We start from the raw sequence: 57,671 nt of genomic DNA on the forward strand, positions 1-57,671 counted from the left end.
CCACCACTCGGCCTTGCAGGATCATCAAGGTAGTGCTAGCTGTTCCTGAACATATCAACAACGTAGTTTCCTTTAAGATCAATGTATATGCCGACGATGAAGTCATTCGCTTTGCGGCCGAGCAGATCGCGGCGGTGCAGCGCCCAATTGCCCTGTCGGTCTATGTATGGGATTGGCCTGAAGACATCAAAGCGAAACTGGCCACCTGGGAGGCCCTGGGCGTGGAGCGCACCTTCCTGACCATCTGGGACTCTTTTGCATCTCTGGCTGATATGGCTGGCCTGTTAAGTTGAAGTGGATTTATGCGGCTGCGGGAAGGACATGATGGACACGGTTCCAATTTGAATGAGTATCTATGATGCCTATACAAGCTTGTTATCGACTTGTATAGGCATCATAGTATTACCTGGATTCCCAGTTGATGGTATCACTAGGACTGTGGAAACGGCACATTTCCTTTGGTCGCTCTCCAAAGCACACGGTTCAGCGTTTCTTCTGATGCAAGGTCTGCATCGGAGAAATTCATATGTGCCGAAACTGAGGCCATCGGCGCATCTTTTCCGTTCATCTTATCGATTGGATACTCCGGTAGCTGGGCGTCGTACGGAGTAAAATTCGGATGATCTGTAAAGGAATTCACCATTGGCATCGCTGAAGAGTCAAACTGAGTTAGCGGTTTTATTCCTAAAATCAATTCCATCGTCCTGAGCATGGAGGCCGTATCATAGAAAGTGCTATCGACTTTCCCTATCTGGGTGTATGGACTGATGACAAGCGCTTCGGAACGATGGGCATCCACGTGGTCGGGACCGGCCTGTGAATCGTCTTCCAGCACAAAAATCGCGGTATCCTTCCAATAGGAGGAATGGCTAACGGTATTTACGAGCTTTCCGAGAGCGTAATCGTTCTGCGCGAGCATAGCATCAGGTGTCCAATGCCCAGGAGCGGTACCATTCGTATGGTCATTCGGCAAACGAACTAGTTCGAACTGTGGGAGATTGCCGTTTTTTTCGTATTGTTGGAATTCCTGATTCCATGCATCATACCGCGTGACATCAGAGATATCTAAATTCCAACCCGGATAATTATGATCCACGTTGTCGTATCCGATGGTCGTTGGGGATTTAGGATACCACCCTTTATTCGCGTCATAGTTGACGAATTCGCCATAGTCACGGAACGAAACATTTGTGCGACGTGCAGCATCCCAGATAAAGCCAGCCTGAGAATATGACGCCGGATTGCTCCCCTCAAAGTCATCGCCCCCTCTACGTCCAGAGTAATCTCCTTGCGTAGCCTTCTCAGTGAAGTCGTTCGACTTGGCCGCAGTTGACCAGTTATGTCCTTGAGTACTGACCTCAGCATCTGTATAAAAGTTATCAAGGGTGACAAACTGGCTCGCAAGCTTATGAATGTTCGGTATGGTTTTTGGCCCGAACATCGTTAAATTCGGGTCCCCATTCCCTTTTCCAAGATCTCCAAGCACCTGGTCGTAGGTACGATTCTCCTTAACAACGTAAATAACATGCTTAATCGGAGACTTTTGGCCAACGACGGCAGGAATTGGGAAAGTTGATTTGCCTTCAGACTGTGCACCTGCTTTAGCAATCGTGTTGTTATGCTTTACCTGTTCAGTATATTTCTCCAATTGGTCATTATCTGGCACAGGAATAAAAGACATAGTGCCTTTCATCATCGTACCAACGTATTGAGACTCCCATTGATCCTGTGTTTGCGGGTTATATCGCAAGGTATTATCAGTGTATGGATTCGGTCCATTCGGATTAGGGCCGGCCCCAAGTCCTTTAGAGTTTAAAACAAAGAGCTGTTTACCGTCTGGAGAAGGTACGACCGCTGTTGGGTACCATGCTGTGGGAATGAGCCCTCTTACTTTCGCTTCAACTTTATCTTTCGTGTTCCCAAGATCGATTACGGCAATGTCATCATTTCCAGCATTCGCCACATAAAGCGTTTTCCCGTCCGGGCTAAAGCTCAATGCGTCTGGTTGACTTCCCGTAAGTGCTCCTTGATACGGCGCGAGAGAGATTGTCTGAATCACGTCTCTCTGTTGCGGGTCAATAACGGAGACCTGGTCGCTGTCCGAATTTGATACGTATATTTGTCCAGTTGTCGGGTTTTCCGCCAACGCATTGGGATGCAATCCAACTGGAATCGTCTTTTCAACAGTCATGTTATTCGGATCCAAAACCGTCACATCGCTTTCACCCCAATTACTTACGTATAATTGGCTACCATCGCGATTAAGCAGTACTGTATAGGGATCCGGACCTACCTTGGTGGTTGTCAGTTGTTTGGTTGCAAGATCGATGCGGGATACAGATGCATTCCGATTGTCAGCCACGTAAAGGAATTTCCCATCCTGGGATGGCGCAATTCCTGATGGATAAAAGTCGGTTTTCGTTGAACCGTTCATAGAAATAGGGGACTGTTCCGTCAACGTTCCGTTTGCGAAATTGTACACCCGAATTTCTTGATTCCCGCCGCTAGCGGCGTAAAGAGTCTTTCCATCAGGGCTAAAAGCGAGGCCGAGAAACAGGGATTGCGGACTCTTGTAAGGGATAGTCTGAATCACTTTTTGGTTTGCGAGATCTACCACCTGTAAAGATTGAGTTGCCTGTCCGTCATTCGTTACAACCATGTCCCGATGATCTGGACTAACGACAGCATTCATCGGGAAACTTCCCAGGGTTAATTGTTTCCCGGCAGGTGTCAGGTACCATCCATGCGGAGTCACCCCCGTACCATCTCCCTGCGGACCAGCGGCGAGCCTGGTCTGGGCTAATACTGTACCTGATCCAACGAGCAGTATAGCGAGTATAAGCCCGGATATCAGTTTTTTTCTCTTTAGAAGATTATGCATAAAAATTCCTTCTCTAATCCTAATGGGAATCCAAAATGCTTACATGTTCGATGGTATCCAGCTTCTAATAACAGGTTATTGATAAACGATTAAGTAATTGTTGTAAAAAGGTTAAATAAATATATATGCCATGAATCTGGAACTGCCCACCGTAGCGTACCTTCCTGGCCATCTGGAACTCCTTCACCTCGCTAGTTGATATGGGTGAGCCTGTTTTAATGAGTAGTGCAGAAAAAATGTGCACAGTACATTTTTTTCTGCACTACTCATTAAAACAGGTTTTGAGCACCGAAGGTGCGTAGTGTGAGGGGCCGAAGGCACGAAACATATGTCTTTCAGACACACTCTAAGTTGAAGCAGCGTCATAGGTGAGAGCTTGTAAAAGTATATTATGAGCTTATAAGCGTATACAAAGTAGTGTCTTTACTAAAGAAGTTTCTCTGCTTAATTGTCTGGGAATTGACAAAACCTTGTCTGACATGATATATCTTCTTGTGGAATAAGTAAGCAACTGCTCAGGCGCTTCCGAAATCTCGGCCAACCGAGTACCGGGAAGTATGTACGACGTAAAAAGACAACATCTTATGTCATACATACTTCCCGGTTTTCTTCTTCCTGCCCCTTCTGCGCTCCTGTCACACCGTGCGGCGGATTCTTACCCCAGTCCATTTTTCTCATTGACTTTTGTTAAATTTATCCATTTGTACAACAAACAGTCTTCTTAGTATAATCTGTATGTATAACGAAGGAGATTACAAGAATCACATTTGTGGTTTTCAAGCAAAGAGAGATATAGTGAGTATCGCATGTGGATGGATAACAGAGGATAGAAATATGTTCCATAGATGGCATATATTTTGGGAGTTTATAATTGCGATAATTTCATATTTTTCGGTCAAGCGCTTGATTGCTTTTTCGTCGGTTTATGATGTTCGGTCAAGCGTTTGATTGTAGGAGATTGATATAATGTATCAGGATGATAACATCTACATTCCCCATATGAACGTAGAAAATTTGCAGGTAACAACTGGGGTTAGTGCAGGCAGTGATGATCGCCGTCAGGATATTGTACTGGCTGCTTTTCAGTTGATTGCCAGCAAAGGAGTAGAGGGTTTGCGTACCCGCGATGTAGCGGCCCGGGCCGGGATGAATATTGGGACCCTATACTATTATTTCTCGACGAAAGAAAGACTCATCCAGGGCGTTGTCGATTATATTGTCCAGCACATTGTTGTTGTCCAGGAGCCGGTAAGCACCGTATCTGTCAATACATCCGTAGATGTATTGCATCAGCACCTGGCTAATTTGACGCACAAGCTCATTATGACCCCTGAAATCTTTCGTGTGATGGGTGAACTTCTCCTAAGATGTGAACGTGACCAGGCCATCTATCCAATCTTGAAGAAAACCGACGATGATTGGAAACAATATCTGATAGATTTGCTGGTGGAAGGTATCCGTCAGGGGTATTTTCGAGCCGACCTCAATCCGGCCCTGACTGCCCATACCATCATGTCCTTCTTCAAGGGCGCCACCCTGCAATTAGGGATGCCGCATGAAGAGCTAGAACAGACCGTGGCTCAATTTGAGCGCTTATTGCTCGCTTGATCGACGCCTGCCTATGAATCATTCGCGAGTGCTCAAGCGCGATTCCCTCGGGAAGATTTGTGTTTGAGAAGTGCATATGGCGAGATGCAGCCGCACCTACGTGTTGTCCGTTCGTCGGCCCTGCACCTTGCCATACGTGCATGGTCCAAAAATTCCCCTTCTATCGAGAATGGGTGATGAGCGACTGCCGAAGATTTGCACTATGGGCCATATCTGTGGAAGGGAACAATATTGGAATTTTAGGAAAATGCGCCGCGAAGGTTGTTTAGGTGAGTATTCCTGTTCTATAATAAGATATGTAATCTTTTTAGTATAGAATAACGTCATGTGCATTTTATTATCAGGACTGTGTCCAGCCAGTGAGCGCAGCAGGCGTGGGGTGCCAGAGAAAACACGCGCACATGTCAGAGTAATCAGGGAGAGAGGCATACCAGGCATGAAGTTCCAGCCATGATGCAAACCTGGCGTGATCTGCTGGCCCAGATTAGCCAGAATGAAGAAGTAAGGCTAGATCTGAATTGCCTGGTAGAGGCTCGAAGATAAATTGCTAGGGCGCTTCTTGCCAGATGGGCAGTAGACGGTTGCCCGGCTACATCAAAAGAGCCAGCCAGGTGATCCTGGCTGGCTCTTACTACCCTCAAGAGGGTATCCGTTCAAATTGATTAGAAGGCGCCGATACCATCGGGGCTACCAAGGCCGGTCGGACCATCATAGCCTGCACCCGCGGTACACAGATAGCTACCACCGCAGGAACCATTGCTGCCGCTGGTCACGTCGAACAGGCTGCCTGTGTTGCTGTAAAGCGACTGGGCGGCGTTGACGCTGCTGGCATTGCCGGCCAGGGCATAGACGCTGGCAATGATCGGAGATGCCACGCTAGTACCACCAAAGACCAGCCAGCCAGAAGAACCATAGGTATCGTAGACCGAGACGCCGGTGTTAGGATCAGCCACCGCCGAGACGTCGGCAACTGTACGGCGACTGCAACCGGTATCCGTCTGCCAGGATGGTTTAGGCTGATACGCGCTACAACCGCTGCCCGCGCCATTCCAGGCGGTCTCGCTCCAACCACGAGCATTGCTGCTCTTCGACAGCGAGGTACCACCCACCGACACCACAGTATTGTAGGCTGCAGGTGCCTCTACACCATAGCCGCTATCGCCGGCACTGGCCGTAATGACATGGCCGGGATGATTATAGTAGGAGGCATATCTGGCATCGCTGCTAGACTCGTTGCCGCCATAACTATTACTTACCGTATTGGCTCCCAGCTTGACGGCTGTATTGACCGCAGTGCCCAGGCTGGCGATAGAGGTTTTTGACGCCTCAACCAATAAAATGTGGCAGTTGGGGCAGATCGCGCTCACCATATCCAGGTCCAGCGAAATCTCTTGTGCCCAACCAACGTTGGGGGCCGGATATTTGGCGCCGCCATTCTGATTGACTTTGCGGAAACAGCCATTGGCCGTCGTACAGGCAGGCAGGCCAAACTGGGAACGATAGACTGCCAAATCCTTTTCCGCATTGGGATCATCGTAGGCATCCACAATCGCTACCGTCTGTCCACTGCCCGCGCTGGCGGACGGCAATTTATAGGCGGATTGCAAATTGACGGGATTGAGACCGGAAGGGGCACTATTCGGCATGGCATTCCCGTTTTTGCTGTCAATCTGGATGGCAGTACAATGGGCGTTACCAACCAGGGCAACACCACAAACATGGTGGGAAATTAACGCGTGCAGCAATCTGGTCGGTTGCGATTGCGGTTGCGCGAATACACGAGCACCGGTGGTGATGCCCGCCACAATGAGTATGACAGCAGTTATTAAGTAGAAGGGGAGCTGAAGTTTGCGCAAAACGGCTTCCTTTCCGTTGATACAATATGTCACACGTAGCCCATCATAGCTCATTCATTTGATCGTACAACAGGTAGACCATATATAGCCGACAGGCCGAGAGACACGCAATGGGCCTGATATTGTATCAATATTAAGTAGTAAATAGAAAGAGGAGCATCGCTACGCCATAATTTTGTATGTGTAACAAAGAGTGTCAAATACAAATAGTATGAAAGCTACTATAGTATCGTTTGGCTCCTCAACACTCTTGCCATGAAGTATTGGCTATAAAGTGGCAAAAGTCAATATGTGTGATAAATTTTTTTATGAAAAAGAGATACATTTTTCATCTATAATTTACAAAAATTTTGTAGATATTTGTGGCTCTGAGCTAGTTAGAATAGAGTATCAAGCACAATATAAAAAAATCGTCCCAGCTGAATTTTTAGTATATCCAACCAGGACGAATAGGCTAGCAAGAGTAGCTATTGCATGCTAACGTTCTTGTATCAAGAGGCAAGACTATGCTTTCTATCCATAGATTTTTTGCTGCAAAAGAAGGTACAATAGCTGAGAATGCTTCTTGTGCTTTTGCCCTGGAAGATCGCTCGTATTTGTTTTTCCTGACTGAGAAAGAAACACGCCTTCATGACACAAAGGATCTATCTGGTTGGCGCGGGAATCATTGCGCGCACGCATGCGGCCGCTATCAAGGGCTTGTCTGCTACTGAGCCTATCCAGCTGTCTGTGGCTGATCCCAATGCGGCGACGTTAAGCGCTTTTGCTAACCAGTTTCCAGCAGCTCGGACTTTTACCGATGCCGCCAGCATGCTGGCTGAAGATGCGGCTGAAGATGATATCGTGGTGGTTGCTACGCCGCCGTCTACCCACCATGAACTGGCCTGTGCCGCCCTGGAGAGCGGACGCCATGTGCTGTGCGAGAAGCCGCTGGCCATGGATAGAGCAGAGGCGCGCGCGATGTTTGCGCTGGCCCTGCAACGACAACGCCTGCTCGGCTGTTGTAGTGTGCGTTATTTCGGCTGGTCCCCATTTGAAGAGACGCGTCGCCTGCTCAAAGAAGAGATCCTGGGCTCCATCTACCACGTGCGCTTCACGTTCCTGGAGCAACGCAATCGGCCGGGCATTGAGTACCAGCCAGAGACGCTCTGGTTTCTGGATCGAGCTAAGAGTGGTGGTGGCACCTTGATGGATCGCGCACCCTACGAATTCAGCCTGCTCAACTCCCTCTTCCAGCCTGTGCGAGTGGATGTCCTGAACGCCTGGCTGGCCGATCCTCTGACCGCGCTCAGTTTGCCCCAGACAGCCATCAACGACGTTGAGCAGCATGCTGGCGCCACCCTGCGCTATTACCTGCAGGACGGGACGACGTTTATCATGCATTATGAACGCGCTTCTGGCACACACAGTACGGAGCAGGCTGATATTGAGATCACGGGCCTCAAAGGCGCGGTACGCTGGGACTGGCCGCACCGGCGTGCGCGCAAAACGCTGTCCCACACCTATGATCACGCCGGACAGGCCGAGACAAAGACCATCACTTTTCCCGCCTATTATCAAGGGCCTGTGCCATTTCTGGATAAGCCGCTCCACTACTTCTACCAGCGCGTCCACGGCCAGGACTCGCCCGCCGTCGTCAATGAGCAGGCCCTCTTTAACTTTTCCTGTGTACGTGCCATCTATGACTGCGCCAGCACGCAGCAAGTACAAACGATTGTCGCTGGCGAATAAGCCAGTCGCATAGCAAAAAGAGATGCAGAACCGCATGGCTCCGCATCTCTTTTTGTGTGTTAATCAATGACACCTAGGGGCGCTGGGCGCTTTCCAGTGGCACATCTACGCTAATGCCAAGGCCTTGAGCGATACGGGTACCGAGGTCGCGGTCAACCTGGAGCCAGAGCTTGATAGCTCGTTCCTGGATGAACTTCTCGACATCCTGGCTCATGTGGCCTACGATATTGCTGACCATGTGATCCCGATCGGTCTGCGACAGGACCTTGCGATAGAGGGTGCCGGCCTGACCGAAGTCGTCGTCTTCCGCATGCAGTGCATAGGCGCTGCGGACGATCTCTCCATTGGCTTCCCAGCTGGGTTCAATGATATTGGGGTTGGCCTGCGGACCACCGTAGCTATTGGGCGCATAGACAGGCTGGTTGCCGTTATGACGATAGCGCATTGCGCCATCCTTATTATAGCTATGAACCCCGCTCTTCGGCTGATTGACCGGCAACTGTAGGTAATTAGGCCCGATGCGATGGCGATGGGTATCGGGATAGCTAAAGAGGCGACCGAGCAACATCTTATCCGGGCTGGGTCCAATACCAGGGACCATATTGGCAGGCTCAAAGGAGGCCTGCTCGATCTCGGCAAAGAAGTTCTCCGGATTGCGATCCAGCACCAGGCGACCAACCTCGATAGGCGGATAATCGCTGTGCGGCCAGACCTTGGTCAGGTCAAAGGGATTGAAGCGGTAATTGGCAGCATCCGCAAAAGGCATGATCTGCATTTCCAGGCGCCAGACGGGGAAATCTTTTTTATTGATCGACTTGCGCAGGTCGCGACGATGGTAGTCGGGGTCCTGTGCGACCATGGCTTTGGCATCGGAGTCGGTGAAATTCTGAATGCCCTGTTCAGTTTTGAAGTGATACTTGACCCAGAACTTCTCGCCGCCCGCATTGATCCACATAAAGGTGTGGCTACCATAGCCATTCATATGGCGGTAGGTTCGGGGAATGCCGCGATCAGTCATCAGGAATGTCACCTGGTGAATCACCTCGGGTGAGAGGGACCAGAAATCCCATTGCGCATTATTGCTGCGCATATCCGTATCTGGCATGCGCTTCTGCGAATGGATGAAGTCCGAGAACTTTGATGGGTCGCGCACAAAAAAGATCGGTGTGTTGTTGCCGACCAGGTCGTAGTTGCCTTCTTCTGTATAGAATTTGATGGCAAAACCACGCGGGTCGCGCACCGTATCGGCTGAACCCAATTCACCGGCTACGGTGGAGAAGCGTGCCAGAACCGGGGTACGCTTGCCGACTTGATTGAGGAAAGCCGCGCTCGTCCATTGAGTAACATCAGCTGTGACCTCGAAATAGCCAAACGCGCCACTTCCCTTAGCATGGACCACGCGCTCAGGCACACGCTCACGGTTAAATTGGGCCATCTTCTGAATTAAATAGTGGTCCTGTAATACCAATGGCCCATTGGGACCTACCGAGAGAGAATGCTCATCACTGGTGGCAGGAATACCGGCATCAGTAGTGGTAACGGGTGGCTTTTTTTCGAAATTATCGCTCACTTTTACCTCCAAGTTACTTATCAGGCATCAGTTGAAACCTGTTTATCTGGCAATTAATCCAGCACAATGTTTTTTTGCTAGATCGATTCTGTAGTATTGAATCCGAAATTTCTACTGAGGCCCTGTCTCTCATAAGGCTATTGCATGTATACATGCCAGCTCAAATGGTCTCAGTATCGAATTGTTCTATTTTAACACATTTTGAGTAACTAATTTTTACCATGTTTCAGGCCTCATTCCATTCTAGCAGATACTCACGTTGAGATGCAAGAATATACTCACGATGTAAAATTATTGGCGGACTAAATAATTTACCAACAATATATTTAACCTGTTTTTTGGCGCTGCGCGCCTGATAGTTTGTATACCTTCAGACATTCAGTTTACCATCATCAAGTAATTCAGCTGAAAAGATCTTTAATTTCTGTATTTTGTGTAGCATATTCTTCAGAGAATGGCAGTATTGCCGGGAAGTATGCATATTCGCTTGACATACCTGTGTTAAAGATATATCTTCCTCAGAAGAAAGAGTGAGCCCCTTTGGTGCCCTACCGAATCAGTTGCGCTGGAGCAACTGGCATGGATGCAGTGTTTGTGTTTTATAGCGGTATTTTAAGGAAAGGGACTTTGCGATGAAAGAAAACGTATACCATCATGGTGAAGCGAGGCGGCCCGCAGGAAGTGGGCATAAGCATGCGTACCGCCGCCACCACTATTCCTGGCACGATGAAGACGTGCGAGAAGAGGGGAACGGACACAAGCATAATGGACGCAAGGAGCGCCTGGAGCGAGGAATGTTACGCTATCTCCTGCTTGAGGCGCTACGGCACTCTGCTATGCATGGATATGAGATGATCAAATGGTTCGAGGAGCGCACCTATGGCAAATATTCTCCGAGCCCGGGGACTGTCTATCCCACATTGCAACTGCTACAGGATCAAGGCTTTATCCAGGCGCAGAAACAGGTTGAGCGTAGCGTGTACTCTCTAACAGAAAACGGCCGGAGCGAACTGGCTACCCATGCGAACTTGATCGCAGATTTCTGGGAGCGCTATGCGCGTCCGGCCCCCTCGTATGCGACTCTGCCAGAGGTCAGTTTCCTTCGAGAAGAGCTGAGCGACTTAAACCGCGTCGTAGAGCAAGGTTGGCCCTGCGCCATCCAGCATGACAATCCCGAGGCAATTCTCCAGATGCGCCATGCGCTTGAAGGCTGCCAGAATGAGATCCGCTCCATTATCAGTCAATGCAGCGCATCCCATGCAGCTACACCTTCTGAAGTGCAGGAATAAGCATATCATTTGCATCCAGGCGCATCGGCATCCCGTACCTGGGGCGCAGCGTCACCAATGGTTGAAAAACGACGCGTGCCCCAGGTGCCAGTTGGGGGACAAAGCGTTGGAAGATCGTGGCCAGCAGGAGCCTGGTTTCTAATTGGGCAAAAGGCATTCCAATGCAGATGCGTGGACCCAGCCCAAACGGGAAGTAGGCTCCCTGTGGGATCGTTTGTCCAGACTGCTTATCCCAGCGTTCCGGACGAAAATTTTCGGGATCGCCCCAGACGTCGGGCAGGTTGTGAACGACCCACTGGCTGAGAATCGTTATGGTATGAGCTGGAATGTGATAGCCGTCCAGCTCAAAATCTTCAATGGCTATGCGTGCCTGGCGCCAGGCGGGCGGATAGAAGCGCCAGGCCTCATTAATCACGGCTTCCAGATAAGGTAAGGCCGGCAGATCGTCCAGCGTGGGAAGCCGGCCACCCAGCACCGTTTGTAGCTCGGCCAGTAATTTGGCGCGCACATGCGGATGCTGTGAGAGGAGATAAAGGGTCCAGGACAATGTATTCTGGGCCGTCTCATGTCCGGCGGCCACAAAGGTCAGCACATGATCATGGATCTGCTTATCCGACATGGCGCCTGCCTCGTTTTTCTGCGCTGCCAGCAGCATTGAGAGCACATCACCGGTATCCTGCCCCGTTTTTCTGCGCTGCGCAATCAGGTTATAGACAAAAGTGTCGATGGTGCGCGCCCCTTCCTCGCGCTCGCGTTGGGCGGAGAAAGAAGGGATCAAACGTCCCATAATTGCTGAACGCTGTGGCCCATTGCTGATTACCACATCAAAGGCATGTCCCAGTTGTCTGGTTTGCTCGATCGAATCAACATCGAACAGCGTCTTGGTAATGATGCGCAGAGTCAGATACTGCATCTCGCTGGCCATATTGACCACCGACCCCGGCCGCCAGGCTTCTATCGTCTCCTGCGCATAGCGTGTCATGGTCGCCGCATAGCTATCCACCCGATGCTTATGAAAGGCAGGCTGCACCAGGCGACGCTGCTGACGATGTTGCTCGCCATCAATAGTAAGCAGGCCATCGCCCAGAAAGAGCTTCAAGCCTGCGCCGGTCGCGGTACCTGGTTTAATAAAATTGCGTGGATTCTCAACCAAAAAATAGCGGATATGTTCCGGGCGAAAACAAAAGAGGACCGGGCGTTTACCAACCATAGCAGTGGCCATGCCTCCATAGGTGCGCTCTAGATCCCGGAAAAACTGCAAGGGCCGCCGCTGAAAGTCTAGCAGGCTGCCGATAAAGGGCAGCCCTTTGGGTCCTGGAGGGAGCGACGTCGCTGCTGTACTCATGTGTTGGCTCCATCTTCTTAAACAGAAGCAATAAACGCGTATTGATACATAAAAAAACGTATATTGCGATCCTTGCGGGCAACACATTTCATTTAGGCGAGAAGAAACACGACACGTAGGTTCGACCCTTGCGGTCGATTTGCCCCACCGTTTGTGGGGCAATCGAGGGCAAGCCTCGAACCTATGGGTTTTCGCTTTTCTTGTTGTGTTTGGTGCTTCGATATTCTCATAAATAAAATGTATTGTCCCTTGCGGGTGCTTTTATATGATGGGCATTTCGCTATTGCCTGGATTAAAGTGTTTCAGGATAACCAGCGGCTCCGTTGAGCTGTGGTTGCTGAGGGTGACGCCCTGCTGGGCTGCGGGCAGCGAGACAAAGAACTCATCCTCGGTCATCTCTCCAAAGCGGATCAGCGTTGGTGCCGAGATTGGATGCTTGCCGATGCGCCCATAGCCCTGAACGCAGATCAGGCCATACGCTCCTTCATCGCGCAGGGTGACACTGCGACCGGGTTGTACAGTGACTTCTTTGGCGCTAAAGAACTCGCTGCCATAGACGATCCAGTGCTCATTATAACCCGCAGCCTGCATCTCCTCCCGCGGGCGGGCCGCAATCGGAGTATGGAAACGCCGCTCTTTAAATTGAGGATCGACGTTGGCCTCCCAATCCAGTAACGACAGGAGATAATCGTAATCCTCCCACTTATCCTCCGGCACATCCTTCACGAGCATGGAGCGATCAATGACCTGAAAATCGGCGACCAGGGACTGCCACATCGAGGATACATCGCTGGCGCGCTGCGGCTCGTAGGTGCAGAGTGTGCCCGGCGCATGGAGAATGCCGGTCGGTACGTCCCAGCCGGTACCAGTCGTCAGGCGATAAGCCTTCGAGAGCTGGAGCATGCCATTGTCGCCCTCATTCCAGCGTTTCAAGCAAGCTATGACCTGATCTTTGGTAGTGCCGGGTTCCAGACCGAAAAAAGTATAAGGGAAGGCGTTGAGGGTAAAATTATACAGGGCCGGAAAATAATACGCTTCAGGTTTCCCGACGCGACTAACATCGGCGGCCCGCTCATCGTTCTGGTGCAGATGGAATGGCAAAGGTTGCATATTGTCGAAGAACTTGCTGAACATCACCCAGCCACCATAGCGCTCAATAGCCTCCGTGCCCAGCACTTCTTTGCCAAGCAGTTCCAGGGCGTCGCGCAGCAGCACTTTTTGCTCGGCAACTGCGATAAAGCTCAATCCCTCATACTCGCTGGTCAAGGGACCATTATCGGCCCTGACCGTCGAGGCGAGCCAGCGCTCATCGATGCCGCCGCGCCGGGCGCCAAAGGCATACAGGTCGTTGGTATGCAGGCGTAAGCGGCGACCGGGTATACAGAAAACGCGCGGCACCCAGGTGGGTGTCAGACGTACAATGCCCTCCCCCTCCTCAAAAGCCTGGTGTGCTAATTGTAAGCTTTGCTGATCTGTCGTCATTGGTAGGTAAACTCTTTCTGCTTCATCGAACGAATATGATACAACTATATATTCTATCTTCAATTGTAACCATACTAGCGCATGAAGCAAGAGAGGTGAAGGAAAGCCTTGCGAAGGACAGATGCCCAAAAGTAAAACATAGAGAAAAACCACTGCATAGCTATGCAGCGGTTTTTCTCTATGTTTTTGCGTGTATTTACAGGTGACCCTGGCGACGGGTCGAGATGTATTCACGGCGGCTGGGCACATTAGCGAAGAAGATGACGCGCACCAGAGAGACGATGCCCCAGCCGATCAAGGCATAGATCAGCATAGCCAAAATGGTGGAGACTTCAAAAACGCCGGTACTCCCGATGGTTTGATCATTAAAAATGCCATTAAAAACGATCACGAAAGGATGGCTCAGATCGTACAGGAATCTAATGAACGGGCTTCCCTCGCTGGCACCGAGGAGCCGGAAGAGGAAGCGCAATCCCAGCACGACTTCCAGCACACCCAGCAAGAAGTAAACCAACGAAGTAAACCAGTAGCGAGCGTTAATCATACTCTGGTTGAAGTCCTGATATACCTCTCTGCGCTGTTGCACCTGGTTACCCGCCGGATCCTGGTAATTTTGCTGTTGGCTCCGCACATAGGCATTACCGGCATTGATATTCTGCTCGGTGGCTGCATCGTAAGGATATGAGCCTTGCTGCTGGTTCGGGTAATTCTGCTGTGGATCATTGTATGGATAAGGTTGATTTGGCATTAAATGACCTCCTTTGTCAAATAGATTTGACAAGAACTGCTAGCAAATCTTTGATGCCGGCTACATTCGGTGAATAAGAGCACGTAGATATAAAGGATAAGCTCTTTTTTAATACGTATGACGCAGCCATAAAGAAACGTATCTCAGTTCATCGCACAATTTTGAGCATGCGCTCCTGTTTGTGGTAACGAGTGGTTGAGCGTGTTCGTAACCTATGGTTGCCCGGTACGATTAGAGTTTCCGGGTTGAGTTTAGCATACTTATCCACGGTGAGACCAGCCAGTACCGCGTAATATAGACGAACGGGCAGGCTTTTTACCTGTCTTGGAAAGGAAATGCATCATATAGGAGTCATTGGCTGGACGTTTCGGGGGGTGGCATAGGTTGCTGGTGCGCTTTATTGTAGACGGACGGTGAGGGGGAAGTTTAATGCCACTGATGTTCTGGAATGCCCAGACCGACATGAATTGCATCCAGCATATTGCCCGACGCGTATTGAACACCGGCTACGCCAACCATATCGAGCGCCTGATGGTGATCTGTAACTTCTGCCTGCTGGCGGGTATCGATCCCTACGAGGTCTCCGTCTGGTTCCTGTCCTGCTTCGTTGACGCCTACGACTGGGTGGTGGTGCCCAACATCGTTGGCATGGGCATGAACTCGGACGACGGCTATACGGCCACCAGGCCGTATATTGCCTCCGCCAACTACATCAACAAAATGAGCGAAGTTTCTATCCATAAAAGGTCGATAAGTCGAATGGCATCGAGAGTGACCACTTTGCTTTCCCATCTGGCTTTATTGCCCGCATTGGTCTGGCCGACCGCAAAGCTCACCTGATTGCCAGAAGATAATCCGCGAGCGCATACAGCGTAGAGTGTACCTCATGCGAGCAGGAATGCAACAATTATACTCATGTATATAACGCAGTATTATTGAACGTCGTTATGCATGTGTTTATAAATTGTATTCTTATTCATTGTGTATCACGTATTAAAATCAGCTAAGTGTTATGCGATTCAGCTGCTTACAAATAACTTTCATCGTGTCATATTCAATTCTAGCGCAACAGCTGATTGCTCTTGTAGTTATGAACTGATAGCATTATCAAGAAAGGAATCTCTCCATGACATAGAGGGCTTTAGCCCTCGCTTGTTGAAAATGTGTTCCAAGTGTGCTATACTCAACAGGAAGCAGATCATCTGGGAGGAGCGCGGCACGATGGCAAAAGCAACCACCACCATTCGGCAAACACTGAACTACAACCCAGCTTCTGGCGCGTGGTTTGCTGCCACTCAGACCCTTTTCAACCAGATCGCAGCTTTCTACTTCTCCGTCATCCAGGCTCACGAACGGGTGTTAGCGTTAGGCAATCAACAAGCTCTCACTGCTCTTGAGAAGCTCACTCACGCCACAGCGATCAACCCCGATCCAGTCATGCCGCTTCGCTCAATCGCAGCAGGCATTCCTGCCATGTTCCGGCGTGCTGCTATCAATGCAGCTTTGGGTTCAGCTCGTTCGTTCTACAGCCATCTCTCCCGTTGGCGCCAGCGCAAAGAGAAAGCAGAGGCCAAGGGGAAAAAGTTCAAAGAGCGTCCACCAGTCCCTCCTCGCACCTGGAACAAATCAGTGACGCTCTATGCGGGAATGTGGAAAGAGCGCAATGGCTCCTCCATCATGATCAAAATCTGGACAGGTTCATGCTGGAGTTGGATCAGAGCACGGGTCACGGGTCGTGTTCTTCCAGAAGGATGGGAGCTGTGTAGTCCACAATTGGTGTATCGGGGCGGTCGGTGGTACGTGCATACGCCGGTCGAAAAAAAGATACAAAATCCTGTCACAATAGCAAAGCAAATCAAGACCAATGAGCAGACTCGTATCTGTGCAGTTGATTTGAATCTCAACGAACATATCGCTGTGTGTACGGTCCGAGATGGTGAAGGTTCGACTCTTGCCACGCTCTTTATTGGAGGTGGACAACGAGTATCCGGCTTTAGGAAGCGCGTCTTGGGTCGTATTGCACGCAACCGCAAACAAACTGGCATCATTGCGGAAGGTGAACAGGACAATGCAGATCTGTGGAAGAAGATCAGGAATGGAGACGATTACGTCGCCCATCGCGTGAGCAAGCGCATTGTCCAGTTTGCCCAGGAGCATGGAGCAAGTATTCTCGTGTTTGAGCACCTTGGGAACCTGCAACCCACGAAAGGCAAGTACAGTAAGCGTTCCAACGAGAAACGTGCCTTTTGGATGAAAGGTCGTATCTTCACTGACACCAAGTACAAAGCGTATCATGCAGGCATGCTCACCAGTCGGGTCAGTCCGAGAAATACCAGCCGTGAATGTGCGTGCTGTGGAAGTCTGGTCGCTCGCTATGCAGAGGGGCAGGAAGCCCAAGGGTACACCTCTGGTGCTCCACTGGTCTATTGTGCAAGCTGTGGGATGCGCAAGAATGCAGATCTGAATGCCAGTTTGATGATTGGGAACCGACTTTTTGAACGCTTTGGAATATGCTTCCAGGAAAAGCCTCAAACTCCTCCGGCGACGGAGAGGGAAGAGCAATCTTCAGGTGTTACTGTTCTCCAAGAGCCCAATATTCAAGTTGTGGGCCATGGTAGGGCATGAGAACAGGAACAGGCATGGCACCGCCCAGGACAGTCACTCAAGAATGGTTGAGTCTGTTCGTGATATCACCAACCACTACTATAGCGACTACCAATGAGCCATATGTACAATCTCGGGTGCCTGAATATGATAGCCGATCCGCGCAGCAGCAGGTGCCACTACCGCCACAACAGACACCGGCTACCTATAACAATGTTAACAACGCGTCGGTTCAGCAGCAGATGCCATCATCGCCATATGAGTCTCCGACGCAACAAGTATCACCGACTAATAATCCTCCTACGCAGCGTTAACCTTTGTAACTGTCTTGTGACAGCCAGTGACGCCAGCATGTTTATAAATATGCTGGCGTCCCTATGCATCAGCTTTTTCCCCTATTTTAGGACGAAAAGCTGATATTACCGAGTGTTTTTTTTATACACTCTTACAGAGAGGTAGTCAGTAAAAACCTTACATAGGTCGGTTATCACGCTATTATCATAGTGAGTCCCTTGTGTTCCTTTATAAGGAAGCCTGGCTGAAGCTAAAAGTACCTTTTCCATCGGGCGTCATGTACAAATCCCTCATGCAGAGGTGATGCCTCATGAATAATATGCTACACTATATTACATCGGATGCGCCTATACATAATCGAGCATCGCACTACCTGTTAGAAAGAGTCAGATTCCCGTAGCATCCGCATTTACTGTGCATGGGTTTGCGTGCCTCCCTGTTCAGGATGCCTTTCATGACTGGTGCAGCAGGTGCGCATTCGCGCACCTGCTGCACCAGTCATGAAAAAGAGAGTGGGGACGCCTGCGTTCCCCAGGCCCAGGGGCGCCCTGCTTCCCACCATGATGGGAATCAGACACTCTGTTCGCTTTTGTATTAGTCCACACATATAGAAACAGGATAGTATTTCTATCTGTATTCTATTAAGAAATGTTACATTTGAGAGTAAGTTACGCTATCTTTAATAGATATACAAGAAAAGTAATAAATTCATAGCCAGGCAAAGATACATGCGCCGATTTGCGTGGTTTATGGATAGCTTTTTCACCAGAATGTTTCAATTGTAAGGGACTTTTTGGATGGATATTGTTGTTACAACGGGATCTGATAAGGCATATTTGCAAAAAGGGCCATTCTCCTTAGGAGATGAGCCGACTGACGATTGCTTTTCCTCTCGTCTGAGTATGCATTATCTGTGTGATGCGATAAAAGAGTCAGCAGCAGATGTCGTGCTTATTGCTTGCACCGGTCCTGATTATAGTGTACAGATCTGGGAGCAGCGCGGCTTCCAGATGCCAATCAAGCGTTTGTGCTATCAGGAACATATGGGTGAGATTACGGCACTGGCCTGGGCACCAGATTGCAGCTACCTGGCGACTACCAGCGAGGATAAGACGCTGCGCATCTGGAATACCCATACCGGTGAAACACTGAGCATATATCGTGAACAACCCGCAATACGCGCCCTGGCCTGGTCGCCTGATAGTAGTAGCCTGGCTATTGGTAGCGATACAAATTGCGTCTCTATTTTGCGGATTGAGGAACAACGTATTTCTGCCATCAATCTGGGACATGCCGCCGGGATCTACGGGATCGATAGCGTCAGCTGGTCTCCTGATGGGGCCAGGCTTGCGACAGTCGGCGATGATAACACGATACGCATCTGTGATGGCCTGACTGGCGCGACTATTTTGACCTACAAAGGTCATCAGCAAGACCAATGGATTCTCAATGCCGCCTGGTCGCCAGATGGAGAATGGATCGCCTCGGGCGCGGATCGCATCCATATCTGGTCTGCGAAGACAAGTACATGTCGATATATTTATGAACAACACGATACAGCTCAGCACTGGGTTGATGCGATTGCCTGGTCACCAGATGGCCGGTTGATTGCATCAAGCAGTACCGAGAATGTCTTACATATCTGGAACGCGTTGACTGGTGCTAATCAGTGTGTGTATCAGCATCCCTATACCAGCGGACAACTACAAGGGCTTATTTCCAATGCTCTGGCCTGGGATACAACTCAATTGTATGTAGGAAAAGCCGGCCAGCGCCTGGCTTTTGCCAGTTGTAACCGTGTAGTCAGTCAAATAGAGATAACAGCCATAGAAAGCTAAAATAATGAATGCATGTTTGATTACCAATCGGCAGCAATGGAATGATTTTATTGGCACGGCCCCGTTTGGGGCGATCACCCAGACATATGAGTGGGGTGAGCTGGCCCAGTATGCCAATTCAAAACCATTGTACTGTGGCGTGCTAGATGACCAGGATCAACTCCGTGCAGCCATGCTGGTGCTGGTAATATATGTTCCAATGCTCAAAAGTACGTATTTCTATGCTCCCCGTGGGCCAATCGCAGCCAGCGCCAACGAGCCAGCCCTGGGACTGCTCTTAAATTTTGTGAACAGCGAGGCTCGCCGTCACAAAGCCTTTATGCTCAAGATCGATCCCGTTGCCGAGGCAAACGACGCTGACTGGCTGCGCTTCTTTAAGCAGGGCGGCTTCAAGGCCAATGATAGCGTCTTGCATGGACGCAACGAATGGGTGCTGGACATCTATCCAGATGAGAAAGAGCAGCTGGCCCAGATGAAGGAGAAGTGGCGCTATAATATCCGCCTCTCTCGGCGCAAAGGAGTCGTCATTCGGCAGGGCCATGGACCAGAAGATATGCGCACCTTCCATCGTATTTTTCAGGAAACCGGTGAGCGCGACAAATTTTATGTTCACTCGCTTGAGCATTTTGAACACATGATGAGCCTGTTTGAGCCAGGCGAGAAGGCGGCCCTCTTCCTCGCCGAATACGAAGGCAATGTCATCGCTGCTATCATCGTTATGCGCTGCGGCAACTGCTGCTGGTATCGTTATGGTGCCTCTTCAGCCCAGAGCCGCAATGTTATGCCCAATCACCTGCTCCAGTGGACCGGAATCCAATGGGGACGTGAGCACGGCTGCACATACTATAATTTCATGGGCATCCCCACCATCCTTACCGAGGAAGAGGGTCCTAAAGATCCCAACTGGGGCGTCTACAACTTCAAGCGCGGCTTTGGTGGCTATGCGCGCTGCGCCATGGTCAGCCAGGAGAAAGCTTATAATCCGGCCATTTACAGGCTCTACTGCCTGATTCGCGATCTCAAGCACAGCTACAGTAACGCCAGATATGCTCGCTCGGAGCTGGCCCAGAAGCGCCAGGCATATGCCGTCAAAAAACAGGAGAGCTCGGCACAACCGGTCAGCTAGCAGCACACTTATAAAGGAAGAGTCAGCTAGTTAGCTGACTCTTCTTTGAGCGTCCTGAGATCATTGCATTAATTGAACAATATCGTTCCAGACAAACGGACTCCCAGTAACTCATCCTGCCATGGGAATAGCGCATCGCAGCCAGACACTACCAATGCTTACCCGTGGCACTTTGCTAGTTCGACCGTTATCGTACCGAGCGCTTTCTGCAAACTCTTGACAATAGATACCGTCTCGATTGGATTGACGCCCTCCTCCTCCGCCGCTTGAAGATCCTCTTTCAAAACCCTGATTTCCTCAACGAGACGATCATGTAGCTTTTGTAAATGCTCGCATTTATCAATGTTGTCGCTCATAACTATTTTCTCCATCTCATGTTTCAGGCAAGCTTGCTTGCACGTGCGTTTATATCTGTTCTACTCCACCACTCCATCTGCGACATTAGGAGAGGAGTTAATACTGACCCTAATGATATTATACTGTACGCGGATAAGGTGCCAGTTCACCAGGAGCTACCTTGCTTAGCCTCCCTCTTTATGAAGCAGATGAGTAGAAGGCGCATCCTTCGTGAGTACCAGGTTTCCGGCGCACGAAACGGTGTCCGCCCATACGCGACCGTCCCGTCAACACGAAACGGTATTCCTCGTAGGCGGCATAGGGCTGCGGCTTTCTATACACATCCCTTTACGGTAATGCAGCAGCCCGGCCTTGTGCATGCCGCTCAATTGGCGTAAAAAATGCCAACTATCACATTTTAAATGCATTATGTCATAAACGATTCTTAGGAACGTTGCGTACGCCAACAGAGCGGCATGCACAAGGCCGGATTGCTGTGTTTTCGTGCGATAAAGGTGTTAAAAAGGCCGCAATCCTATGCCGCCTACGGGATTTCGTTTCGTATTGAAGGAACGGTCGCGTATGGGCGGCGATCATGCCCCCGGCATGATCAAACCATTTCGTGTTGAAAGGACGTTCGTTCGCCCACGGCAGATTTTCATATTTGTGTGTATGATGTCAAATTTCATATCCGTGGGCGGGTTAGGTGGCGGCGATTTTTGCGCGCAGTAGCCAGAGGAGGATGAAGCCGGCGATGATCCAGGTTCCGACGACGAGCGGCACGAAGCTGAGTGGGGCGGGGCCTGGTGAGGCGAAGGCGGCGACAAAGATGGCTCCTATCAGCAGGGTGCTCAGCGTTGGGATTAGCAGGTGGCGGATGGGTTTGAACTGGCTGCGGCGCTGGCGCCAGAAGAAGCGGATGCAGGCTATGTTGACCAGGATATAGATGGGTAAAATGAAGAGCGCATCCAGTGTGCCCAGGAAGGAAAAAGCGGTGATGGGCGTCATAAAGATGCCCATAGGGATACCGCAGGCCAGGGCGAAGACGCACAGCAGGGTGACGGCGCCGATCGGCGTCTGGTGGGTGGCATGCATCAGCGCGGTCCAGCGTGGTAGCAGGCCATCGCGTCCCACGGTGTAGATGATGCGCGCGCCACCGTTGATGATAGCCAGGGCCGCGCTAAAGAACGAGAGCGTCCCGGCCAGATCGATGATGCTGGCAAAGATGCTACCGCTGAAGTGGCGGCCGAGTGTATCAAAGGGCGCAGGGTCATTGGCATAGCCGCTAGCCATGTTGTTGATGCCATAGCCAAGCGTCGCTACATAGGCCATCAGCACATAGAAGGCTCCCACTACCAGCATCGAGCCAAAGACCGCTCGCGGAATATTACGATGAGGATTGCTGGTCTCCTCGCCCAGCGTGGCCGCTGTTTCAAAGCCAATAAAGCTCAGCACCGCCAGGATAATGCCAACCGTCAGGTCGCCGTTTTTGGGCACCTGGCTGACGCTGAACGGGGCCGCGCTCAAGCCACCCTGACCGCCTACATGGAAGAGAATCAGCAGCGCCAGTATCAGGCAGATGCCGATCTCAAAGGCCAGCAAGGTCATATCCACGCTCAACGATTGGCGGATACCTGTATAGCAAAGGGCAAAGACGATGCCGACAGCCAGCACAAACCAGAAGATCCAGCTGACCTGCAGGCCAAACCAGCGCTGCATCAGGGCCTGTATATTAGCGCTCATCAATACAAAAGAATAGGGCGCTCCCGTCGCGACGGCGATCAAGCCCAGCCAGCCAGTCAAAAAGCCCCAGTGGGGACTGAGTGCTTCACGAACATAGGTATAGGCCGAGCCACTGGAGGGCAATTCGCGCGACAGCTCGCTATACTGGTTGGCTACCAGCAGGGCCACAATAAAGCCAATCACATAGCAGAGGGGAACGGCCGCGCCCACCACGCTGGCCTGGGGAATCGTATTAAAGAAAATCGAAGCCGCCGGCGACATCACAGCCACCGAAATCACCACCGCATGGCGCAGACCAAGTATCCCTTTTCCCAGTGCGGGCGCCGTTGTCGTGGTTGCAGGCACAGGGGATGACGCATCACTCATGGGAGCACTCCTTGCAGACAAACAGTAATGGACAATCAAAGCGATGCTGGTATGCTGGCCGCGAACAGACTGCGTAAATAGGCATTGAGGAAGGTGCCCTGTGGATCAAGTGAGGCCCGTACACGCTGGAAATCATGCCAGTGGGGATAGAGTTGCGCCAGGCTGTTTGCATCCTGCGTATGAAGCTTACCCCAGTGGGGCCGTCCCTGATAGCGCTTAAAGATCGCCTCGATCTGCTGAAAATACTCGCGATAGGGCATTCCTTTATACATATGCACCGCCACATATGCGGATGTGCGCTGGTAGGCCGGACTCAGCCAGATATCATCGGCCTGAACAAAGCGGCACTCTACTGGAAAATGCACCCTGATATGGTGGGTCTCGATACTCTGCTTGATCTCTTGCAGCACCGTCTGGAAATGCTCAGCCGGAATGTTATACTCCATCTCCTGAAAGCGCACCGCACGCGGCGTGGCATAGAGCCGGTGGCTGTAATCCACCTCATCCACCGTAGCAATGCCCTGGGCCGACACCTTGCTAATCGTAGGTGTCAAAGACGGCAGCAGGCGGCACCCCTCAGAGAGCAGCCAGTACAGACCATTTTCCAGCACCACCTTATTGAAGCGCCCCCACAGATTGTTACCGGTGACTGCAGCCTGCGTCTCATTCAAAAACTTTGCCTGCACCCACTCCGTATGCGGCATCCAGAAGAACTCGAAATGGTTATTGTTATTCTTATAGTCTTCAAGATGCTCCAGGCACGTAGCGAGTCGTTCACGATGGCTCTTGAACCGGAGGCGCTTGGCTGGTACCACTCGCAGCTTAATTCTGACGATCACGCCCAGCAATCCCAGCGAGATCTGGGCGGCCTTAAAGATCTCTGGATTTTGGTGGGCTGAACACTCCAGGATCTCGCCGCTGGCGGTCACCAGCGTCAGGGCCTCGACCTGCGTGGCTAGATTGCCAAAGCAGATACCCGTACCATGCGTGCCGGTACTGATGGCGCCCGCGATACTCTGCATATCGATATCGCCCAGATTCGCCTGGGCCACGCCCTGGGCCAGCAAAGCCTCGCCCAGCAACTTCAGGCGCGTCCCTCCCAGCACTGTGGCAGTGCCATGCTCCGCATCGACCTTCTCAACGCCCTGCAGGTTATCCAGCGAGAGCAAAATATCATCGGTCTCGACCAGTGGAGTAAACGAGTGGCCATCTCCCACCGCCCGAACGTGGCGCCCCATGCGGTTATAGTAGCTGAGCAAGTGAGCCAGCTCAGCGATGCTGGACGGTTTCACCAGTTGTCGGAGGCTGGAACGGACAGAGCCGGACCAGTTGTGCCAGTGTTGTGTCTGTTCTGTCGCCATTGACTTCTCCTCGCATAAAATAAAAAGAATGAGCACATCGTGATAGATACGGTTTAATCGATGTTATAGGAAGCATTGTCCGTCGCCGCGATAGGTCGTGATTTCGTCTATGACCGCGCCATTAGAGATGAGCAACAGGGAGTTAAAGCGCTCGCACAGTTCGCCGGCTTTACTATGGCGTAGCAGGATCGGATCACCCGGTTTGAGGACTTCTGATCCGGCATAATGAATGGGAGTCTGGACCTCGCCAGCGCCTTCCAGCGGCTCCAGGCGTGCTCCGGTGGGCAGATACGGTTGTGGTAATTTATCGCGACCCACGGCACCCGAGGCGATATAGCCGCCACCCAGGCAGGTATAGATCGTGGGCGTCGCCCGGCGCACAATTTCAAGCGCAAAGCCGGCCGCCGGCTGATAGCGGAAGTCGCGATAATTATCGAACAGGGAGGGCGCATAGAAGCCGGAGCCGACCGTGATCTCGGTCACAGCGGCCTCGGCGCGGGTGGTATGGATGCTGCCGGTGCCCCCACCATTCACAAAGCGTAGCGGGGGAAGGATATAGCTCTGGATCAAATCAAAGGCGGCGGCCCGGCGCGCGGCCGCCTCGCGGATCGAGCGCTGCTTCAAGTAGCGGACCACGGCATTTTTGGCCGCACTTTTGGGATAATTATCGCCCACTCCCGCCACCTGAGCCTCATAGCCCATAATCCCATCCAGCAGCACATGGGGAGCAGCCGCAATGCTATCCAGCACCGGCTGCATCTGATCCGGCGTGCACAGGGGACTGCGCCAGACTCCAACGTGGAGCTTGGGCAGATGCAAGGCCATATCCAGGTCCAGGCAGACCGGGATCGTAACCTCGTGGCGGCTGGCTACCATCTCAATCCGGGTGATATGCTCCACGCTATCGATCATCAACGTAATCCGCGTCCCTTGCTTGATCTCCTCGGCTACCGCCGAGATATCCTGCTCGTGCCAGGTGGGATAGCCCAGCAACAGATCATCAAAGCCCTGGGATGCCAGGTAGACCGCTTCCCGGGCCGTAAAGCACATGATGCCCTGAAAACAGGGGTCGGCTGCCAGGATACGTTTGAGCGCCGCCACGCTACGCACCGATTTTGAGGCCACGCGGATACGCTTCCCGCCAGCCCGAGCCGCCACAGCACGAATATTCTGCTCCAACAGGTCCAGATCCAGATAGGCCAGCGGAAACGTGCGCCCCGCCAGAGCTTTCTTATAGTATTGATAGTCACGTGGCTCCTGCGTCTGCGAAGGAGAGCGCGCGGGGGGATCGGTAGATATGTTCATATGGCGTGGCTCCTTTATCTACTATGATGGTTGCCCGGTTGGATGTAGCGCCAATAAGGTGACCGACGTAATCAAGTGTGCCAGGTCGCGTCGAGCCCTGGTCGTATCGCGATCGCTAATAAATTGCAGGATCAAGCCATCGATGCCGGCGACCACAAAGCGTGCCAACTCGGCTGAGGAGATAGAGCAGGTCTGGCCCGTGGCTTGTATAGCCGTCTCAAATAACGTCTCAACGACCGTGCAATAGCCATCGTACTGTTGCCGGGCCAGCCACGCCGACTCAGGATGGCGCAAGGCGTAAAGCGTCAACTCATACTGAATGACCTGCTGCACTGGGTGCGACTCAACATAGGCCCAGAACGCCTGCAAGCTATGCGCGATCATCTCCGGCAGCGTCCGACCATCCTGCTCCACCATCCCCGCGATCTCGGCTGTTTGCTGCATCAACGTCTGCAGCACTGCAAACAGCAGCTCATCCTTACTACCGAAATAGTAGCGCAGCATCGCCTGATTGACCTGCGCCTCGCTAGCTATCTTACGCGTCGTGGTCTCAGCGATCCCATCGCGCTCCAGTACCCGCAGTGCCGCCTCAATAATCCCCGCCCGTCGCGCGCTGACCGGCTCTAACTTGACCACGCTGATCCCTTTCTCTCTCAAAAATTATTCAATCGATTGAATAAATGGTAACCAGTAAAACGGGATAAGTCAAGGGAAAGTGACACTTGAAACGAATGCTTTACTTTTTCTCTTTAGCCTATTAAAATGGCGAAAAGAGCCTTATTGATGAAATATAGAATGATATGTAATGGCTATAGAATTAGCATTGAAAAACGGTCCAAATCAACTGGCTTCTTAATAAAAGTGAGTATGGTCTGCCTGTATACATGTATACTTCTGATTTTAATTTTGATTGGCATCACGTTATATGTTCATCAGCCATTTGACTCAACAGTTATTACCACTCTCCTGTTAATTTTTATAGGCATATTTGTATTTGCGATATTAATTGTAGTCATGACGTTGGGTATCACTGTATTGATTGATTCTGTAGCCATTACTGCTACTGAGTATGATCTACAGGTGCAGAAAGGTTTTTGGAAGCGGAAAGTATCCTGGCAGCAGGCCAGCCTGTTTGCGATTGGAGAAGATCCATATGGCACATCGCAATGGGTGGAGCTTTCAAGCGCGACGACCATTCTGCGCTGGCTCCATGAGGGCGGCCCGACAAAAGGAGAATACCTTGTTATTGTATGCTGGCAAAGCCCGCCCCCGTAGCGGACAGGCTTTGCGATAATTCTCGGCTTAACCCTGTTTCCTGGTGGCGTTGAATGAACGGTAGATCGGTATAAGCAATGTGAGCGCGTTGAAGACTCCATCCTGCTCATTGGCAAAATGAACCTCGATCTCATCATCCTGGCTTGCGTAGTACGCTGTCTCGCTGATTGGCTGCAAGCTATCTTCGATGACACCTCGTAGTGTCAGTCGGTCCTCATCGCGTCCTATCTCTACTGAGCGGCCATCTTCGGTTATATATGTTCCTGCCGCTTTGTCGAGCAGTGCTGTACCTGGTGTCACAGGGGTATGTGTTACCGCAGGGATGTCAAAGAGGTGACGTGCTATCTTGCGGGTAATTTTTTCGACAGCAATCTCTGGAGCATTTGCCAGCACAGCGATCATCGCCTGATCGTCGACAAAACGCGCCAGGAGTGTATGGAAGCCATGAATGCCTCCTCCATGTCCGATGAGACGATGACCTTTATATTCGGTGATACGCAGGCCGAAGCCATATGGCTCTGTCCGACCATCATTCAATTGGACCGGTGTATACATCAATTCTTGCGCGGCTGCATCGAGCAGGCGTTCTTCACGTAGAGCGGCATCCCAGCGTATCAAATCCTCTACCGTTGAACCGAGTGAGCCCGCCGCATAGGGAATCATCATATTGAGATACTCGGCCTGCCGATATCCCTGCTGTGTTTTCGCATATCCGCTGGCTCGTCGCGGAATAATCGTCTCATTATGCATATAGTAGGAATGGTTCATGTCCAGCGGCTGGAAGATGTATTGCTGAATAAATTGTTCATAGCTCATCCCCATTGCTATGCTCAAACAAACGGCGATCCCCTCACATTTCCCTTTTTCGTGCAGGGACAGAGGGTAACCGCTTAGTGCAAAATTATACTTCTTTTGGTGTAATTGCACTAGCCATAGTAGTCAAGCAAATCGACCTCACCATCCCATATCCCGTAGCCATCTGGGAAGGGATCGGTGGCGAAGCGCAGGAGGTGTTGGTAGGTGTGTTGCTGGTCGAAGGGCTCATCGATGGTGAAGGGGCCATCCAGGAGCTGGAAGGCGACCGTTTTGAAGGCGTTTTGCTCTGTCCTTTCAAAAGGTTGCCCCAGGTAATCAGCGGTGGTGTCAAAGAATTCGAAACGGAGCTGCATATCAACAGAGATTTCATAACGAAAATCGATAAGGCTGCGCATCCCCTGACATTCACCATACATCATTTGGCCGGTACCATCCTGATGAAATTCGATTGCCAGCAGGAAGTCATCCCACTGGAGTCCAGCATTCCAGCGCTGGGCAGTGTGGAGAATATTTTTGACCTGTTCAATTGTTTTATCCATCAAAGAACCTTTCTTCGACTTCTGGTGCTGCTTGATGGCAGCGAGTATTTACTTGAATGTGGTGTTGTGCATACAATAAAAAGAACGAGCAGACGCTAAATAGTGTGATCGCTCTGTGACTCATGTATTTCCACGTGCAATTTTTGATGCTCCAGATATCCTTCATGGTGATGGACTGAACTTTGTGATTCTTGACTGGGAGCTGCTGATGAGTGAAATGAGCGCTGACTCTCTGGTAAGTATACTGGCCCTGGTAGGCGTGGTCATTATTATCGCTTCCCTTCTCTCTGGCGTAATTGAGAAGAGTGGTTTCCCCCAGGTGGCGGCCTTTCTGGCTCTGGGCGCGGCACTGGGTCCTGTTGGGCTGAACATGCTGCATATTACGCTGGACTCACCTATCCTACATATCGTATCAACCCTGAGCCTGGCGCTGGTCTTATTTACCGATGCCATCGCATTGGATTTTTCTGAGATCAGGAAAGCCGGATTGCTGGTTCTTCTTGTGCTTGGGCCAGGCACGTTGCTCTCGGCTTTCCTGATTGGTGTTGCGGGATGGGGGTTGCTCGGGCTGGCGCCCGCGGCCGCGGCACTGGTGGGAGCCGCGCTGGCCTCTACTGATCCGGTATTGCTGCGTGGTCTACTGCGCCGCGAGGAGGTCCCTTCAACCGCGCGCCTGGTGTTGCGCCTGGAGAGCGGCCTGAACGACATTGTACTGCTGCCAATCGTGCTGGTGGCTATGGTCTTCTTATCTCCCCATGCCTCCACTACCCCGGCCGACTGGGCAAGGCTGGCGCTCGACCTCCTGATCCTGGGACCAGGCGCTGGCGTCCTGGTGGGGGTCGTTGGTGTGGCCACACTTGATCTGATCCGCAAGCGTGTCAGTATTCGACGAGACTACGAGTCGATCTACTCGCTGGGTATCGCCTTTGCCGCCTACGCGGCCGCGGAAGCTGTGCATGGTAGCGGCTTCCTGGCAGCCTTCGCTGCTGGCCTGACCATCTCGCTACTCGATGTCGAGCTCTGCGATTGTTTCCTGGAGTACGGTGAGACAACGGCAGAAATGACCCTGCTCTTTACCTTCGTGCTCTTCGGCAGTTCACTGATCTGGAGCGGCCTGACGCAGATCAGCGGCATGGTGATTCTGTTTGCCCTGCTCGCGTTGCTGGTGCGCCCGGTCGCTTTCCTGATCTCCCTGGTACGCGTGAAGCTTTCGCTGCGTGATCGTCTGCTGATTTCCTGGTTTGGGCCACGAGGGCTCAGCTCCCTGCTGCTGATACTTCTGCCTGTCTTTGCGGGCCTGCCAGGTGCGCAGGCACTGTTTCCGATCTGTTCTCTGGTCGTGATCCTTTCCGTCATCGTGCATGGAAGCGCGCCCATGTTCCTGCTGGCTCGTAAGAAGCGTCGCAGCTCGTCTCTTCCGCACGAAAAAGGACCGGGTAACGAACCAGCGAGTGCGTGCGCGTTTGAAGGTGAACACAGGCTAGGAGACGAACCCGCGAAGGAGCGTCCGCGCCGGCTGCCTGTCGCGGTTCCTGTTCTGTCCCCACCCAAACCTGCAGAGGAGCAGCAGGACGGCACTGCTAGTGTCCGAACGGAGGTGGCGGAGCCGGTGAAAGAGGGCCGGCCGCTATCCTCGATTCGCATCTCGGTTGATGAGCTGCGCGATCTCTGGCGCAGGAAAGATCCGGTCATTATCCTGGATGTGCGCAAGCTCCGTCCCTATGGGGCAAGCTCCGAGCAGGCTAAAGGCGCCATCCGCCTCTCGCCTGAGAGAGCGGTGGCCCACGCAACGGAACTGGGACTGCCGCGCGACGGCTGGCTCATCGGCTACTGCACCTGACGGAACGAGGAGACAAGCGCCCGTGTGGCGCAAGAACTGAGACGAGCTGGATGGCCGCGCGCCTATGCCCTCACCGGTGGCTGGGACGCCTGGAAGGCCGCCGGATTGCCAATCGAACCGAAGCCATCTGAATAGCCAATCAAGGCGTACGATCAACACAACGGATCGTACGCCTTGACTTTTAGAGGGTGCGATTGATAGCAAGAGCAGCGTAGGCAAAGGTTAGCATCCGTTCATACAGAGCGATCTTTTCCTCAACGACCAGCGATCCATGCCCGGAGTCAAACCAGTCGATTTCAATCTGCTTGCCGAGCAATTGCAGGCGAGCCACATACTGCTCCATCTGGCGTGGTGGGCAGCCATAATCGTTGCGACCCTGGATGATCAGTACAGGTGCCTGCACCTGTTCAGCGTAGGTAATGGGCGAGCTGACGCGATACTGCTCTGGCCGCTCCTCGGGCGTTCCTCCCAACTGCCGGGTGGGTTTTAATGCTTCATGGGTATCCTCATAGAGCAGGGCCCAATCGGCAATGGCGATGCCCGCCATGCCTGCGGCCCATAGCTCGGGATATTTGCCCAGTGTGAGCAGTGTCAGGTAGCCGCCATAAGACCAGCCAGTTAGCAGGATGGTTTCGGGGTCGGCAATTCCTGTATTGACCAGCCAGTGGTGACATGCCACAATATCTTCCACCTCCCAGTGACCAGGATTGCCCAGGATCTGGTCCTGAAAAGCCTGGCCGAAGCCAGTTGAGCCACGATAGTTGACGCTACATACTGCAAAACCATGATCAACCCACATTTGAAGATCAGGGGCCGGATCGACCGTGCGTTGTGTATTTGGGCCGCCGTGGAGGTCCACTATCGTTGGATATGGTCCTTTGCCTTCAGGAATGATGAGCCACGCCTGTATTTCCTGGCCGTCTGAAGAAGGAAACGTGACTGATTGCCAGGGGCGTCCAGTTGGAGCTGGTTCAAGGGCTACCAGCGTGCGTCGCTGCTCGCTGGTGTCAGTATCCAGAGCAACAATTTCAGGGCCAAGGACAGTACCATCTTTGACCATGCCCCAATGTGTATATATTTCGCGCGAGTTGCCATAGTAGCTGCTCCAATATGTGCCGGGCAGGTCACTCAGTATTTGCATGCTGTGGTCAGCCAGTGTATAGATGGCAAAGCGTGCCCCATCCTGGTGATCCTGCTTCAGGAGCAAACATTGGCCATCGGGTGACCAGGAGCAAGGGATGAAATTTTTCTCTCGTGCATCTAGAGCAAGCAGGATACGTTCGCCAGTGCGCGGATTCCAGATAAGATGCTGTTGTATATCACCACGATGAAGGGTGGCCCACAGCCGTTCATCACCCACTAAAGGCGAGTAATCCCCTGGTGAGACATAGCCACCTTGCTCTTCTTGTAATGTATCAACGCAGACTCCGGTCGCAAGATCAATAGCCAGCAAGCGCTCATAAGCGGAAGGACTGTGTGGGTTTGAGATCATGACCGCCGTCGTATCAGCACTGGAAAGAGCCACCAGCTTTCTACCAAGCAGGTTCGGCACCGGATTATGAAAAGCGAGCTGTGCAGGACCGACGCTATCATCAGGCCCGAGCGGCACGATGTAGAGATTTACTCCCTCGCGCTCCCCTACCAGAAACCCAAGCATTGTACCCGTAGGATTCAGGAAGGGATCGGCGAAGTAGGGAGGGAGATAGGGAGTGAGCAACTGTGGTTCGCCTCCCTCAAAAGGAACGCGGACAAAATGTCCGACCTCATCGCCATCGTCATCATGCAGATAATAGATGAAGCGCCCATCTCCCGAGAGACGGCCAATAAACGCTCCCTTTGGCTCATTGCTGACCTGCCTTAGCTTGCCGGTTGGTACATCCCAGGCATGAAGTTGATAGCTTCCTGACAGATCGCTCAATAGCAGACCCCGCTCGGGTGCATGGTACGCTATCTGAGACCAGGCCAGCATAGGAACACGAAAACGCCGCTTCCAGGTCGCCTGTGGATCGGTGGATAAGGGTTGTAACATGAACAGTTTCTCCTCTTCTGCTTGTTTAGAAGTCAGGGAAAACATGCGGCGCGCAGCGTGTACCAGAAACACCTGAGGAGAAGAGCAAGCAGCAGCATAAGTGGCCCGGCAGACGAAGATCCCCATAGACGTGACCGGTACGGCATGCACGCCTCACAATCTTCCTGCCTTGTTCTCTGGTTTTGAGAACACAAAAAAGATCATGAGCAATACATGGTTATCGCCCAGGGCCTGCTACAATGTGGTGGTATTTAGCGCGTAGATACTTCTGGAGCTAAAAAAGGACATAGTACGGCCCTGGGCTACCGGCACAGAGAAATGTGCGTGCCACAGTAGTGCGTGTGAAACAGGAATATTTCCACAGCCATACTTTTAAAACATCCTTTTCGCAAAAAAAACGTATAAGCGAGATAGGCCACCTTATCGCTCTAAATAAAGAATACTCGTATTTGAATGTATTTGTCAAGCTTCGTGAAACTTAGCCCAGGGCCATTTAAAAGTCTTTTTTTGCCGCCTTCGGCGGCGGCGAGGAGGGAAGGTGTGAGCGGGGACTTGATCATGCCCCCGGCATGCTCGCCCGCACCCCGCAAGGGACTGCCGCCACTTGACCCCGCTGAGCGCGACTTTTAAATAGCCCTGTCCCGAGGGTGTTTGGCTTGCACGAGATGGAGCAGGTATGTTACACTTTTGCTAGCTCGTCCAGCTTTTGAATGTTGGATGGAACAGATGGAAGAAAAAGCATGAGTCGATCGGAACATTATCGCTACAATAGTATACGCCTGACAGTAGCTCAACAGCGGCAAGTAAACCAACTCCGCCGGAGGTATGGTTCGCTGAGCATGCTCTTCACTTCCTGATCTTTAAAAAAGAAGCAGATACAGAGAAGCCACCAGACCTCCCACGCAGGTCTGGTGGCTTTTTTGCGTGTATGCGGGTCGGTTTTTATAAGGAGAAAAGATGGATATCAGTTTTCTGTTCCGTGGATTGCTGATCGGCCTATCCGTTGCTGCCGTGGTTGGACCTATGAGCGTACTGTGTATTCAGCGCACACTGCACAAAGGCTTTCTCTATGGACTTATCTCGGGGCTAGGCGTGGCCACCGCCGATGGCTTGTATGGGTGTATAGCAGGTTTTGGGCTGACAGCGATTGCCAGTTTCCTGGTACATCAGCAGGGGTGGGTGCGCCTTGTTGGGGGCCTGTTCCTTATCTACCTGGGACTCAAAACGCTGTTTACCAGGCCAGCGAAACGAGCGGCCAGTGTCGCCAGTGCCAGCAGCTGGCCGGGCGCCTACCTCTCAACCTTCTTGCTGACACTGACCAATCCGCTGACCATCTTATCCTTCGCCGCTATCTTTGCCGGTCTGGGGGTTGGTAGCGGGGATAGTAATTTTATGAGCGCCTTGCTCGTCGTCTCTGGCGTCTTCCTTGGCTCGGCTCTCTGGTGGCTGCTATTAACCGGCGGCATTAGCCTGGTACGCGGACGCTTCAACGCGCAGTGGATGCTCTGGATCAATCGCATCTCGGGCCTGGTAATTACCATCTTTGGCGTGATCGCCCTGATTGGACTCACCCGATAGGGATGGGTGAACCAGTTCATGGTATCTGAAATGGCGCATGGCAGGCATCATCATCTGCTATACTCTATTTTAGAAGCGCTGAAAAAAAGGAATGGTAATGATGCAACAAAATCAGTTACAGGGAGCTTTGTCCTCGCAGTTTGATACGGTGCTGGAGACGATGGAGGGTATCGCAACCTCTTACTTTCTGTCCGGTCGCCTGGAGCAGGCCCTGCAAATCTTGCAGGTTGGCAGGTTGCTACTCTCAATGCCAGAAGTGACCACGCATGCTCAGGCACGGTTTCTCCTGCAGTATGGGCGCACATTGACCCTCAAAACACAATTTGAGAATGCGCCCGAAGACGAAGCGATTGCCGTACTGCAGCAGGTCCAGCAGCTAGCGAAACAGCTGGATGATCCGCAGCTCATCGCCGATGCTGTGGATAGCATTGGCTTCGCCGGATACACGGCGGCCTCTAACCGGCGCGAGGGTGATCCCTCGCTGCTGCAAGGCTATTTTCAAGAGGCCCTGGAGCGGCGGCAGGCCTTGCAAGATCAACGTGGTTGCAGCGAAAGCCTCTTCCATCTTGGCCTGATTGAGGATATCATTGATCAGCCAGAGCAGGCTCATCGTTACTACACGCAGGCGCTCCAGCTGGCCCGGCAGCATAATCATCCAAGGGAAGCCGCAGAGGCGTTACGCCACCTGGGATTTCAGGCGCAAAGGCAGGGCAGGCCGGCCGAGGCCCAGCAATATTTCAGGAGGGCTTTGCGCATGGCGGAGCAGTCCGAGATGCAGGTATACATTCCCTTTGCCCATGTGGCCCTGGCTGATGTGTATCTTGAGCAAAAAGAGTTGGACCGTGCCAGCGAGCATGCCCGGAAAGCCCTTGAACTGGCGCAGAGCATGGACATAAAGAGGGCTCATATCTTCGCTTTGTTCAGTAACGGGAGCATTTGCCAGGCGCGCGGCGATACAAAGCTAGCCCGTGATTATTATGAGCAGGCCCATGCATTAGCGCAAACGATCGGACTTGGTTATGCTATCCAGCGTGCTGGTGACGCCCTGCAACAACTTGCCGAGAACACCGATAGCCAGTTGAGTGCACAAGAACAGGAGCAATAGAGATCAATAGCTGAGCAGAATCAAAAGCGAGCGGCGGCCGTAAACACGTCGGTCTTGGATTGTAAACTGCATACGCGCCGATAGAAAAGTTGCGGCAAAATCCTCGTCGCTTGAGCCCGGGGGCACATGGTATATCCGAGCGTAATAGATAAGCGGCCTGTGGATCTTGTCGGGTCATATCATAATAAGGCTGATATCTATTGTGTCTATCTGGCTGGAACGAACAGTCATTCCTGACCACCCCACATGTGACGCGCTCAGCACTCTGAAATGCCAGGCGATAGCATGTCCAATAATCGGTGTAGACATGGGTAATATGATGCCGGGATAGAGAGGCGATAAGCATTTCTTCTCGTTGGTGGGAGGCCTGTGCTTGTGGCACCTCGGACAGCGTCTCATAAGTGCCATAGCTAAGGCTAAATATCATAATCATTATCAACCCGATGACCAATAGAGAACGAATACTTTGTATTTTACGTGAGACAAAGCTTTTACGCGCAAATTTCCATGAAGGCCAGAGCAGAACAGGGGTCGCTATCCAGAGACAGATCAAGTAGCGCGCGTAAATCGAGGCTCCATCGAGAGGAGCATGGCTACGAGTAAATGAATACAACGTTAAAGTAGCCTGTAGCGCTATAGCAAGCGCTGTGCAAGATCGGATGAACGAACTTGAGATCATTTCATCCCTGGAATTTTTATGCCAGGTGGAAAAATGCTTCCATACCTGTATTCCCTGGCGTATGAATACATACAGCAATAAAACCAGGTATATGCATGACCATCCCGATTTAATGGCGATACAGGTGAGACTCATCGGCTGCACGGGCTCAAAGCCCAATGTGTTCAAGCCCGGCAAGTCATCTGTATGGCATAAGGGATTGCCAGTAATGGCTGGCAGGCTATAAAGCACTGTTCTACTTATTTGTTGAATGATGGTATCTATCGATAAGGCAGGCGCTCCCTGCATGCTTACCAGAACAGACCAGGAATCTTGACCAGGTATAGCAGTCACGTTATAGATAATAAGCGGAAACGTTCCGATGATGAGTCCCAGCAGAACAAGGAAAAAATTTCCTCTCTTTAAATCTTCCCAGCAGAAGCAAATAAGAACCAGGGCAGAACACATGATTGCTGGTAGAATCAGCAAATCGCTCCATATGCCGACTCCAACGACGATTCCCCAGACAGTGTAGCCAATTCTTCTCCATATAGGAGATGAGGTCGGGCTGGCAGTAGAAAGAGAGAGCAATAACGCAAGGAGAAAAGAGAGCGTCCCGCACAGTAAAATCTCTATGTATCCTCCAATAGCATTCAACTGCCGCGAGAATACCGCATTAGTGCCCAGGCTCAGAAGAAGAAGAACGAAGAGGGCAAAGCGCTTTGTATACAGGCGAGCGGTTAAAATATAGAGGCACACCAGAAATAAAGTGAATAACAGTACCAGACCCAGACGGAGAGAGAAGGAGGAACTCCCAAAGTAAGGAAAAAGGCCAGCACCAAGGTAGGCCTCTAGCGCTCCCATATAATTTTGTCCATAGAAAAAGATGGGATGTTGACCCGATTGAATATGCCGAGCCATAATACCCATAACACCTTCATCCGCATTAAGTTGTGGCCAATCGTTGTAAGCGAGCAAGATGCGCAGTGCAGCGGCGCAGGCAATCAGTAAGCCAGCGCACATCTCAAATTTATATTTCCCAAAAAAAATCTTTGCCATTGCATCTGCCTTTTTGAGTAATGAGATTAAGGGGTACATAGACAAAATACATTGCTATATAAGTTTAATTTGAAAATGGATCAATCTATCATAAAAATAGCAACGAGGCTATAAAATATATTATAGGACGCACAGGAATAAATATGGTAAGAAAAGGCTGACAGAATAAAAGGAAGAATGGACGGATTAAAGCATAGGATGGGATAGTAATGGAAGGATTAGTGGTTGCCAGGAGGGAGATGCATACAGACGGAACAGTGAACATCCCCTCCGGACATGATTATTATGAGTGGTCTGGAAGGCGCACGCTATTTGAGAGGGTATCAAATAATGTGGCGTCGGGTTGGGTTGCGAGCAACTGAGCGCGGATCGCGGCAGTAATCGGTGTCCCGCTAATATCCAGGGCACCGAAGAGGACGCCAATGATGGGCTCGTAGTGAGCACGTGTCGGTTGTACATCTGGCGAGGTCTGACGGACACGCTCAACGATGGCGTCCGCTAACAGCGGTGAGCTATTGCGCAGCACACCACCAGCCAGTACCAGAGGATAGGCGGTATGCTCAATCCCGACCTTGCGAGCAGCTACGACAGCATAATCACCCAGAGCCCATCCATGTTGTTGAACCACGCGTCGGGCTACAGGGTCTCCGGCATCGGCCTCATTGAATAAAATCGGCGTCAGACCATCGATGCGTATAGCGCCGCGAGTGCGCGTTTCGCGGTTGGTCAGATAGTGAAGTATCTGCTCAACACTATCCATCTCAAAGAAATTGAGCACACGTGCCGTCAGCGTGGTTGGTTCTTCCAGCCCCAATTCCGCACGAACGACTGTATTCAGGGTTTTTCCACTCAGCTCGACGCCACCCTGTGGTCCCTGCCAGAAACTTGCGTGCCAGACGGAGCCATCAGGTCCGCGGGCACCAGTTGTACAGCCAGTGCCACAGACCACTGATACTCCCACATTTTCCAGCGAACCGGCATGTAAGATCCCCAACGCATCATTCTGAATCAATATCGTCTGGCCAAAGTGGCGTGCCTGCATCGCTGTATGTAACAGCGTAAAATCTTCTGGCCAATCAGCCCCCGACATATTAAAGACTCCGGCCACAAGATCTTCCGGTGCTATCTGTGCCTGATGGAGCGCCTGGTTGACCGCGTGCTCAATATTGACAATGGCCGCCTCCTCAGAGGTTAATCCCCGTGTATTGGCCGAGAAGCTATTATAGATATCCCCAAAGCCACCGCGGCCAGCTCCGACAATTGTGCCATCCAGGCTGGCAATCAGCGCGATAGTCTTGGTATTCCCTCCATCAACCCCCAGAATATACGGCATAGATTCCTACCTCTCGTTGTCTTGTTCTTGCGCGATCTTAGCAGGAGAAACGGGATAAGGCCAGGCGGACCGATCAGCAATCACCAGGGCATTGGATACCTGTTGCAAGTAAGAAGATGGCACAGCTGATGTCACCGGACCATTGATTGTTTGCCATAGAATGTCGCGTTTGTGGGAGCCTGAAACGAGTAGCAAGATCTGCCGGGCCGCCAGCAGATGGCGCATACCACAGGTCAAAGCTCGGGTAGGCACTTCCAGTTTATCCCAGTAGCCTGCATTACTGGTCAGCGAGGTTTGTGTCAATGTAACCTGCCGTGTAGGTGCATCGGCCTCAGTGGGTGGCTCATTAAAGCCCAGGTGTCCATTGGGACCCAGGCCAAGAATCGCCAGGTCAAAGCCACCCGTGGCCTCGACCGCCTTGTCATAACTATGGCAGGCGCCTGGGATGTCTGCTACATCCCCTCGTAAACGCACCATATGCTCTACAGGCAATTGGAGAGGATCAAGGAAGGCCCGTTTGCTCCAGCCAAAGAGAGAACGAGGATCGGTGGCTGGAACATGCAGATATTCATCGAGCTGGAATGGACGTAACTGCGACACATCCACCTGATCTTGTTGTACAAGTTGGGCCAGCTCCTGATAGGCTTGTAGTGGTGTATTGCCTGTGGCCACCACCAGGGCAGCCGTTGGATTAAGTTGAATCGCCGTCTCAATCAGGCGGCCGGCGACTCGACTCATCTCGGCATGATCATCTGTCACGATCAGTCGCATACGAGAGGAAGCCTCCTTACTTCAAAAGACGCTCAGGTAGATAGGCACGCAGAGCATGCGCCATCTCGTCATAAATAGCCTCAGCCTTATGTGTTGATAGGACCAGGGGATTACTGGCCAGGGCCTGAATTGCCTGTTTGCGATTACCACTCCAGGCGGCTTCGGCTGCCAGGGCCTGATATTCGCCCAGCATTTCGACCAGTCCCCGCACCTGGCGTGGCAGGTGTCCCTGGGCCATAGGTGTGATACCGCTCTGATCCACGAAGCCGGGCATCTCAACCACCAGATCGGATGGAAAGTCCGCCAGCGCGCTCCGATTGGGCATATTCACATACCAGACCTCTTTGCGATCATTGTAGATCGCGTCCATAACGTCGATAGCCAGCTCTAACTCATGAATACCACCGCGTGAACGCTGAGGATCCAACTCTGGAGTGTCACTTATCGCCTGCTCGCGATAATGCTGCCAATAATCGCCCACCTGAGCCAGAATATCCTGGGCCCGGGTCGTAGGTTTTTGTTGGAGTTCAGCCAGGATCTCATCCTTAAAATAATAGTATTGGAAATACTCACTGGGTAGCGATTCCATGGTGCAGGCCAGTTCCATCAGGCGTAACGTCCCGTGGTGCACGCTTTTATCGTTGCGCATACGCTCATAGGCCGCCTGTAAGAGTGGAATAAAGTCCTGCCCCTCATACAGGTGACGGATCGACCAGGACCCATGATTCAAACCAATAGATACGGCATCCAGCTTTTGTGGGTCCACGCCAGCCAGGCGTGCGTAGTGGTTGTTGTAAATGATTGGACCCTCACAGAAAGAATACGTCTCGATGTCTGAATGATGGGTCACAGCCTCGGAGACCAGATTAATGGGATTGGTATAGTTGAACAGGCGTGCTCGCGGGCAGACCTCCTCCATGTCGCGAATAATATCTTTCATGACATGAATCGTACGCAGAGCCATAAAGAAGCCGCCTGGTCCCTGCGTCTCCTGTCCGATTACCCCATGCTTGAGCGGAATACTCTCGTCGAGATAGCGTGCCTCAAAGCCGCCTGGACGATAGCTGGTTAGTACCGCATCGCAGCCCTGTAGGCCAGCGCGCCGATCAGTTGTTGCCGTAATAGTGATATCCAATCCCCGGGCCCGGGCCATCTTCTGGGCTATTGTTTGTACAATCTGTAGCCGCTCCTCATCCAAATCAATCAGAACGACCTCAGAGCCAACAAAATTCTCCCCCTGGTGAATAAACGAAGCCATCGTTCCAGCTCCGCGTGTACTGCCACCACCGATGTATGCCAGCTTAATACGTGCCACGTTTTAGTCTCCTTACTTTTTGTATCTGCAATACAGCGATCGTATCAAATAATTAGATTATTCATTTCAAAGACCAGCCAGCTGAGTCTCGTGTTGACCATGGATCACGCTCAGTGGGTAACGCTGAGGATGGAACAGGCCCAGCGAGACTTCCAGTGGTTGCTGCCGAATATCATAGGTAATTTGATCGACAGTCAGCACAACCCCTGGTTGAGGTAGGGCCAGGTAGCTAGCCTCCTGCTCTGTCGCCAGGCGCGCACTGATCGTCATACGCCCCTGGGCCAGCTGATGACCATATTGCTCACGCAACAGGCCATAGAGCGAAGCCGCGCTAAAGTCATTTTCCAGGATCTCACGACACAGAGAATGTGGCAGCCAGTTGTATTGGATACCCACTGGTTGTCCATCCAGATAACGCAGGCGTTCCAACTCAACTATCTCGGTGCCGGGACTTATCTGTAGCTGATAGGCTAGAGTCGCAGAAGCAGGAATCATATGAGCCTTCAACACTCGGCTATGGGGAACCTGTTTGTGTGCCTGGGCCACCTCTGAAAAGCTAAGTAGCGCCGCAAACTCATTAGGCTGTTCTTGCTTGCTGGCCACAAAGAATCCTTTGCCAGGTACGCTATAAAGATAGCCACGCAAGACAAGATCATTCAAAGCCTGGCGTACCGTAATCCGGCTCACCTCCCATTGCTTTACCATCTCGCGCTCAGAAGGAAGACGGCTGTGGGCCACCAGGGCACCTGAGGTAATTTCCTGCAATAAATATTGCTCTATTTGCTGATAGAGTGGCGTTGCGGACTGTCGCGAAATCATTGTCAACTGCCTCCACTACTTCCTGTTATAACTGGTCATAACCAGTTGGTGTAATTACCATACTCTGATTGATACTATCTGTCAAGGGAAATTTGCAGTTTTTTTCTTCTCCTTCTTCATCCCTGTCAATCTACACGCTCAGGAGCAATCAGGTCATACACATCCCAAAAATAGAACGCTAAGACCTGATTGCCCGGATGAATAGTTCAATGAATGCTGGCGTATGGGGTAGAATAAAAGAAATGAAGAATGATATTCAGTCGGAAAGGAACATATTATGGCGACAGTGCGCGAGGAGACGTTCCGTTTATTACGCTTGCTTGGCCTGACAACTATTTTTGGTAATCCTGGTTCAACTGAATTGCCATTTCTGCGCGATTATCCAGAGGATTTTCGTTATGTGTTGGGGCTACAGGAGGCGTCGGTAGTGGGCATGGCCGATGGCTATGCCCAGGCCAGCGGGCAAGCAGCACTTGTGAATCTGCATACCGCGCCCGGCGTGGGCAATGCTATGGGCAATATCATTACCGCGTTTCATAATCGGAGCCCTTTGATTATCACAGCTGGTCAACAGACACGCGCTATGATGGCTCTGGAGCCGCTACTCTTTGCTCGTGATGCGACCGAGTTGCCCAAACCGTATGTTAAGTGGAGCCATGAGCCGGTGCGGGCGCAGGATGTACCGGCAGCCATTGTGCGCGCCTACCATATGGCTACCCAGCAGCCGCGCGGCCCCGTCTTTCTATCTATTCCAATGGATGACTGGGATGCTGAGGTTGAACCGCTGGCCCTCCATGAGGTCGCGTGGCGCATCGCGCCCGATCCTATCGCGCTCCAGGAGGTTGCGAGGCAGTTGCAAGATAGTCAGAAACTGGCGCTGGTAGTGGGTGCCGAGGCAGATCGCGATGGCGCCTGGGAGCAGATGATCGCGCTGGCCGAACGCACCAACGCCGCAGTCTGGCGCGCGCCACTATCAGGACGCGTTGGTTTTCCGGATACGCATCCCTTCTTTCAAGGCGATCTACCGCCAGCCGCCAAACCACTGTCCGAAAAGCTAGCCAGCTATGATACCGTACTGGTCGTGGGAGCGCCCGTCTTCCACTATTATCCATATGTGCCAGGGCTCATCGTCAAAGAGGGCACCAGCGTCATTCACATCACTAATGATCCCGACGAGGCCGCCCGCATCCAGGTGGGCCGCAGCCTGGTGGGACATATTGCCCTGACCGTCGAGCAGTTATTGCCACTGCTGCTGCACTCAGAGCGAGCAAAGCCCGAGCCGCTCCGCGCGCCAGACGTACCCGAGGCCCGCACACCGATTCCTCCAGCGTTCCTCATGCACACCCTGGGCCGGATCTTGCCGGAAGACGCCGTCGTCCTTGACGAATCCCCATCCACCAACGGCCTGCTACGCAGATATATCAAGGCCAGCAAGCCCGGAAGTTTCTACCTGACCGGGAGTGGTGGACTGGGCTATGCCATGCCCGCGGCTATTGGCATCAAACTGGCCCTGCCCGATCGAACAGTGGCCTGTGTACTTGGTGATGGATCCAGCATGTACTCGATCCAGGCCCTATGGACCGCTGCACAGCTACGGCTACCCATCCTCTTCGTCGTGCTGCGCAACGAAACCTACGCTATCCTCAAAGCCTTTGCTCGTTTCGAACAGGTCGGCGAAAAGATTCCAGGACTGGACCTGCCAGGCATCGATATCTCGCAGATCGCCCGGGGCTTTGGCTGTGAAGTCCAGCGTATTGAGCAGCCACAAGAACTGGTGCCCGCCATCCAGAAGCATCTGCAAGCAGGGCGACCCACCGTATTAGAGGTGCTGGTAGACAAAAAGGGATCGTCTCTACTCTAAGTTCGTATAGTCTTGAAGTTTACCTGCTCCGTTGAGGAAATCACGAATCGGAGTCTTTGCTATCCAGCACAATTTCATACACCGCTGTTTTGTCACCAGGATATTTGCGATCGAAGACGATCCCGAAGAAGCGACCCACGATGCCTACACGCAACAGGTCTCGCGCATGTTTAGCTTCCTCGGCATACAGGCGGCGCGCTGTACCTTCAATTGTCGGTCCAAGTGCGTTACCCTTGCGATTGCCAGGCGCGAGGGTGACGCGCGGATTGTGGACAAGGCGCTTGACCTTCCATGTGTTCGCTGGCGTCATAAAGTAGAGCTTGCCATTCGAGGCGATTGTTCCCACCGGGGTGCCGACGCCTGTACCGTTGCGGCGAAAGCTGATCAGCAGGGTCGTATGACCTTTCCCTGGGGTGGTCAGGTACTGTCGCGTGGTGTAAGTGGCTTTTTGGCTCATGAAAGGTTCCTCTTTCTTGTGTTTCTCTGCTCGGAGTTCTCTGCTTCTTGTTTTTAAGCTCTACCCAGGAGCAGCGATCGCTCCAGGTAAAGTATAGCCTGTCATCCGTTTATCCGGTTGACATATTAGGATATTCATTCACACCTCGAGGAGGATTGTTTTTCCTGTATGCTCCCGGTCAGGAAGGCAGGATCGCGGCAAGCAGCCCCTGCACCAACTCCTCAGCGAACTGTTGATCCGTTTGATGGAACGGATCAAAGCCCATGAATTGCTGGTTAAAGGCCCGCTGAAAACAGGGACCCAGCAACAACGTCGCCATGGTCAAAGCGGAGGGATACTGTCTGAGGCGTCCTAGACGCTGCTCCTCTTCAAGGTAGGCTGCAAGCCGTTCAAACACGTTGTGTGGACCTATATCTAGTGGCTGAGTCGTGGCGCGAAATTGCTCCAGGAGTTCTTTATCAGCCAGGAAGGAGACACCCATGGGAATTAGCTGCCCATAGTAATGGACAGTCGCTAGCACGAGCGCCACAAGATTCTCGCGGACGGTTGCGGTGCCTGCCTGATGTGTCTGGAACACCTCATGGAAGACCGGCAGGTGCTCGGCCATAAGCGCGAAAAAGATGTCTTCTTTATGATCGAAATGCCGGTAGAGCGCGCTTTCAGACAGACCAACCGCACGTGCGATCTCCTTGGTGGTCACATGTGCTGAGCCTTTTAAGAGCAGCAGTTTTTCGGCAGCTTCCAGAATTTTGTGTCGTGTTGTTCCCATATATTCCTTCTCTATGTGAGTGAATATTCACTCACATAGTATAATCAGATATGAAGCGCTTGTCAAGGAAAACCAATATATCGCCAGCCTCGCGCATCTCACTCCCCATAAAAAAACTCTCTCGTTATGTGCTTGACAGGAAGATGGTGTAAAGGTATATTTATAACGTACGGTAAATATCGTACGTTAGGGAATGGCAGTACGGATAGACAGGAGGCAGGTTCAGAATTGGAGAAGCATGCTGATACGACTGTAGAGGCGAATGGGGCTGTTGTGATGCCTGAGTTGCCGGCTACCCTTACGGTCAATACGGCGCAGCAATTTAAAGCCATTGGGGACACGACGCGGATGAGTATTCTGGATCTCATTAAGTATGAGCCGCTGACGGCCAAGCAGATTGGTGGACGACTAAAGATTCCGGCCGGGACCGTTGGGCACCATTTGCAGGTTCTGGAGGCGGCTGGACTGGCCCAGGTTGTCGCGCGGCGTTTAGTACACGGGATCACGGCCAAGTATTATACACGCACCGCGCGCCTGTTTATCTTTGATTTTCCGCCCGAGGTTGCTTCGGGTATGGAGAGGACGCTGAATTTTCTGACGCAGACCCGCGAACAACTGGTAGATACGCTGGCGGCGAATGAAGAAGAAGTATTCTGTCAGACCGGTTTTCCCCATGCTCGCCTATCCAGTGAGCGCGCGGAAGAGTTTAGCAAACGTCTGTTTGAGCTGGCTTATGAATTTGCAACTGCTGAGCCTGATCCCGATGGACAGGTCTATGGATTATCCATCACCTATTTTCAGGCGCCTCCCTATCTGCAGCGTCCCGGTGGGGAGCAGCGGGACGCTGGTATAGACCTGGATACTCAAGAATAGCTGTTTTGATATGCATCATTGACCGGGAACTTAAAGAAGAAGGCATAGGAGGCCAGTATGACTGTTCAACAGGACGAAATATCTCTACCTCAAAAGAAGATTAATTGGGATTTCTGGAAATACTGGACCGGTCAAACAATCTCGAATCTGGGCAGCTCGGTCACCCTTTTTGCATTACCTCTACTTGTGTATACTATTTCGGGCTCGGCACTCAGCCTGGGCATTTCTTCGGCGGCAAATATGCTGCCATACCTGTTCTTTGGCCTGGTTCTGGGAGCCTGGGCAGACCGGATAGACCGCAAGCGGATGATGATCTACGTTGACATAGCGCGTGCCTCCGTGATTGCCACGATCCCGCTGATGGCAGCCTTTGGACATCTCTCAGTATGGTGGATATACGGGGTAGGATTTGTGCACACAACATTGAGCATCTGTTTTGATGCCGGAGAGTTCGCAGCCATTCCCAGCCTCGTTGATCAGAATGATTTGGTGACGGCCAACGGACGCATACAAGCCAGCTATTCAGCGGCCAGCATTCTGGGTCCCGTGCTGGCGGGTCTGCTGGTTGCCTTCGTTCCGCTGGTCGTGCTGGTTTTTCTCGATGCCTTCTCCTTTTTATTGTCAGCCCTTTCAATTGCGTTGATCGCTACCAGCTTCAATGGACTCCGGGAAGAAACACAGGAACGCAAACACATCGCACGCGACGTCGCGGAGGGACTGCGCTACGTCTGGGGACATCCGGTGCTACGGAACATCTCCTTGATGATGGCATTGGTGAACTTTGTGTCGGCAGCCCAGGGAGCGCAGCTGGTCCTGTTTGCCAAAGAACGTCTGCACGCCAGCAACACCCAGGTCGGCTTTCTCTATACGGCAGGCAGCATCGGTGTAGTCATACTGGCGCTGCTGGCGGGTAAATTACGCAAACGCTGGCCCTTCAGCAAGGTTGCGCTGATCGCATTGATGTGCAACGGCCTGTTTATTCTAGCCCTATCATTCACGCGCTGGTACTGGTTGGCACTGGTGTTTGTGGGATTGTTACAGGGATGTGGCATCCTCTTCAACATCAACACCGGCAGCTTACGACAGGCCATTGTTCCCAACCACATGCTTGGACGGGTAATGAGCATCGCCAGCGTTCTGGCCTGGTCCGCAATACCATTGGGAGCCCTGCTCGGTGGAGCAATTATCAATCAGACCCATAACGTAGCGCTGGTATATAGCGTTGCCGGTGTGCTGGTCATGTTAATACCCGTGGGCTTCCTGTTTACGCCCCTGGGTCGCGCGGAACGCTATCTGCCCCAGACTCCCTTAAAGCCTCAAAGCGAAGCCAGCCAAAAATAAATAGTAAATGCATGGCAAAAGTGGTTTCGAATTGTTTCAATTGCGTATGTTTTTTTCGAATTTGATTCGTATTGAGAAAAATAATAAGCATAAATGTGAACTTTACCCTTGAGAATCGTCGTGAGCATGAGCTATAATCAAGCGGGGCGGTCATAAGGATGTGGGAAAGCAGGAAGTAGCGCATGCTGACTGGCAACGTTTAACATAAAGCCAAGAGCACAAGGACCAGCAGACATCATCATCGCAGCATATGACGATGTCTGCTGGTCCTTTTTTCGTGGATTGTGGGCGGTTTGCATCACTGATGATTACTCCTTCGTTCTTTGAATGAGTGCGCCTGGTAGGCGGCGACCTCAGCAGTCGTTGTATCGACGGCATAACAATAGAGTGGACGCTCAGAAAGTGGGAGCATGAGTGCGGTATTTAGAGAGGAGTTGGCTATGAACCTCATTCCAGCATCGTCACATATCTCTTATTGCTTAACCGAGGGAACGGAGGTGCATGATGAGGCGCAGGGTATTGTCGCAGCGTCACCATATTTCCGGGTGACTATTTCCCCGCTTAGTTCTGGTCTGCACCATGTGTTTAGCAGACTGGCACAAGCTCCTTGCTCGATGCGCTGGATCAATGAAACTATATGTGCTGTCCACGAAGAGAGCATGTTGACTACCTGTTACCGCTACCTATCCAGCTTAATGCGACACCAGATGTGCCATATGTATGTGACCAGCGAAACCAGCGCCGTGCCCCTGGCAACATTATATCCAACCTCAACTTCATTCCAGCATAAATGGATAAACATCCGGCCAGAGCAGCAGTATCGCCTGTCGCGTTTCGCTTATATGCACAGGGGTGAGGACGGGCTTTATTGGCTGGAATCGCCGCTTGCTCATGCACAGCTCAATGTGCAGAGCATGATGGTGGCCGAACTGCTCTATCAACTTGGTACAGCGATCACTTCGCGTGAGCTTGCCCGTATGCTCGGAGAGGAGTCGTTGGATACTGTGACAGGCGTCCTGACGCTCCTGCTGATAGGCAATTTTGCCGCCGCTACGACGGACGATGGTCAACTCAGCGAAGAGCAGGATGCCACACTAAGGCAGTGGGAATTTCATGATCTCTTATTTCACAGCCGCAGCCGGGCTGGAAGACATAACAACCCGGTGGGTGGTACGTATCGCTTTTTACATCAACTGCCTCCCCAACCAGTCATAAAGCAGATGCAATGGCCAGTCACAATACAACTACCGCAGCCCGCTATGGAGCGCGTTCAGTCCATAGAGCCCGCTCTATCAACTGTGATGGAGAAGCGAGCCTCCATACGCAAATATGATGATGACCTTCCCATTACTATCGCGCAGCTAAGTGAGTTCCTCTATCGCGTCGCGCGCGTCAAAGAGATCTATACATATGGCGAAAGCGAACTGACCAAAAGACCCTATCCCGGCGCAGGCGCAACCTATGAACTAGAATGCTACCTGACCATTGACCGCAGCGCAGGCTTAGCCGCGGGACTCTACTGGTATGATCCATTAAAGCATACCCTGTCCCTGATTCGCGAGCCAGATAAAGATACTGAACGATTGCTGATCGATGCCAGTCTATCGATGGAAGGAGATAGCCGCCCTCAAGTACTGATCACGCTTGCAGCCCGCTTTCAAAGAGTTTCATGGAAGTATCAAAGCATTGCCTATGCGCTGATACTGAAAGACGTAGGTGTGCTCTATGCCACAATGTATCTTGTCGCCAGCGCTATGGGCCTGGCTCCTTGCGCATTGGGCTTGGGGGACGCTGACCTCTTCGCCCGATTAATTGGCTCTGATTATTTCCAGGAAACTTCTGTTGGAGAATTCGCCCTGGGCAGCAAGAAACACGACGTGTAGGTGTGCCCCCACACGTGCGACGAGGCTGGAAGCGCCCGCAAGGGGTGCACCTACGAGAAGCGCCCGCAAGGGGCACACCTATTAGAAGAAGGGGTGGGGGTGGGGATTGATTTCGGCTTCGGTGAGAGGGTGGTCCTGGTAGCCCAGGGTATAGGGTAATTGATGCAGGCGGCTAAAACCTGTGATGCGACGATTGTGTTGTCCAAATGTCATAGGAAGCATGCCCGGCATAAGTATTTTTACACAGCGCATACCAGTGTGCATATGTTCTGGCGCTGTTTGATCGACCACAATCGTATCAATGCCGCGTTGGAGATAGTACTGAATAAGATGTTCGATGTCATATTTCAAATCCATCTGTGTTGGTGGCTGACGGTAAAAGGTCTCAAAAGCCTCCTGAAAGGTTTGTTTACGCGGTGTGTGATACAGGAAGCCAAGCCGCTTAAAGGCTGCGGGCAAATAGTAGATGAGTGGATGGTCATACATAGTTTTGACCAGATTGGCATCCGCCAGCATCTCAAGCGCCTGCTCGCGTCTCTGTTGATACATTTCATGGGCGGTAGACATAACAGCCGCGAACTCGCGCAAGCCTCGCAATAAGGCTTGTTCGGGATGTGGATGTGTACCAGTTGCCACCTGAGCTTTTGGCACGCCTTCCCGATTGTCTTCATCGATGCCGAGCAAGCAGATGCATGGCAGCGCATGATCCAGGGTGGCATTAAATGCATGCAGTTTATAGCCAGTTTGATACTCCAGGCGCGCAACGAGTGAACGAATAGTTGAATCCGTTACCGTGTCAAGATCCAGGCGCGGCAAGCCAGGGCGGGCATACCACGTAAGAAGGAATGAGTCACGCTCCATAACCTCCGTGCAGCCATGAAAGATAGCCTCCTCAAGGTTATTTCCCAGGGCACAGCCATTCGATACTTCATATATAAATTCAGGATTGTCTTTGTTATGTGGTAATCCATAATAGACGCTCTGTTCTGGCACGAGGATAGGAGCCTGGCGTTGGAAGGAATAGCCCCAGACCCAATGGAACGCTAAATCATGGTGGTAGGGTACCATCTGGCAACAATGCTGCTGTTCATGCTGCTCATAGCACGCTGGACTGTGAAGCCCTAACGTGGTTGGATCAAGTACCGACTGCCTTTGCTGTATGAGTTGATGATAACTGGCACATACCATTGATTGCTTGCTTCTGGGGCACTGACCAGCGTAGCGCTCGACACATTCTAAAACGGAAATAATTTTACTCTGTTGCACGCGTAAGGTACAACCAGTTCCTCGTGTGGATTCAGGGCCATCCTGTAATTCATGGCGCAGATTTGTTGAAGCAATTGGCAGCGTTCTATCGTGCTCAACGTTCAGGAAATAGACCAATCCTGTCTGTTCATCAACGTATGTCGAGATAATTTGTTCCGCCGTGGCCGACGGCGATTGCGCACGATAGGTAAAGGCATCTTGTTTGAGGCGCGATTGCAAGGCAATGACCGCCTGTTCTGCTGTATCGCTGGCTAGCTCACCGCAAGCAGGACACGACGTCGACGGCAGGAAAGTATGCCTCTGACAATCCAGGGTCGCCAATGGAATCGACAGTAGCGCCCGGCATGTTTGTAGCTGGTCTGGCTGCTGGAAATACGCCATGACCTCTTTGGCCACCAGGGTCCCCAGCAGCTCCAGGCTAAACGATGATAGCCAGGGTTGAAAGGCAACCGGCGCCAGCTTATGATAGAGGAACTGATGGAGCAGTTCGCGTTCAGTGCCGGTGTAAGTGGTACCAAATTTGCATAACTCGGCGCAACTTGTACAGCCTTTTTCATAGGGAACTACACAGGGCCCAATAATCGCCTCCTCAAATTGGGTATATACAGGCAATAGTGGCTGCTGTGCCAGCAGGCAGGACCGATTGAGCTGTTGAAGCACCTGCGGTGCCCAGGTATCGCTACAATAAACAATCAGGTTGCACGCCATCAGTTGCTGCGCGGCATCCTCCGGCATGCATGAGACGATTTGATACCGTTCCTCTTCCAGGTGCTGCCGCACGCAACGTGCGATATTCCCCTGTCCCACCAGGCCAATAGTATGCTGTGTATGGACCTGTTGCATGTTACACCTCAATCCAGCTCAAAAGGACACGCACTACATAAGGAAAGATCTTGGCTAAAGCTGGATCGTGGTCCAGTGGCACCACCGAGGCACAGATCTTGTGAGATTGCAATGTTTGCACCAACCATGCAAGCTGATCCGACCACGAGGCGGGGCATGAGTAGGCTGGCACATATCTCTGTTCACCACGCAAGGTCCGAGGTAAATCTACCAGGGGCGCAGATGGGTATGCAGACTGCTGAAATTGTATGGATTGATAGTGCTGCAGTGCTTGCTCCAGTCCCATTTGCAACGCCAGCGCCACATCACAATGTGTGCTGTAAGCAATGACCTTGTCTTTCACACATAGAGCGAAGGTCGGAACGTGTAGCGGACCTGTCACATCGTAGACCGTGAATTGTCCGCATGCTATGTTCAAGAGCTGATAAAGATGAGTGCCTTCCGCTGTCAGCGGCGTCTTAGTCAGATCAACCTGCGGATACGGCTGTGGCGAGTTCGACAGTTGATCGATGGTCAGATAATTGCACCAATCTAATAGGGCGCGGCAGACTGCTTCATTCCAATTCATCCCAGATGCAATACCGCGCGGTTGCACACGTTGATGGTGCAGCGCGTGGAAGACCTGTGAGGCGGGCACGAGGCAGGCCTGAGTGTTATGGAGATTGAAGGCCCAGGTCCACAGTTCATGTGCTGGCGGTGGACATAACGGATTGATTAAGTGAGCAGTCGCTATCGTGGGCAGTGCCTGTTGTTGTACCTGTTCAAGTGTCAACAAGCGCCGCCGATCCACGACCTCGGCCAGGTAACACTCGCACGCAGTCTGGGAAGCACGCAGTCTGGCGGTCGTAGCATCCAGGCCTGTGGCAGTGACCGTAAGTGGTTCGTATTGACGCTCTAGCAGCATAGGATTTGAGACCTGTACCTGATAGACCATTAGAGGCAGCTGGACAAAATCCCCGGCATCCGCAGTGGTTAAAATTCCCAGTAGCTCATTTATACAGGGCGTGATAGAGCTAAAGAACATATCCGCATCGATTGAAGGATGACATTGCAAGGAACGCAGCTGCTCCAGGAACTGGAGGGCAGTTGGGACGACCGGATGTTGATCGGCCTGACAGAGGGGATGGGGTAGAAATGCATGGCTCTTGCTTTGAAAGGTGCCAAGGTCAAGATCGATAAGTTGGCTACTATCCTGGAGATTGTCAATCTGGGTGAAATATTTGAACACCTCGAAAAAGAGCCGATTGGCGATCACGCCAGCTGCCGTTTTAGTGACCGGTGGCTGGTCAGCCAGGACTGACGGCTGAGCATCAAAAGCGTAAAGAGGTAATTGGCTGGCGAGAGGGACCAGATTGGATTGGAGGCGTCGCCATGCACACTCCCAGCAAGCGTTTGCCGTCGGGTGTACTAATGGCCCGATCCAGGCATGATCAGCAATTACAAGCGCCTGCATAAAGACGCACTTTTGTTGCGTACAGAGCCGATTTAATAGCTGGACCCGTGCCAGCATTGGCTGATCAGAGACATGCAGCACAGCATCATAGTCCTGGATAATTTGTAGCAACCCGGCCTCATCATCCCAGGGCAGCGCAGCTATTTCCTGTACAGTTTGCCCAGGAGTGCTGGCTGACAATAAATCCTGGTGTTTAAGATCGGATGTTGTCGCGATGTCTTCTGTACTCACGCCAATGTGCCTGATACCTCGTTGCAGGCTGGCCTGTACAAGCGAAGAGAAGCAGAGGCCAGAACCGATGATCAGCAGGCGCTGGTTAAGAAAACGCATAAATGCACGAGCAGCAGCATCTTGAAAAGAGGCGATAAAGGTAAAATCAGAGGAATACGTTTCTAGCTCAGACAGAGGAATGCTTTGCGGCTGATCCTGGCCTGTATCGCGCAGGAAATGATGGGTATATAATTTCTCGACCAGGTTAACAATCATCTGCTTCCGGCCAGCATCCAGCCCATCAGTAATCTCGTCAAGAGTAGCATTGCCATCGAGAATGGGAATGAGGTGTTGTAACAAACCATGTAAGCTTTTGCCTTTGAGCATCAGCCCACCATGATTATTGCGCAGATAGACCCCATCGTGTATGGGGATGTAGCAAGTATCAGACTGGAATTTTGGCCGCATCTTCAATACCAACCTATCCTACTGATTCACATATCATGTACTACCTGAAGCTCCGCATCTATGCGCAGCTTATCGGGAGTTTGTGGTGAGCAGTGAACCCGCGATCGCGGGTTCGCTGCTCACCACAAGTGATCTTTTCTCCTCTAACCGAAGATCAATACCTACCATAGAAACGTCGCTACTGTACTATCGGCTACATACAATACCTGTTCGTCAACAGTATGGAGATCAGCAGCCGCAGGCAGCACAGTCACAGCCGCAACCACAGCCGCAACCACAATTACAGCCACAGCCACAGCCGCAACCACAGCCGCAGCCGCAGCCACTACAGCCGCCGCATTGACATCCACAGCGGCCACAGCGGCGACAGCCACACTGGCCACCGTAAATGCCGCCAACCTCCGCTACCTCGACTTCTTCCAGGTCCTTGTCACTCAGATCGATGAAATCTACGAATTCTTTAGACAGCTTTTCAGCTCTTGCCCGAACATCATGATCGCTGTGATTCATGATAGGCACTCCTTTCTGTACTGCTTGTGGGTCCAGACATTTTTCGGCTTGTAACGATTCCAGGCAGAGTTACTCGGCTTTTATACTACAAACAACCTACGAAACTAGCTGGACAGGGGCTATACACAGGAGTTTTGGATTAATTAATAATTGAACAGAAAATAAATTATTAGAGAAATCACAGCAAAATAATGTACTATATAAGATTAAAATGACATATTAAATAGAAACAAGTCAAGGTCCTTGTAATTGCCTGCGGCTAGCTAGTGAAGAGTATGCATACGATGATAGCGGATGGTATCTCATTCGCATTTTTCTGGGTATAGGTTGCCTTTTTTTTTGGCAATTGGCGATATTGTCGAAGGAAAATGAGGCATGTTGGCAGGTTTCAATCATTGTCAAACAACAGATTTTGGGGAGCGTATCATTTCCGTGGTCGTGATGAGACAGACGCGTGGAAGGTCGTGAGCAAGGAGTGTTGCCCGCACGTGTGTGAAAGTGGATGCTGGCAGCCATAGCTGCCAGCGGGCCAGGATATATTACAGGCGAATCACATGATTGGCAATCAATGTGCGTAAATAATCTGCCGCCTCTTGTTCTGTCATTTCAGGATGCAGTTTGCGGATATCGACATTACCTCCAGTGCGATGGATCTCCATAATATCGTCTGCAAAGTTAATGCTGTGCGGTGCCTGCTCACTCTCTTTAACTGTCATCTCTTCAGCGCGAAATGAACGAAAAATTTTCATCCTATTTTTATCCTTTGCTGCTTTAAGGCTCGTTGTTAACCTCATAGTGCGGATTGGACTGGCTGCATATATCTGTTGCATGCAGAGCAACACCCTTAGTTTTGATATACCATCCACAAGAATAAGCATATTGGTATACGCCCTAAAAAGCATAAGGCATTTTACTTTGCGTGTTTAAGAGGCATGGGGACGGGTTTTATGGGTCGGGGCGTAAGGTATGCCAGGCAGCCCGGCCCAGTTCTTGTTGGATCTGGTGGAAATCGATGTCCTGGCGTGACCTGAGCCAGCGGCGCAAAAATTCCCGGCTTGGTCCAAAGAGCAGGGGGATGTAGAGTTGATCCGGGTAAGGAGCGATGTGCCTGGCGTTGATAATAGGGCGCAGCCAGGCCATCACGTGCTGGGAGACGGCATCGGATGATTGTTGGAGGAACCGTACCTGGGCGCTCAGATATTCGGTGCTATCGGCTTGAATAACATACTGGCCCAGATCTGGATTGTCTACGAACCAGGCGATATAGGCAGAAACCAGGCCTTTGACCGTCTCTTCCAGCGACAGCCCTGGAGTATTCATGACAATCTGCAGTCTGACATTCAGATCCTGGCGCCCTTCCAGGTAGAGAGCCAGAGCCAGCTTCTCTTTATTTTCAAAGTGGTGATAAATACTTCCCGTGCTGGCACCGGACAACTGCCGAATATCCTCCATGGTAGTCTCGGTGTAGCCTTTGGTGGCAAATAATTTGAGGGCCGCCATCAGGATCACTTGTCTGCGCATCGCGGTTGTCTCACGGCGATAGGAAGTACTCTCAACCATAATCATTGCTCCTTCTCTGTTTTAGCACCGTCATCATCCGTGCGGACGTCATCTATAGCAACTGTGCGGCCAGACTAGTGGATACGGAAACGTGGCGCCACATCAGTGTAAAGGGTTGCCAGGATTTTGCTTGCACAACATTGTAACATAACCTTGACTAGAATACTATTCTAGAATATTATTCTAGTGATTGATATATCTCTATTATCCTCACGCACTGTAGACCTCTCAGGAAGGAGCATTCATGGATACTGCGACTCCTAATGTGGAAGCGCGAGAAAGGCGGCGTGTGTCGCGATCACAGAGACCGGTAGGTCCTCACTATAAATGGGTGGCGCTCACTAATACAACGCTTGGCGTACTGATGGCCAGCATTGACGCGAGTATTGTGTTAATTTCCCTGCCCGCAATTTTCAAGGGTATCAATATTAACCCACTCGCTCCCGGAGAAACCAATTACTTTCTCTGGATGTTACTGGGTTATATGGTGGTCACGGCAACCTTGCTGGTAACCTTCGGGCGTATCTCTGATATGTTTGGCCGTGTACGCCTGTATAACCTGGGGTTTGCCATTTTTACCGTCGGCAGTATTCTGCTCTGGCTCACGCCTGGCACAGGGAACACGGGAGCTCTAGAATTGATCATCTTCCGTTTTGTGCAAGGTATCGGAGCCGGTTTCCTGTTCTCTAATAGCGCGGCTATTCTAACGGATGCTTTTCCCGTACAACAGCGTGGCTTTGCCCTGGGAATCAACCAGATTGCAGCGATCCTGGGATCTGTGATCGGCTTGATCCTTGGCGGTATCCTCTCATACTTCAGCTGGCGACTGGTCTTCCTGGTCAGTGTCCCGGTAGGAATTGTGGGAACCGTCTGGGCCTACCTCATGCTGCGCGAGGTCGCAACCATTCGTGGCAAGCAGAAAATCGACTGGGCCGGCAACATCACATTTGCCGTCGGCGCAACGGTCCTATTATTAGGTATCACCTATGGTATCGAGCCATATGGCGGCTCACCCACTGGCTGGGGTAATCCTCTGGTGATCAGCGCACTGGTCATTGGCGTCTTGCTACTGATCGCCTTCATCTGGATTGAACTGCACGTTACCGATCCTATGTTCCGGTTGGATCTGTTTAAAATTCGCATGTTCGCGGCCGGCAACGCCAGCAGTTTCCTGGCCAGCATTGCCCGTGGTGGACTGCAATTTATGCTCGTCATCTGGCTACAGGGCATCTGGCTACCCCTGCACGGCTACAATTACGACGTCACCCCTCTCTGGGCCGGTATCTATATGATTCCGCTCATGGTAGGCTTCCTGCTGATGGGTCCACTGAGCGGCTATCTATCGGACCGCTTTGGCGCGCGCATCTTCTCGACCACCGGCATGCTCATTCAGGCGGTCAGTTTTCTCCTGCTCACATTTTTGCCCGCGAACTTCGATTACCTATGGTTTGCGGCCCTGATCTTCTTCCTGGGACTGGGACAGGGCATGTTCTCATCGCCCAACACTTCATCGATCATGGGCAGTGTGCCGCCTGAGCAGCGTGGTGTTGCCTCCGGCATGCGCGCTACCTTCCAGAACTCAGGCTCAATTGTCAGTATCGGCGTCTTCTTCAGCATTATTACTGGTGGTCTGGCCGCCGCCCTGCCGAACACCCTTGCCAGCGGCCTGACTGCAGCTGGCGTGCCCGCCGCCGTTTCCGACAAGATCGCCCACCTTCCCCCCACATCGGCACTGTTTGCCGCCTTCCTGGGATATAACCCGATGCAGACCTTAATTCCGCATAATGTATTGGCTGCATTGCCTGCTGCCAATCAGGGCAACCTCTTAGGCCATAGCTTCTTCCCCAATTTGATTTCCTCGCCATTCATGCTGGGAATCCACAACGTCTTCTATCTCTCAGCCGCTATGTGCCTGGTGGCAGCGATTGCCTCGCTACTACGTGGCAAAGGACAGCAGGATAGCGGGTCAGTGGAGAGCGAGAATACGGATAGCAATCCTGAGCAGATCCCGACCTCGAGCCAGGTCCGCTAAACTACATAAATAATGGTCGAAGCAATCAGAAAAGGGTCCTTACCTCTATCTCAACAGGTAAGGGCTCTTTTTTCTATTTTGGGACAGGCAACATAAATAGAGACAACGTATAGCAGAACAAGATGCAAGCAGCGCTGTTATTATTTCGGGAACTTTATTCTTCTGCCCAACGTCAATGCTATACAAGCGACGCAACGAACAACGGCAATACTATTCTGGCTAGTTTGCCGGATAGCGCGAAAGGGAAAGAGATGGAAATACAAAGTTTTCGAGCTCCTGTTTATCCAGTGCTAACTATGTTCATATTAGTGCTGGTGGTACTGGCACTGGCTGCCTGTGGCAGCAACAGCGATCAGGGCAGCGCAAGCACAACCACTCACCCGGCTCAGAGCACGCCGAGCCCCGCCTCTCAGGCTGTAGCCACCAGTACGCCGGGAGCAACTCAAGGCTATTGTGGAAGCATCTCACGCATGCTACTGGGAGCAAAAGCTTCACCAGGACAAGGTGATCCGCAACAGGTCGCCAACTGTTTTTGGAGCGCATATCAACAGTGTCGCCCCGCCTCGTTCACTTATGCCACAGGTAGCGTAGATACGATATTAACGCGAACGTTCCAGACGCAAAAGAGCGCCAGTGGCTGTCTCGTACAGGATAAATTGCAGATGCGTGTTCTGCCACGTCCTCCCAGAACCACTGCGGTATACACCTGCGCATCCGTAAAAATGCAGGCATCCACACTGCAATTTCTCAACTGCCAGAAAGATGGCACGATCACCCTCTCGCTGAATAAGCAATAAGGCTATATAAAGTCTCAAAGAACACTTAATAAATCGGCGACAAATGCGCCTGGAACTTTGGTAACTCCAGCAGTGCTGTCGAGGGTTTCCACTGCTGGCAATGCCGCCGGCGGTGGAAATTTTTTTGTGCGTCCACCAATGATGATGGTTGAGGAGAGACGGAAATTGCCGATTATGTATTGCCATAAGCGATAGTGGATATATTGTAGTGTATGAGAAGGAATAATGCCTGTGTTACGACGCGTGCTTAGTGGAAGTCGTTATCTGATCCTGATCGCGGTAGCGGGCTCGTTACTAGCCTCTATTATTCTCCTACTCTACGGAGCGGCAATGATAGTAAAACTAGCCATAGAGGTTGCTACTCATCCTATTTTTACCACCGAAGATGCCAAACCCCTGGCAGTAGCGTGTATTGAAGTCATTGACCTGTTCTTATTAGCCACGGTTCTTTATATTATAGCATTAGGGCTCTATGAGCTTTTTATTGGCGCTGATCTCCCCACCCTTCCCTGGTTGATAATCAATACTCTCGATGATTTGAAGGTCCGGCTGATTGGCGTCGTCATTGTACTTTTGTCCGTAACCTTTCTTGCTTCCGTTGTCGAGTGGAAAGGTAACACCAATATACTCACCCTTGGAGCAGGTATTGGCCTCGTCTTACTGGCGCTGGGCTATATTCTCAGGCAAGTAGATACCACTCATATGCCAGACGAGCAGGGACCTTTGCA

General features: G+C 51.7%; 47 protein-coding genes and 1 pseudogene (1 of these 48 only partly in view). 21 read left to right on the top strand and 27 right to left on the bottom strand.

Annotated elements, in window-relative coordinates:
• Nucleotides 1-32 precede the first annotated feature (32 nt).
• Nucleotides 33-293 carry a hypothetical protein gene (locus tag JMI88_RS26530; RefSeq protein ID WP_201364976.1) on the top strand — a complete coding sequence of 87 codons (261 nt, stop codon included), beginning with the start codon at nucleotides 33-35 and terminating at the stop codon, nucleotides 291-293.
• A 137-nt stretch (nucleotides 294-430) separates the two neighbouring features.
• On the opposite strand, the gene JMI88_RS26535 is transcribed toward JMI88_RS26530, so the two are convergent.
• Nucleotides 431-2,881 carry a bifunctional YncE family protein/alkaline phosphatase family protein gene (locus JMI88_RS26535; RefSeq protein WP_201364977.1) on the bottom strand — a complete coding sequence of 817 codons (2,451 nt, stop codon included), beginning with the start codon at nucleotides 2,879-2,881 and terminating at the stop codon, nucleotides 431-433.
• 966 nt (nucleotides 2,882-3,847) lie between these two features.
• Here JMI88_RS26535 and JMI88_RS26540 point away from each other — a divergent pair.
• Nucleotides 3,848-4,489 carry a TetR/AcrR family transcriptional regulator gene (locus JMI88_RS26540; protein ID WP_201364978.1) on the top strand — a complete coding sequence of 214 codons (642 nt, stop codon included), beginning with the start codon at nucleotides 3,848-3,850 and terminating at the stop codon, nucleotides 4,487-4,489.
• A 662-nt stretch (nucleotides 4,490-5,151) separates the two neighbouring features.
• On the opposite strand, the gene JMI88_RS26545 is transcribed toward JMI88_RS26540, so the two are convergent.
• A complete protein-coding gene (locus tag JMI88_RS26545; RefSeq protein WP_201364979.1) occupies nucleotides 5,152-6,345 on the bottom strand; it encodes a S53 family peptidase in 1,194 nt (397 codons plus the stop codon).
• Between the two features lie 630 nt (nucleotides 6,346-6,975).
• On the opposite strand from JMI88_RS26545, the gene JMI88_RS26550 reads away from it, so the two are divergent.
• Nucleotides 6,976-8,076, top strand: coding sequence for a Gfo/Idh/MocA family protein (locus JMI88_RS26550; RefSeq protein WP_201364980.1), 1,101 nt, complete (start codon nucleotides 6,976-6,978; stop codon nucleotides 8,074-8,076).
• 73 nt (nucleotides 8,077-8,149) lie between these two features.
• Here JMI88_RS26550 and JMI88_RS26555 read toward each other — a convergent pair whose 3' ends face one another.
• The gene (locus tag JMI88_RS26555; RefSeq protein ID WP_201364981.1) at nucleotides 8,150-9,646 is read right to left on the bottom strand and encodes a catalase; all 1,497 of its coding nucleotides are present in this window, start codon (nucleotides 9,644-9,646) and stop codon (nucleotides 8,150-8,152) included.
• 632 nt (nucleotides 9,647-10,278) lie between these two features.
• Here JMI88_RS26555 and JMI88_RS26560 point away from each other — a divergent pair.
• Entirely contained in the window at nucleotides 10,279-10,935 is a 657-nt protein-coding gene (locus JMI88_RS26560) for a PadR family transcriptional regulator (RefSeq protein WP_201364982.1), read from the top strand.
• Here JMI88_RS26560 and JMI88_RS26565 read toward each other — a convergent pair.
• The 3 genes from JMI88_RS26565 to JMI88_RS26575 form a co-directional block, all read right to left on the bottom strand.
• Nucleotides 10,910-12,280 (bottom strand): cytochrome P450, encoded by a 1,371-nt coding sequence (locus tag JMI88_RS26565; RefSeq protein ID WP_201364983.1) that lies wholly within the window; start codon nucleotides 12,278-12,280, stop codon nucleotides 10,910-10,912. The genes JMI88_RS26560 and JMI88_RS26565 overlap by 26 nt on opposite strands.
• Before the next feature lie 261 nt (nucleotides 12,281-12,541).
• Entirely contained in the window at nucleotides 12,542-13,762 is a 1,221-nt protein-coding gene (locus JMI88_RS26570; protein WP_201364984.1) for a cupin domain-containing protein, read from the bottom strand.
• Nucleotides 13,763-13,958: 196 nt separating this feature from the next.
• On the bottom strand, nucleotides 13,959-14,510 hold the full coding sequence (locus JMI88_RS26575) for a YggT family protein (RefSeq protein ID WP_201364985.1): 552 nt from the start codon (nucleotides 14,508-14,510) through the stop codon (nucleotides 13,959-13,961).
• Nucleotides 14,511-14,939: 429 nt separating this feature from the next.
• Here JMI88_RS26575 and JMI88_RS26580 point away from each other — a divergent pair, with 429 nt between their 5' ends.
• The 5 genes and pseudogenes from JMI88_RS26580 to JMI88_RS26600 all read left to right on the top strand — a co-directional run bounded on the left by JMI88_RS26580 (nucleotide 14,940) and on the right by JMI88_RS26600 (nucleotide 20,372).
• The gene (locus tag JMI88_RS26580) at nucleotides 14,940-15,350 is read left to right on the top strand and encodes a hypothetical protein (RefSeq protein ID WP_201364986.1); all 411 of its coding nucleotides are present in this window, start codon (nucleotides 14,940-14,942) and stop codon (nucleotides 15,348-15,350) included.
• Nucleotides 15,351-15,731: 381 nt separating this feature from the next.
• A pseudogene (locus JMI88_RS26585) lies at nucleotides 15,732-17,232 on the top strand (RNA-guided endonuclease TnpB family protein).
• Complete coding sequence (locus tag JMI88_RS26590) at nucleotides 17,150-17,428, top strand: hypothetical protein (RefSeq protein WP_201364988.1); 279 nt, start codon at nucleotides 17,150-17,152, stop codon at nucleotides 17,426-17,428. The pseudogene JMI88_RS26585 and the gene JMI88_RS26590 overlap by 83 nt, the downstream one beginning before the upstream one ends.
• A 777-nt stretch (nucleotides 17,429-18,205) precedes the next feature.
• Nucleotides 18,206-19,246 carry a WD40 repeat domain-containing protein gene (locus JMI88_RS26595; RefSeq protein ID WP_201364989.1) on the top strand — a complete coding sequence of 347 codons (1,041 nt, stop codon included), beginning with the start codon at nucleotides 18,206-18,208 and terminating at the stop codon, nucleotides 19,244-19,246.
• 4 nt (nucleotides 19,247-19,250) lie between these two features.
• On the top strand, nucleotides 19,251-20,372 hold the full coding sequence (locus JMI88_RS26600) for a lipid II:glycine glycyltransferase FemX (RefSeq protein ID WP_201364990.1): 1,122 nt from the start codon (nucleotides 19,251-19,253) through the stop codon (nucleotides 20,370-20,372).
• Between the two features lie 158 nt (nucleotides 20,373-20,530).
• Here the strand turns inward: JMI88_RS26600 and JMI88_RS26605 are convergent, their stop codons facing one another.
• The 5 genes from JMI88_RS26605 to JMI88_RS26625 form a co-directional block, all read right to left on the bottom strand.
• Nucleotides 20,531-20,728, bottom strand: a complete 198-nt coding sequence (locus tag JMI88_RS26605) for a hypothetical protein (RefSeq protein WP_201364991.1) — start codon at nucleotides 20,726-20,728, stop codon at nucleotides 20,531-20,533.
• Nucleotides 20,729-21,410: 682 nt separating this feature from the next.
• A complete protein-coding gene (locus JMI88_RS26610) occupies nucleotides 21,411-22,817 on the bottom strand; it encodes an APC family permease (protein WP_201364992.1) in 1,407 nt (468 codons plus the stop codon).
• Between the two features lie 35 nt (nucleotides 22,818-22,852).
• Nucleotides 22,853-24,178 (bottom strand): D-arabinono-1,4-lactone oxidase, encoded by a 1,326-nt coding sequence (locus tag JMI88_RS26615; protein ID WP_201364993.1) that lies wholly within the window; start codon nucleotides 24,176-24,178, stop codon nucleotides 22,853-22,855.
• A gap of 63 nt (nucleotides 24,179-24,241) precedes the next feature.
• Complete coding sequence (locus JMI88_RS26620; protein ID WP_201364994.1) at nucleotides 24,242-25,483, bottom strand: amino acid deaminase/aldolase; 1,242 nt, start codon at nucleotides 25,481-25,483, stop codon at nucleotides 24,242-24,244.
• 21 nt (nucleotides 25,484-25,504) lie between these two features.
• The gene (locus JMI88_RS26625) at nucleotides 25,505-26,119 is read right to left on the bottom strand and encodes a TetR/AcrR family transcriptional regulator (protein WP_201364995.1); all 615 of its coding nucleotides are present in this window, start codon (nucleotides 26,117-26,119) and stop codon (nucleotides 25,505-25,507) included.
• 147 nt (nucleotides 26,120-26,266) lie between these two features.
• Here JMI88_RS26625 and JMI88_RS26630 point away from each other — a divergent pair, with 147 nt between their 5' ends.
• Nucleotides 26,267-26,758, top strand: coding sequence for a hypothetical protein (locus JMI88_RS26630; RefSeq protein ID WP_201364996.1), 492 nt, complete (start codon nucleotides 26,267-26,269; stop codon nucleotides 26,756-26,758).
• 27 nt (nucleotides 26,759-26,785) lie between these two features.
• Here JMI88_RS26630 and JMI88_RS26635 read toward each other — a convergent pair whose 3' ends face one another.
• Nucleotides 26,786-27,592, bottom strand: coding sequence for a serine hydrolase domain-containing protein (locus JMI88_RS26635; protein WP_201364997.1), 807 nt, complete (start codon nucleotides 27,590-27,592; stop codon nucleotides 26,786-26,788).
• Between the two features lie 92 nt (nucleotides 27,593-27,684).
• Nucleotides 27,685-28,113, bottom strand: coding sequence for a hypothetical protein (locus JMI88_RS26640; RefSeq protein WP_201364998.1), 429 nt, complete (start codon nucleotides 28,111-28,113; stop codon nucleotides 27,685-27,687).
• Nucleotides 28,114-28,228: 115 nt separating this feature from the next.
• Here JMI88_RS26640 and JMI88_RS26645 point away from each other — a divergent pair, with 115 nt between their 5' ends.
• Together JMI88_RS26645 and JMI88_RS40890 are read left to right on the top strand one after the other, a co-directional pair.
• Complete coding sequence (locus JMI88_RS26645; protein WP_201364999.1) at nucleotides 28,229-29,953, top strand: cation:proton antiporter domain-containing protein; 1,725 nt, start codon at nucleotides 28,229-28,231, stop codon at nucleotides 29,951-29,953.
• 24 nt (nucleotides 29,954-29,977) lie between these two features.
• The gene (locus JMI88_RS40890) at nucleotides 29,978-30,088 is read left to right on the top strand and encodes a rhodanese-like domain-containing protein (RefSeq protein WP_373323982.1); all 111 of its coding nucleotides are present in this window, start codon (nucleotides 29,978-29,980) and stop codon (nucleotides 30,086-30,088) included.
• Between the two features lie 46 nt (nucleotides 30,089-30,134).
• Here the strand turns inward: JMI88_RS40890 and JMI88_RS26650 are convergent, their stop codons facing one another.
• The gene (locus tag JMI88_RS26650; RefSeq protein ID WP_201365000.1) at nucleotides 30,135-31,982 is read right to left on the bottom strand and encodes a S9 family peptidase; all 1,848 of its coding nucleotides are present in this window, start codon (nucleotides 31,980-31,982) and stop codon (nucleotides 30,135-30,137) included.
• 957 nt (nucleotides 31,983-32,939) lie between these two features.
• On the opposite strand from JMI88_RS26650, the gene JMI88_RS26655 reads away from it, so the two are divergent.
• Together JMI88_RS26655 and JMI88_RS26660 are read left to right on the top strand one after the other, a co-directional pair.
• Nucleotides 32,940-33,560 (top strand): LysE family translocator, encoded by a 621-nt coding sequence (locus JMI88_RS26655; protein WP_201365001.1) that lies wholly within the window; start codon nucleotides 32,940-32,942, stop codon nucleotides 33,558-33,560.
• Between the two features lie 97 nt (nucleotides 33,561-33,657).
• Complete coding sequence (locus JMI88_RS26660) at nucleotides 33,658-34,665, top strand: tetratricopeptide repeat protein (RefSeq protein ID WP_201365002.1); 1,008 nt, start codon at nucleotides 33,658-33,660, stop codon at nucleotides 34,663-34,665.
• Here JMI88_RS26660 and JMI88_RS26665 read toward each other — a convergent pair.
• The 5 genes from JMI88_RS26665 to JMI88_RS26685 form a co-directional block, all read right to left on the bottom strand.
• On the bottom strand, nucleotides 34,583-36,382 hold the full coding sequence (locus JMI88_RS26665) for a hypothetical protein (protein ID WP_201365003.1): 1,800 nt from the start codon (nucleotides 36,380-36,382) through the stop codon (nucleotides 34,583-34,585). The two genes, JMI88_RS26660 and JMI88_RS26665, sit on opposite strands and share 83 nt — an antisense overlap.
• Nucleotides 36,383-36,665: 283 nt before the next feature.
• A complete protein-coding gene (locus JMI88_RS26670) occupies nucleotides 36,666-37,715 on the bottom strand; it encodes an N-acetylglucosamine kinase (RefSeq protein ID WP_201365004.1) in 1,050 nt (349 codons plus the stop codon).
• 6 nt (nucleotides 37,716-37,721) lie between these two features.
• Nucleotides 37,722-38,486: a 6-phosphogluconolactonase gene (locus JMI88_RS26675; protein ID WP_201365005.1), complete on the bottom strand. Its 765-nt coding sequence runs from the start codon at nucleotides 38,484-38,486 to the stop codon at nucleotides 37,722-37,724.
• Between the two features lie 16 nt (nucleotides 38,487-38,502).
• Nucleotides 38,503-39,801 carry a family 4 glycosyl hydrolase gene (locus JMI88_RS26680; RefSeq protein WP_201365006.1) on the bottom strand — a complete coding sequence of 433 codons (1,299 nt, stop codon included), beginning with the start codon at nucleotides 39,799-39,801 and terminating at the stop codon, nucleotides 38,503-38,505.
• A 66-nt stretch (nucleotides 39,802-39,867) separates the two neighbouring features.
• Nucleotides 39,868-40,620 (bottom strand): GntR family transcriptional regulator, encoded by a 753-nt coding sequence (locus JMI88_RS26685; RefSeq protein ID WP_201365007.1) that lies wholly within the window; start codon nucleotides 40,618-40,620, stop codon nucleotides 39,868-39,870.
• Nucleotides 40,621-40,897: 277 nt separating this feature from the next.
• On the opposite strand from JMI88_RS26685, the gene mdlC reads away from it, so the two are divergent.
• Nucleotides 40,898-42,481, top strand: a complete 1,584-nt coding sequence (mdlC, locus tag JMI88_RS26690; protein WP_201365008.1) for a benzoylformate decarboxylase — start codon at nucleotides 40,898-40,900, stop codon at nucleotides 42,479-42,481.
• A 40-nt stretch (nucleotides 42,482-42,521) separates the two neighbouring features.
• On the opposite strand, the gene JMI88_RS26695 is transcribed toward mdlC, so the two are convergent.
• Entirely contained in the window at nucleotides 42,522-42,938 is a 417-nt protein-coding gene (locus JMI88_RS26695) for a PPOX class F420-dependent oxidoreductase (protein WP_201365009.1), read from the bottom strand.
• A 178-nt stretch (nucleotides 42,939-43,116) separates the two neighbouring features.
• A complete protein-coding gene (locus JMI88_RS26700; protein ID WP_201365010.1) occupies nucleotides 43,117-43,707 on the bottom strand; it encodes a TetR/AcrR family transcriptional regulator in 591 nt (196 codons plus the stop codon).
• A gap of 228 nt (nucleotides 43,708-43,935) precedes the next feature.
• On the opposite strand from JMI88_RS26700, the gene JMI88_RS26705 reads away from it, so the two are divergent.
• Complete coding sequence (locus JMI88_RS26705) at nucleotides 43,936-44,580, top strand: ArsR/SmtB family transcription factor (RefSeq protein WP_201365011.1); 645 nt, start codon at nucleotides 43,936-43,938, stop codon at nucleotides 44,578-44,580.
• A 57-nt stretch (nucleotides 44,581-44,637) separates the two neighbouring features.
• Nucleotides 44,638-45,921 carry an MFS transporter gene (locus JMI88_RS26710; protein WP_201365012.1) on the top strand — a complete coding sequence of 428 codons (1,284 nt, stop codon included), beginning with the start codon at nucleotides 44,638-44,640 and terminating at the stop codon, nucleotides 45,919-45,921.
• 137 nt (nucleotides 45,922-46,058) lie between these two features.
• Here the strand turns inward: JMI88_RS26710 and JMI88_RS26715 are convergent, their stop codons facing one another.
• Entirely contained in the window at nucleotides 46,059-46,223 is a 165-nt protein-coding gene (locus JMI88_RS26715) for a hypothetical protein (RefSeq protein WP_201365013.1), read from the bottom strand.
• A 138-nt stretch (nucleotides 46,224-46,361) separates the two neighbouring features.
• On the opposite strand from JMI88_RS26715, the gene JMI88_RS26720 reads away from it, so the two are divergent.
• Nucleotides 46,362-47,804: a SagB/ThcOx family dehydrogenase gene (locus tag JMI88_RS26720; protein WP_201365014.1), complete on the top strand. Its 1,443-nt coding sequence runs from the start codon at nucleotides 46,362-46,364 to the stop codon at nucleotides 47,802-47,804.
• 81 nt (nucleotides 47,805-47,885) lie between these two features.
• On the opposite strand, the gene JMI88_RS26725 is transcribed toward JMI88_RS26720, so the two are convergent.
• From JMI88_RS26725 to JMI88_RS26745, 5 genes are all read right to left on the bottom strand, one after another.
• The gene (locus JMI88_RS26725) at nucleotides 47,886-49,913 is read right to left on the bottom strand and encodes a TOMM precursor leader peptide-binding protein (protein WP_201365015.1); all 2,028 of its coding nucleotides are present in this window, start codon (nucleotides 49,911-49,913) and stop codon (nucleotides 47,886-47,888) included.
• 1 nt (nucleotide 49,914) lies between these two features.
• Entirely contained in the window at nucleotides 49,915-52,044 is a 2,130-nt protein-coding gene (locus JMI88_RS26730) for a TOMM precursor leader peptide-binding protein (protein ID WP_201365016.1), read from the bottom strand.
• Between the two features lie 161 nt (nucleotides 52,045-52,205).
• Entirely contained in the window at nucleotides 52,206-52,442 is a 237-nt protein-coding gene (locus tag JMI88_RS26735) for a hypothetical protein (protein ID WP_201365017.1), read from the bottom strand.
• Between the two features lie 651 nt (nucleotides 52,443-53,093).
• Complete coding sequence (locus tag JMI88_RS26740; protein ID WP_201365018.1) at nucleotides 53,094-53,303, bottom strand: hypothetical protein; 210 nt, start codon at nucleotides 53,301-53,303, stop codon at nucleotides 53,094-53,096.
• Nucleotides 53,304-53,499: 196 nt separating this feature from the next.
• Nucleotides 53,500-54,114 carry a TetR/AcrR family transcriptional regulator gene (locus tag JMI88_RS26745; protein WP_201365019.1) on the bottom strand — a complete coding sequence of 205 codons (615 nt, stop codon included), beginning with the start codon at nucleotides 54,112-54,114 and terminating at the stop codon, nucleotides 53,500-53,502.
• Nucleotides 54,115-54,358: 244 nt separating this feature from the next.
• Between JMI88_RS26745 and JMI88_RS26750 the strand changes: the two genes are divergently transcribed.
• The 3 genes from JMI88_RS26750 to JMI88_RS26760 all read left to right on the top strand — a co-directional run.
• Complete coding sequence (locus JMI88_RS26750) at nucleotides 54,359-56,146, top strand: MFS transporter (protein ID WP_201365020.1); 1,788 nt, start codon at nucleotides 54,359-54,361, stop codon at nucleotides 56,144-56,146.
• Between the two features lie 122 nt (nucleotides 56,147-56,268).
• Nucleotides 56,269-56,943, top strand: coding sequence for a hypothetical protein (locus JMI88_RS26755; RefSeq protein ID WP_201365021.1), 675 nt, complete (start codon nucleotides 56,269-56,271; stop codon nucleotides 56,941-56,943).
• A gap of 225 nt (nucleotides 56,944-57,168) precedes the next feature.
• Nucleotides 57,169-57,671, top strand: the 5' portion of a protein-coding gene (locus JMI88_RS26760; RefSeq protein WP_201365022.1) for a YqhA family protein. 25 nt of this gene lie beyond the right edge of the window; only the first 503 of its 528 coding nucleotides appear in the window; the start codon lies at nucleotides 57,169-57,171; the stop codon falls past the right edge of the window.

The sequence above is a fragment of the Dictyobacter formicarum genome (genome assembly GCF_016587435.1).

Coding starts and splice junctions, on each gene's coding strand:
- JMI88_RS26535 (WP_201364977.1), bottom strand. CDS start 2,881: ATGCATAATCTTCTAAAGAGAAAAAAACTGATATCCGGGCTTATACTC.
- JMI88_RS26540 (WP_201364978.1), top strand. CDS start 3,848: ATGTATCAGGATGATAACATCTACATTCCCCATATGAACGTAGAAAAT.
- JMI88_RS26550 (WP_201364980.1), top strand. CDS start 6,976: ATGACACAAAGGATCTATCTGGTTGGCGCGGGAATCATTGCGCGCACG.
- JMI88_RS26560 (WP_201364982.1), top strand. CDS start 10,279: ATGAAAGAAAACGTATACCATCATGGTGAAGCGAGGCGGCCCGCAGGA.
- JMI88_RS26565 (WP_201364983.1), bottom strand. CDS start 12,280: ATGAGTACAGCAGCGACGTCGCTCCCTCCAGGACCCAAAGGGCTGCCC.
- JMI88_RS26570 (WP_201364984.1), bottom strand. CDS start 13,762: ATGACGACAGATCAGCAAAGCTTACAATTAGCACACCAGGCTTTTGAG.
- JMI88_RS26575 (WP_201364985.1), bottom strand. CDS start 14,510: ATGCCAAATCAACCTTATCCATACAATGATCCACAGCAGAATTACCCG.
- JMI88_RS26580 (WP_201364986.1), top strand. CDS start 14,940: ATGCCACTGATGTTCTGGAATGCCCAGACCGACATGAATTGCATCCAG.
- JMI88_RS26590 (WP_201364988.1), top strand. CDS start 17,150: ATGGCACCGCCCAGGACAGTCACTCAAGAATGGTTGAGTCTGTTCGTG.
- JMI88_RS26595 (WP_201364989.1), top strand. CDS start 18,206: ATGGATATTGTTGTTACAACGGGATCTGATAAGGCATATTTGCAAAAA.
- JMI88_RS26600 (WP_201364990.1), top strand. CDS start 19,251: ATGAATGCATGTTTGATTACCAATCGGCAGCAATGGAATGATTTTATT.
- JMI88_RS26605 (WP_201364991.1), bottom strand. CDS start 20,728: ATGAGCGACAACATTGATAAATGCGAGCATTTACAAAAGCTACATGAT.
- JMI88_RS26610 (WP_201364992.1), bottom strand. CDS start 22,817: ATGAGTGATGCGTCATCCCCTGTGCCTGCAACCACGACAACGGCGCCC.
- JMI88_RS26615 (WP_201364993.1), bottom strand. CDS start 24,178: ATGGCGACAGAACAGACACAACACTGGCACAACTGGTCCGGCTCTGTC.
- JMI88_RS26620 (WP_201364994.1), bottom strand. CDS start 25,483: ATGAACATATCTACCGATCCCCCCGCGCGCTCTCCTTCGCAGACGCAG.
- JMI88_RS26630 (WP_201364996.1), top strand. CDS start 26,267: ATGAAATATAGAATGATATGTAATGGCTATAGAATTAGCATTGAAAAA.
- JMI88_RS26640 (WP_201364998.1), bottom strand. CDS start 28,113: ATGGATAAAACAATTGAACAGGTCAAAAATATTCTCCACACTGCCCAG.
- JMI88_RS26650 (WP_201365000.1), bottom strand. CDS start 31,982: ATGTTACAACCCTTATCCACCGATCCACAGGCGACCTGGAAGCGGCGT.
- JMI88_RS26655 (WP_201365001.1), top strand. CDS start 32,940: ATGGATATCAGTTTTCTGTTCCGTGGATTGCTGATCGGCCTATCCGTT.
- JMI88_RS26660 (WP_201365002.1), top strand. CDS start 33,658: ATGATGCAACAAAATCAGTTACAGGGAGCTTTGTCCTCGCAGTTTGAT.
- JMI88_RS26665 (WP_201365003.1), bottom strand. CDS start 36,382: ATGGCAAAGATTTTTTTTGGGAAATATAAATTTGAGATGTGCGCTGGC.
- JMI88_RS26670 (WP_201365004.1), bottom strand. CDS start 37,715: ATGCCGTATATTCTGGGGGTTGATGGAGGGAATACCAAGACTATCGCG.
- JMI88_RS26675 (WP_201365005.1), bottom strand. CDS start 38,486: ATGCGACTGATCGTGACAGATGATCATGCCGAGATGAGTCGAGTCGCC.
- JMI88_RS26685 (WP_201365007.1), bottom strand. CDS start 40,620: ATGATTTCGCGACAGTCCGCAACGCCACTCTATCAGCAAATAGAGCAA.
- mdlC (WP_201365008.1), top strand. CDS start 40,898: ATGGCGACAGTGCGCGAGGAGACGTTCCGTTTATTACGCTTGCTTGGC.
- JMI88_RS26695 (WP_201365009.1), bottom strand. CDS start 42,938: ATGAGCCAAAAAGCCACTTACACCACGCGACAGTACCTGACCACCCCA.
- JMI88_RS26700 (WP_201365010.1), bottom strand. CDS start 43,707: ATGGGAACAACACGACACAAAATTCTGGAAGCTGCCGAAAAACTGCTG.
- JMI88_RS26710 (WP_201365012.1), top strand. CDS start 44,638: ATGACTGTTCAACAGGACGAAATATCTCTACCTCAAAAGAAGATTAAT.
- JMI88_RS26720 (WP_201365014.1), top strand. CDS start 46,362: ATGAACCTCATTCCAGCATCGTCACATATCTCTTATTGCTTAACCGAG.
- JMI88_RS26725 (WP_201365015.1), bottom strand. CDS start 49,913: ATGCAACAGGTCCATACACAGCATACTATTGGCCTGGTGGGACAGGGG.
- JMI88_RS26730 (WP_201365016.1), bottom strand. CDS start 52,044: ATGCGGCCAAAATTCCAGTCTGATACTTGCTACATCCCCATACACGAT.
- JMI88_RS26740 (WP_201365018.1), bottom strand. CDS start 53,303: ATGAAAATTTTTCGTTCATTTCGCGCTGAAGAGATGACAGTTAAAGAG.
- JMI88_RS26745 (WP_201365019.1), bottom strand. CDS start 54,114: ATGGTTGAGAGTACTTCCTATCGCCGTGAGACAACCGCGATGCGCAGA.
- JMI88_RS26750 (WP_201365020.1), top strand. CDS start 54,359: ATGGATACTGCGACTCCTAATGTGGAAGCGCGAGAAAGGCGGCGTGTG.
- JMI88_RS26755 (WP_201365021.1), top strand. CDS start 56,269: ATGCAAGCAGCGCTGTTATTATTTCGGGAACTTTATTCTTCTGCCCAA.